This is a genomic window from Streptomyces sp. NPDC058001 (assembly GCF_042886315.1).
Classification (GTDB): domain Bacteria; phylum Actinomycetota; class Actinomycetes; order Streptomycetales; family Streptomycetaceae; genus Streptomyces.
Genome location: NZ_JBHVQT010000017.1, coordinates 170,389 through 214,907, shown reverse-complemented (window position 1 = coordinate 214,907; position 44,519 = coordinate 170,389). Strand labels below are relative to the sequence as shown.

Here is a 44,519-nt window from a genome sequence, read left to right as displayed (position 1 = left end):
AAACGCCCGGTTACATTCCGAACCCGGAAGCTAAGCCTTTCAGCGCCGATGGTACTGCAGGGGGGACCCTGTGGGAGAGTAGGACACCGCCGAACAATCTTTGAGGACCTCTGGTCCCAGCGTTCATGCTGGGGCCAGAGGTCCTTTTTTGTTTTGCCAAGGCGCGCCGGGTACCCGGCTGCGTAAGAATGACTGCGGTACCTAAGACAGGAGTCACCCATGTCCACCAACTCTCCCGACGACCGACCCGAGCGCGAGCAGCGCCGGCGGGACAGCGGTGACCGCGGGGGCTACCGAGGGGGACCGCGTCGCGACAACGACCGTGCCACGTACGGCCGTCGAGACGATCGAGGCCGCGACGACCGCGGTCGTGACGATCGTGGGCGTGACGGTGACCGGGATCGTGACCGCAGGGCTTCCGGCGACCGCCGTGACAGCGGTGACCGTGGTGGGCGCCCGCCGTTCCGCCGCGACGACCGGCCGAGCGTTCCGCGTCGGGACGACCGGCCGAGCGGTCCGCGCCGAGACGACCGACCCACTGGTCCGCGCCGCGACGATCGCCGGGACGACCGCGACCGTGGCTTCCGCCGCGACGGCGACAGGCCGACGTATCGACGTGACGACCGTCGCGATGACCGCCGTACCGATGACCGACGTGACGATCGGCGCGATAGTGGGCGTGGCGGTGACCGTCCCGGTTTCCGGCGTGAGGGTGACCGGCCCCCGTTCCGGCGTGACGACCGACGGGATGACCGTCGCAGCGATGATCGGCGTGATGGCGACCGGGGTGGGTTCCGGCGGGACAGCGATCGTCGTGATGACCGTCGTGGCGATGATCGTCGTGATGGTGATCGTGGCGGGTTCCGGCGTGACGACAGCCGTGGGGGCGGTGGGGATCGTCCGGGGTTCCGGCGTGACGGTGACCGGCCCCCGTTCCGGCGAGATGACCGACGCGATGACCGACGTACAGACGACCGACGTGACGATCGGCGCGATGGCGACCGGGGTGGATTCCGGCGGGACAATGACCGGCGTGACGACCGTCGCGATGACCGGGGTGGGTTCCGGCGGGACAGCGATCGTCGTGATGACCGTCGTGGCGATGATCGTCGTGATGGTGATCGTGGCGGGTTCCGGCGTGACGACAGCCGTGGGGGTGGCGGGGATCGTCCGGGGTTCCGGCGTGACGGTGACCGGCCCCCGTTCCGGCGAGACGATCGACGCGATGACCGACGTACAGACGACCGACGTACGGATGACCGACGTGACGGCGACCGTGGTGGGTTCCGGCGTGATGACAGCCGGGGTAGCGCCGGTGGCGGTGGCTATCGTGGGCGGGACGACCGTGGGCCGCGCCGTGACGACAGCCGTGGGCGGCCCGGTGGGTTCCGTGGCCGTGACGACCGGCACGGTGGCGACGACCGGCGTGGCGGCGGGCGGTTCCGTGATGAGCGGGAGCGTGACCGCGAGCCCATCAAGCGGCTGCCGATTCCCGAGGACGTGACGGGCGAGGAAATCGACCGTGACGTACGCCAGGAGTTGCAGAGTCTGCCCAAGACGCTTGCCGAGGATGTCGCCAAGAACCTGGTGATGGTGGCGCGGCTCATCGACGAGGACCCCGAGGGCGCGTACGGATACGCGAAGGTCGCCCTGCGCCTTGCCTCACGTGTCGCCGCCGTACGGGAAGCGACCGGCTTCGCCGCGTACGCGACGCAGAAGTACAGCGAAGCCCTCGCCGAGTTCCGTGCCGCGCGGCGCATGACCGGCAGTGTCGACCTGTGGCCTCTGATGGCGGACTGCGAGCGAGGGCTCGGGCGGCCCGAGAAGGCGCTCGACATGGCCGGCGCCCCCGAGGTGCAGAAGCTCGACAAGGCCGGACAGGTCGAGATGCGGCTCGTGACGGCCGGTGCCCGGCGCGACCTGGGCCAGGTCGACGCCGCCATCGTCACGCTCCAGAGCCCCGAGCTGGCGTCGAACTCGATCCAGCCATGGACCGCGCGCCTGCGTTACGCGTACGCCGACGCCCTGTTGGAGGCGGGCCGCGAGGACGAGGCACGTGAGTGGTTCGCCAAGGCCGTCGAGTCCGACAAGGACGGCACCACGGACGCCTCCGACCGGCTCGCCGAGCTGGACGGCGTCGAGTTCGTCGATGCCCTGGGCGACGACGAGGACGACGACGAGAACGAAGACCTCAGGGGCGAAGAGGACCACAAGAGCGACGACGACAACGACGACAAGAGTGTCGTCGATGCCGCCGAGGTCGCTCACGCCACCGACGACGAGGACCTCAGCAGCGACGGTGACAAAGGCGACGACGATGAAGACGACGACAAAGGTGATGACGACGACGGTCGGGGTCGCGGCGTCTGAGCCCTAAGTGTCGAGGCTGCGCAGGACCAGACCCGTCGCCGGCTTGGGGCCGAACGACGTGGACTTGCGCGGCATCGTCACCCCCTGACGAGCCAGGTCACGCACGACCTCCTCACGCACAGGGTGTATCAGCACGGCCGTGCCACCGTCGCGTTCCGCTTTCGCGACGGTGGCCGCCGTGTCATGGATGTAGGCGATCTGGTCGGGCGCGTCAGGGATGCGCCAGACATGGTCGAGCAGCGTGCTGTGCAGCACCGTCGCGTCCAGCGTGCGCCACGCGCGCGGACGGTCCGCCGGGACCGTCCTGGCCAGCAGATCCGGTGACGGACGGTCGACCAGATGGAACACACCGCCGCCCGTCAGAAGGAAGGCGTTCCCTTCGGCGGCTGCCTCCCCGAGCTGCTCCAACGCGCGCGTAAGAGGGCCCTCCACCGTACGCACGCGGAACAGGCCGTCCAGCGCCTTCACCGCCGCGCGGACCGGCAACCGGTGCAGCAGACGGTGGATCGCCCGGACGCGGAGCGGATAGCGGGCCGTGTCCACCAGGAGGACCAGACCGTAGTCCCACGGACTCGGCGAACGGTGTTCCGTACGCAGCCGCAGATAGGTCGCCCAGCGGTGATGACCATCCGCGATGAGCGCCTGGTGACGGGAGAGGTCCTTCCGGATCTCCGCGACCTCCGCCGGGTCCGGCACGGCCCACAGGCGGTGATGAAAGCCGTCCTCGGTGGTGGTCGCCAGCAGCGGCGCGCGCAGGACGGTGCGCTCGATGACAGCGGCGGCCGTACCCGTCGTACCGTGCGCGTCAACAGCCTCGGGACTCTCGGGCTCGCTGCGGTACGTCAGCAGCAGCGGCTCCAGATTCGCGGCCGTCGCCCGCATCAGGGCCGCACGGTCAGCGACCACGGGCGCCATGACGTCCTCATGCGGCAGAACCACCCCCTCCCCGGCCTCCGACAGACGCAGCGCACCGATGACACCGCGCTGAAGGGTGTCCCCCTGGCTCTGCTCGTACACGTACAGACCCGGCTCGGCGTCCGCCGCCAGAATCCCGTCCGACAGCCACCGGTCCAGCGTGTCCGCCGCCTGCTCGGTACGGGCGGCCGGCGACGTGGCCTGGGGAAGGATCAGCCGGACGATGTTGTACGGATCCGCCGACTCCAGATGCTGCAGCCCATCGGGCCGTACCACCACGTCGTACGGCGGTGACGTCACCGCCGAGAGACTGCCCACCCGCTCGGGGACATACCGCACCCCTCGGAACGGGGCCAGATCCAGGCCCTGGCCTGCTGGTTCCTGTGCCCGATCGTCGGCGGTACCTGGGTCATCCATTGAGGCATCGTATGTGTGTCAGTGCCGTGCGAGATGATCGGGGGAGTGACGAGGAACGCGTACGAGTACCGACCAGCGAGGAGCGCGGCGTAATGACCCAGACCGTCAGGACACGGCCCCAGGGCAGCGAGCGTGCGCTGAGCACGGCGTACGACACGGCACTGCTCGACCTGGACGGTGTGGTGTACGCGGGAGGCAACGCCATCGCACACGCCGTCGCGTCACTCGACACGGCACACACACAGGGCATGCGCCTCGCCTACGTCACCAACAACGCGTTCCGCACCCCCGACGCGGTCGCCGCGCACCTCACCGAGCTGGGCATACCGACCGGCGCCTCGGACGTCATCACATCGGCGCAGGCCGTGGCCCGGCTCATCAGCGAACAAGTGCCCGCGGGCGCGCGCGTGCTGGTCATCGGCGGGGAAGGACTGCGGGTCGCCCTGCGGGAACGCGGACTGACACCGGTCGAGTCGGCCGACGACGACCCGGCGGCGGTCGCACAGGGGTACGGAGGGCCGGAGCTGCCATGGGGCCGGTTCGCGGAGGCGAGTTACGCCATCGCGCGCGGGGTCCCCTGGTTCGCGTCCAACACCGACCTGACGATTCCCAGCGGCCGGGGCATCGCCCCCGGCAACGGCGCCGCCGTCGAGGTCGTACGGATCGCCACCGGCGCCGAGCCACAGGTCGCGGGCAAGCCGCTGCCCCCGATGCACCGCGAAACCATCCTGCGGACCGGTGCGCGGCAGCCGATCGTCGTGGGGGACCGGCTGGACACCGACATCGAGGGCGCGTTCAACGGCGACGTCGACTCGCTGCTCGTCCTGACCGGTGTCACCGACGCCCCCCAGCTCCTCGCCGCGCCCCCCGAGCACCGCCCCACCTATGTCGACGCCGATCTGCGGGGGTTGCTGACCGGGCAGCCCGACGTGGTGCCCGAGGGGGACGCGTTCCGGTGCGGGGGGTGGACGGCGACGGCCGGGGACGAGCGGCTGGAGCTGGACGGGGACGGCGAAACCCTCGACGGGCTGCGGGCGTTGTGCGGGGCGGCCTGGACGGCGGGCGGGGACGGGGGGTGCCGGTTGGACGGGGCGAAGGCGGTGGCTCGGTTGGGGTTGTAGGGGGTTGGCGGTGCGGGTGCCCGCGCGGGTGCCGGTGGCGGGGCGGGTGCGGGTGCCGGTGCGGTTGTTGTGACGGTGATTCGCGGTGCGGGTGCCTGGCGGTGCCGGCGGCACGGTGGGTGCAGGCGGTGTCGGTTTGGGTTCGGGGGGTGTTGGCGTCCTGCGGGGAGGCGGAGGCAGGGTGTTTGTCAGGCCGCACCGGCGCCGGGGGAGAGGGGGGTTCGAAATGCGTGAAGGCGCGCGGGGCACTCAGGGGGCGTGCGGGGGCGCGCGGTGGGGAGGACAGCGGTGGTCATAGGAGGGTTCTGAGGCGGAACAAGTCGCGAAGACTCGCCTCCAGCCGGACCCGGCCCGACCCCCACGCCTTCGCGAAGTTCAGCTCTCCGCCGACCAACGCGACCAGGTCGTCGCCCGTCATCGCCAATCGGATCTCCGCCTTCTCCGGCGGCGGTCCCTGCACTGTGTCGAGCACCCTGATCCGGCCATCCTTGAGACGGCCGACGAACGTCATGTCCAGGTCGGTGATACGGCAGCTCAGCGAACGGTCCAGCGCCGCCGCACTGCGTACGTCGCCTTCGGCGGTCGCCAGATTGTCCGAGAGTTTGTCGAGTGCGGCACGGCACTCCTCCAAGGTCGCCATCGCGACCGACGGTACCCCAGCGCTTCGGGGTAGCGTCGGGGCATGAGCAGCGACTCCCCGTGGGCCCCGGAACCGCGCACACCGGAGCCCAGCGGTCTGCCCGACGCGGCACGGGCCGCATCCGGCTTCGCCGAGGCCACGACGCCTTCGGCCGACGAGACACAGGGCAGGGAGGGGGCCCCTCCCCCTCCCCCCTCCCCCCACCCCGCCCCCTCCCCCCTTCAGATCGAGCGTGTCCCCACCGGTAACGCCGATGTCGACGCGCAGCTCGGTCGGCTCGGTGATGCCGACCACCTGGCGACGGACGGGCACATCGAGGTGTACGAGGATGTGCACCGGGGGCTGCGGGACACGCTCACCGCGCTCGACAGCCGTCCCGGACCTCCCGCGCCCGGTCCGCCCGCGCCCGGACCTCAGCGGGCGCCGTCACCTTCGTACGACCACAGGAGCTGAACCCACCGTGGCAGGAGTGGCACGCCGCCGCCTCGACGCCGAACTCGTCCGCAGGAAGCTCGCCCGCTCCCGTGAGCAGGCCGGTCAGCTGATCGCCGCCGGTCGGGTGACCGTCGGCGGGAGTACCGCGAGCAAGTCCGCGACCCAGGTCGAGACCAGCGCCGCCATCGTCGTCACGGCCGACGACAACGACCCCGACTACGTCTCCCGAGGCGGGCACAAACTCGCCGGTGCCCTCGCTGTCTTCGTACCGCGCGGGCTGCGGGTCGAAGGGCGGCGCGCTCTGGACGCCGGTGCTTCCACGGGTGGGTTCACCGATGTGCTGCTGCGGGCCGGCGCCAGCCAGGTCGTCGCTGTCGACGTCGGGTACGGGCAGCTCGCGTGGTCTCTCCAGAGCGATGAACGCGTCACCGTCAAGGACCGTACGAACGTACGCGAGTTGACGTTGGAGGCGATCGATGGAGTGCCGGTGGATCTGGTGGTGGGGGACCTCTCCTTCATTCCGCTGGGTCTGGTGCTGCCGGCGCTTGTCCGCTGTACGGCGCCGGACGCCGATCTGGTGGTGATGGTCAAGCCGCAGTTCGAGGTCGGTAAGGAACGTCTGGGCAGCGGCGGTGTCGTGCGCAGCCCCGAACTGCGGGCCGAAGCCGTGCGGGGTGTCGCACGGCAGGCCGCCGGTCTGGGTCTGGGAGTGGAGGGCGTCACCGCCAGTCCGCTGCCTGGACCGTCCGGGAATGTCGAGTACTTTCTGTGGCTGCGGGCCGGGGCACCGGACCTCGATCCCGCGGATGTTGACCGTGCAGTGGCGGAGGGGCCGCGTTGACACAGACCCAAGCTCGTACCGTTTTCCTTCTCGCGCACACCGGGAGGCCGGCGGCCATCCGCAGTGCCGAACTCGTCGTTCAAGGACTTCTCCGCTGTGGTCTCGGGGTACGGGTACTGGAGTCGGAGGCGACCGATCTGCCTCTGCCTCCGGCCGTCGAACTGGTGGAGGAGGCGACGCCCGAATCCCTCGACGGATGTGAACTGCTGATCGTGCTCGGCGGTGACGGGACGCTGCTGCGCGGCGCAGAGTTCGCCCGCGCCTCCGGGGTGCCGATGCTCGGTGTCAATCTCGGCCGGGTCGGCTTCCTCGCGGAGGCCGAGCGGGACGATCTCGACAAGGTCGTCGACCGGGTCGTGACCCGCTCCTACGAGGTCGAGGAGCGGATGACCGTCGATGTCGTGGTGCACAGCAACGGCGATGTCGTCCATACCGACTGGGCGCTGAACGAGGCGGCCGTGCAGAAGGTCTCACCTGAGCGGATGCTCGAAGTGGTCCTGGAGGTCGACGGCAGGCCGGTGACCGGTTTCGGTTGTGACGGCATCGTGTGTGCGACGCCGACCGGTTCGACCGCGTATGCCTTCTCGTCCGGTGGGCCCGTGGTGTGGCCGGAGGTGGAGGCGCTGCTGATGGTGCCGATCAGCGCGCACGCCTTGTTCGCCAAGCCGTTGGTGACGTCGCCGGACTCGGTGCTCGCTGTGGAGGTGCAGCCGCACACTCCGCACGGGGTGCTGTGGTGCGACGGGCGGCGGACGGTGGAACTGCCCGCCGGGGCGCGGGTGGAGGTCCGCAGGGGTGCGGTGCCGGTGCGGCTGGCGCGGCTGCACCACGCGTCGTTCACGGATCGGCTCGTCGCCAAGTTCGCCCTGCCGGTGTCCGGGTGGCGGGGGGCGCCGCAGCACTGAGGTGGACTGGGGGTGTTCGGGGTGTGTCGGGTTGGTGGTCATGGTGTCCAGGGTGAGGGGGTGGGGTGGGGTGGGGCCATGGGGTTGGCCGCAAGATCGGGTTGCGGAAAACCGCAGGTGCGTCCCGACTGGCCGAGAAGCCCAGCCCCGAGCCGGTCCCACCCCGGCGAGTGACAGTGGTCTCGGGGTGGCCGCTGTCACCTGCGTCTTCGCGGAAGAGGGGCAGGGGCCGTCGCACACCGGGTCCGTGACCTCGTAAGGTCGTGTCCGTGTTGGAGGAGATGCGGATACGGTCGCTCGGAGTCATCGACGACGCGGTCGTGGAGCTGTCGCCAGGCTTCACCGCCGTGACCGGTGAGACCGGTGCGGGTAAGACGATGGTGGTCACCAGCCTCGGCCTGCTGCTCGGCGGGCGTGCGGACCCGGCCCTGGTGCGGATCGGGGCCAGGGCGGCGGTCGTGGAGGGGCGGATCAGTGTGCCCGCGGGCGCCTCCGCGGTGGTGCGGGCGGAGGAGGCGGGGGCCGAGCTGGACGACGGTGCCCTGCTGATCAGCCGTACCGTTTCCGCGGAAGGGCGCTCCCGTGCGCACCTCGGTGGGCGTTCGGTGCCTGTCGGGCTGCTCGCCGAACTCGCCGAGGACCTGATCGCGGTGCACGGCCAGACCGATCAGCAGGGGTTGCTCAAGCTGACGCGGCAGCGCCAGGCCCTGGACCGGTACGCGGGTGACGCGGTGTCCGTGCCGCTCGCCAAGTACGCCGCCGTCTACCGCAGGCTGCGCGCGCTGTCGAACGAACTGGACGAGATCACCACGCGCGCGCGGGAACGCGCGCAGGAGGCCGATCTGCTGCGGTTCGGGCTCGATGAGATCGCCGCCGTCGAACCGCGCGCCGGTGAGGACGTGGAACTCGCCGCCGAGGCCGAGCGCCTCGGGCACGCGGAGGCCCTGGCGTCCGCCGCGACGGTCGCGCACGCGGCGCTCGCCGGGAACCCGGAGGACCCCGAGGGCATCGACGCGACGACACTCGTCGCGGGCGCGCATCGCGCGCTGGAGGCGGTCCGTGCGCACGACACGGCGCTGGCCGCGCTCGCCGAGCGGATCGGTGAGGTCGGGATCCTGCTGGGCGATGTGGCGGGCGAGCTGGCCGGTTACGCCGACGACCTGGACGCCGATCCGTTGCGGCTGGCCGCCGTGGAGGAGCGGCGCGCCGCGCTGACCCAGTTGACCCGCAAGTACGGCGGCGTGGAGCAGAACAGCGCGTCGGTGCTCGCCTGGGCCGAGCAGGGCTCCGTGCGGCTCCTCGAACTCGACGGTGACGACGAGCGCATCGGTGAACTGACCGCCGAACGTGACGTGTTGCGCGGGGAACTCTCCGGGCTCGCGCAGGCGCTCACCGATGTGCGCGTGGAGGCCGCCGCACGGTTCGCCGCCGCCGTCACCGATGAACTGGCCTCCCTCGCGATGCCTCACGCGCGCGTGACGATCGACATCCGCCAGAACGACGACCCTGACGGCGTCGGGATCGGTGAGCGGACCGTCGCGTACGGGCCGACGGGTGTCGATGAGGTCGAGTTGCTGCTCGCGCCGCATCCGGGGGCGCCGCCGCGGCCCATCGCCAAGGGCGCGTCCGGTGGTGAGCTGTCGCGGGTGATGCTCGCTGTGGAGGTCGTCTTCGCCGGCACGGACCCCGTGCCGACGTATCTCTTCGACGAGGTCGACGCGGGCGTCGGCGGCAAGGCGGCCGTCGAGATCGGCCGTCGCCTCGCCAGGCTCGCCAGGTCCGCGCAGGTCGTCGTCGTCACGCACCTTCCGCAGGTCGCCGCGTTCGCCGACCGGCAACTCCTCGTGGAGAAGACCAATGACGGTTCGGTGACCAGGTCGGGTGTGAAGGTCCTGGAGGGCGAGGACCGTATCCGTGAGCTGTCGCGGATGCTCGCGGGCCAGGAGGACTCGCAGACGGCGCGCGCGCACGCGGAGGAACTCCTCGCGACGGCACGGGCCGACCACTGAGCGACGCCCGGCCGGCTCCCCGGGAGAGGGTAGGTCGGCCGGGCCCGACGGTGCCGGGGCATGTCGTACCCCAGGCGTAGGGGCGACTGGACGCAGGGGGGATTGAGGGCGGGCTTTTCGGGGACCCGGACCGGCATGCTCTCTCACTCAAGTGGGTGATCGACACCGGCGGGTTCCCCGACCTAGCCGCGTCCCCGCCGCACGCGGTGCCGGAACACCCGTACGCAATGGCATCCTTGGCGCGTCACTTCTTCCGGTGTTCCGGTACGACTTGCTGTACCTTCTGTACCTTCCTTCGCGACCACCCCTCCGCCGAATTCAGGAGTTCCGTCCCCGTGAGCAGCCATGTGCCGCACGGCCAGACGCCGTTGCGTACCGTGCAAGTGCTCGGCGGTGGCAGCGCGGGCAGCAGCGCGCATGTGAGGTCGCTGGCCGCCGGGCTCGTCGCCCGGGGCGTGCGCGTCACCGTGTGCGCTCCCTCCGAGGTGGGGCGGGCCTACGGTTTCGGTGACGTCGGTGCCCGGCATGTGCCCGTGGCGCGGCGCAACGACCCCACCACCGTCGCGGCGCTCCGCGCGATCTGCGCCGACGCCGACCTGGTGCACGCGCACGGGCTGAACGCGGCTGTCCGCGCGGTCCTCGCGCTCAGTGGGCGCCGCGTCCCGCTGGTCGTGACGTGGCACACGTGCGCGCCGTCGGAGGGTGCCCGCGCGCGTGTGGTGCGGCTTCTCGAACGGCGTGTGGCGCGGACCGCGGCCGTGGTGCTCGGTGCCTCGTCCGATCTGGTCGACCGGGCCCGCAGCAGGGGCGCGCGTGACGCCCGGCTCGCGGCCGTCGCGCTGCCCGTGTCGCGGGTGCCCGCCGCGGTGCATGACGCCGACGGTCCGGACCGGCTGCACCAGAAGGCCCGTGCCGAACTCGGCGCTGTCGGCCGGCCCTTGGTGATGGCCGTCGGATCGCTCGACGAACACCGGGGCTACGAGATGCTCCTGGACGCCACGCGCGCGTGGCAGCGGCTCGACGTCGTGCCGCTGCTCGTGATCGCCGGAGAGGGGCCGTTACGGGGGCTGCTCCAGCGGCGTATCGAGGACGAGGAGTTGCCGGTGCGGCTCGTCGGGCGGCGGGACGACGTGTCGGAACTGCTCGCTGTCGCCGATGTCGCCGTGGTGGCGAGCCGGTGGGAGTCGCGGTCCGTGCTCGCGCAGGAGGCGCTGCGCGCGGGGGTGCCGCTGGTCGCCTGCGCGGTGGGGGGTACGCCCGAGTTGGTGGGGGACGCGGCCGAGTTGGTGCCGTACGGCGATGCGGGGGCGTTGGCGGAGGCCGTGGCGCGGGTGCTGGAGGTGCCGGGGCGGCGGGAGTGGCTTCGTGAGCGGGGCCTTGCGCAGGCGGCGTCCTGGCCGAGTGAGGACGAGACGGTGGCGCAGGTGCTCAGCGTTTATGACGAGCTGACGCAGACCTGACCTGAGTGGGACTTTCTCACGCGGCGGGGCGGCTCGGCGGTCACAGGGGAGTGTGGCGTTGGGCTCTCAGGGCCAGGCTCAGGGCCAGGACTGTTTGCGGGTCGTCCAGGTCCGTGCCCAGGAGGTCGCCGATTCTGGCGAGGCGGTTGTAGAGGGTCTGCCGGTTGAGGTGGAGTTCGCGGGCCGTTTCCGCCTTGCGGCCCGCGTGCGCGAGATACGTCCGCAGTGTCGGCAGCAGTGGTGGTTTGGAGCGTCGGTCGTGCTCCCGCAGCGGCCCGATCGCGCGGTCCACGAACGCCGCCAGGTCCGGATGGTCCCGCAGTCGCCACAGCAGCAGGTCGATGTCGAGGCGCCGCGCGTCGTACCAGGGGCGGTCCGTCAGGCCCTGTGCCGCCGTCGCCGTCTCGGCCGCGTGCCGCAGTCCGGCGGAGGCCGCTGCCCAGCCGCCGGGGACGCCGACGACGACGATCGGTGGCTGGGCGCCCGGCCGCTGCATGCCCGCGCGTTCCACGCCCGCCCGTAGCGCCGCCGCGACCCGGTCCGCGACCGCCGTGCGTTCGCTGTCCGAGCGCAGGCCGAGCAGCAGCGGTACGCGGCCCTCCACGGGCCGTACGCCCAGGAGGACCGGGACGCCCACCGAGGCGAGTTCCTCGGCGACCGCGCGGGCGAGGACGGCCCAGCCGCCGCCCGCCGACAGGCCGCTGCCCTCGGGCAGCCGCATCACGACGGGCAGCAGCGGTGTGGCGCCTGGTTTGAAGCCGAGTACGCGGGCCTGCGCGGGGGCGTCGTCGGCGGCGATCCGGCCCTCGGCGAAGTCGGTCAGGAAGTCACCGCGCCCCCGCGCCGCCAACTCCTCCTCCTGGCGGGCCTGCATCAGCACCACGGCGAGGCTGCCCGCTGCCCGTTCCGCCGCGATCCGGTGCACCGGCGCCGGCGGGCCGGTGACCGGGAGGAGCACCATACGCGCGCGTACCGACCCGGTACCGGGACCGCCGCCCGGAACGTCGACCAGGACGGTGCCGGTCGGGGGGCCCTCCTCGCGCGCGGTGCGTCCGCCGCGCAGTCCCTCCCAGATCTGCAGCGGGTCGGCGCCCTCGGTGCCCGCCCCGGCCGCGTAGAGGAGTTGGCCGTCCGGGGTCTCCAGGAACACCGGGTTGCCGCTGAACTCCGCGAGGACGGCGAGGACCTGCGGTACCCCGCCGCCGCCGAGGAGTGCCTCGGTGCAGCGCCGGTGGACCTCCTCGGCGCGCTGCAACAGCGCGTAGTGGCCGTTGACGATCTCGGTGTGGACCTCTTCGGTGACGGTGACGAACGGCACTTCGCGGTGCAGCTGCACCAGCGGCAGGCCGGCCGCCCGCGCGGTGTCGACGAGCGCGGCGGGCAGCCGGGTGAAGCGCGGTCCGAGTTCGACGACCAGGGCGGCGATCCCGCGTTCGGCGAGCTTGCGGACAAAGGCGCGCTGGTCGGCGGGGCGGGTACCGAGGCCGAGGCCCGTGGTGAGCAGCAGCTCGCCGCCCTTGAGGAGCGACGCGATGTTCGGTACCTCGCCCGCGTGCACCCAGCGCACGGTGCGCTGGAGCCGGTCGGCGCCCGCGACGACCTCCGGAAGGCCGCCGCGCAGCCCCGGCAGCTCCAGCGCCCGCTGCACGGTGATTCCGCCCTGAGTGTCCATGAGGGGGACGCTACCTTTCCGGGCACCGACCCGTGCCACCCCAGGTCACACCCACCGCGCCACCCCCAGGTCACACCCCCGTGCCACCCCCGTACGCCCCCGGGTCACCCCGTACCACTGTGCAGGTTCCGCGTCAGCGCTGCGGCGGCGGTGCGTCAGCTCTGTGCGGTGTCGTCGTCCGCCTGCCCGGCGCCCTCGGCTGCGCCTGCCTTCTCGCGCATCTTGCGCACCAGCTCCGCCTTCCGGTCGGCCGCACCCTGGCGGTCGAGGTTGCGGTGCGGACCGTGGTTCTGCCGTTCGGCGCGGGACAGCTTCTTGCGCTGGCCGCCGCCCATGCCCACGGGGTTGTTGATGTTCTTGCTCACGGTCACGGATTCTCCCGGTAATGATGTGAAGTGATCTACGGATTCATCGGTGGGGGACGGGCGGCGTCTGGAAGAACTACCCCCCGTACGCCCCCGAAGCCGTCAGTCGTAGGGCGGTGTCGATCAGGGGGACATGGCTGAACGCCTGCGGGAAGTTGCCGACCTGGCGCTTGAGCCGCGAGTCCCACTCCTCGGCGAGCAGCCCGAGGTCGTTGCGCAGGCTCAGCAGCTTCTCGAACAGTTTGCGGGCCTCGTCGACGCGGCCGATCATCGCGAGGTCGTCGGCGAGCCAGAACGAGCAGGCGAGGAACGCGCCCTCGTCGCCCTCCAGACCGTCCACGCCCGCGTGCTCGCCGGCTGTCGGATAGCGCAGGATGAAACCGTCCGACGTCGACAGCTCCCGCTGGATCGCCTCGATGGTGCCGATGACACGCTTGTCGTCGGGCGGCAGGAAACCCATCTGCGGAATCAGCAGCAGCGACGCGTCCAGCTCCTTGGAGCCGTAGGACTGCGTGAACGTGTTGCGTTCCTTGTCGTAACCCTTCTCACACACATCGCGGTGGATGTCGTCGCGCAGGTCGCGCCACTTGTCCAGCGGGCCGTCCGCGTCACCGGACTCGATGAGCTTGATGGTGCGGTCCACGGCGACCCAGGCCATCACCTTGGAGTGCACGAAGTGCCGGCGCGGGCCGCGGACCTCCCAGATGCCCTCGTCGGGCTGGTCCCAGTGGTCCTCCAGGTACTGGATCAGCCGCAACTGGAGCAGCGACGCGTAGTCGTTGCGGGCCAGGCCCGTCATGTGCGCGAGGTGCAGCGCCTCGGTGACCTCGCCGTAGACGTCGAGTTGGAGCTGGTGTGCGGCGCCGTTGCCGACGCGCACCGGCCCCGAGTTCTCGTACCCCGGCAGCCAGTCCAGCTCGCTCTCGCCGAGTTCCCGCTCGCCCGCGATGCCGTACATGATCTGGAGGTTCTCGGGGTCGCCCGCGACGGCGCGCAGCAGCCACTCGCGCCAGGCGCGGGCCTCGTCGCGGTAGCCGGTGCGCAGCAGCGACGACAGGGTGATCGCGGCGTCCCGCAGCCAGGTGAAGCGGTAGTCCCAGTTGCGGACGCCGCCGATCTCCTCCGGCAGGGACGTGGTGGGCGCCGCGACGATGCCGCCGGTCGGCGCGTACGTCAGCGCCTTCAGGGTGATCAGTGAACGCACGACGGCCTCCCGGTAGGGGCCGTGGTACGTACAGTGCTCGACCCACTCGCGCCAGAAGTCCTGCGTCGCCGCCAGGGACTGCTCCGGCTCGGGAAGCGCCGGCTGGTCCTTGTGCGAGGGCTGCCAGGACAGCGTGAACGCGATGCGGTCGCCGGGGGCCACGGTGAAGTCCGAGTACGTCGTCAGGTCCTTGCCGTAGGTGTCGACGTCGGTGTCCAGCCACACCGAGTCGGGGCCCGCGACGGCGACCGTACGGTTGTCGACCTTGTGCACCCACGGCACGATCCGCCCGTAGGAGAACCGCATCCGCAGGGCCGAGCGCATCGGCACCCGGCCGCTGACGCCCTCCACGATCCGGATCAGCTGCGGGGCCCCGTCACGCGGCGGCATGAAATCGGTCACGCGGACCGTGCCGCGGGGGGTGTCCCACTCGGATTCGAGGATCAGTGAGTCACCGCGGTAGGTGCGCCGGTTCGCCGTGGGCGGCTGTGTGCCGGAGGCGTGCGCGGGCCCGATCCGCCAGAAACCGTGTTCCTCGGTGCCGAGCAGGCCCGCGAAGATGGCGTGCGAATCGAAGCGGGGAAGGCACAGCCAGTCGACCGTTCCGTCCCGGCAGACCAGGGCAGCGGTCTGCATGTCTCCGATGAGTGCGTAGTCCTCGATGCGCCCGGCCACGAGCATCTCCAGTCGAACGGCCGCCACGTCGCCCTGGTGAGGGGGCTCCGATGTGCGGTCAGGGGATTCAAAAAACACAGCGTGCCGATGGGCTCGTGTCACCGGGCGACGGGCGGGGGTGGTGCCGTTCACCGGCCTGCCTCGGCAGCAAGTGTCCGAGCAGGATACGACGCACTCAGGTGATCCGTGCGCCCCTCCCGGCAACCTGCCCGCGCCGAACGGGTGAGCACCGGGTGAGCTGCGTGAACAGGATGTATGGGCGCCGTGTGCCTTCTGTGGCGGGCTGTCGACGGAGCGTGGCCGGAAGCGGTCTCGCTGTGGCGCTGATACCCTGGTAGCCCGTGGACCGGTGGGCACTCAGGCGTCGGAACCGACAGAGCCGAGACCCCCGAACCGCAGCGAAGGCACCTCCGGATCATCCGGGTCCGCCGCCACCTCGCACCTCAGACCGCGACCACGGGAGCCCCGTCTTGGCCATGCCGAACCGATCCGCGACATCCTCGACGACCAAGCACATCTTCGTCACCGGAGGTGTCGCCTCTTCCCTCGGCAAGGGCCTGACGGCCTCCAGCCTGGGTGCGCTTCTCAAGGCGCGGGGTCTGCGGGTCACCATGCAGAAGCTCGACCCGTATCTGAACGTCGACCCGGGCACGATGAACCCGTTCCAGCACGGTGAGGTGTTCGTCACGAACGACGGCGCCGAGACGGACCTGGACATCGGGCACTACGAGCGGTTCCTCGACGTCGACCTCGACGGCTCCGCCAACGTCACGACGGGCCAGATCTACTCGCAGGTCATCGCCAAGGAGCGGCGCGGCGAGTACCTCGGCGACACGGTCCAGGTCATCCCGCACATCACCAACGAGATCAAGCACCGTATCCGCCGCATGGCCACCGACGACGTCGACGTCGTCATCACCGAGGTCGGCGGCACCGTCGGCGACATCGAGTCGCTGCCGTTCCTGGAGACGGTCCGCCAGGTCCGTCACGAGGTCGGCCGGGACAACGTGTTTGTGGTGCACATCTCACTGCTGCCGTACATCGGCCCGTCCGGCGAGCTGAAGACCAAGCCGACCCAGCACTCCGTCGCCGCGCTGCGCAACATCGGTATCCAGCCCGACGCGATCGTGCTGCGCGCCGACCGCGAGGTGCCGATCGCGATCAAGCGGAAGATCTCGCTGATGTGCGACGTCGACGAGGCCGCCGTGGTCGCCGCGATCGACGCCAAGTCGATCTACGACATCCCGAAGGTCCTGCACACCGAGGGCCTCGACGCCTATGTCGTCCGCAAGCTGGACCTGCCGTTCCGCGATGTGGACTGGACGATCTGGGACGACCTGCTCGACCGCGTCCACAACCCGGACCACGAGGTCACCGTCGCGCTCGTCGGCAAGTACATCGACCTGCCCGACGCCTATCTGTCGGTCACCGAGGCGCTGCGTGCGGGCGGTTTCGCCAACAAGGCCCGCGTGAAGATCAAGTGGGTCACCTCCGACGACTGCAAGACCCCGGCGGGCGCCGCCCAGCAGCTCTCCGACGTGGACGCGATCTGTGTGCCCGGTGGCTTCGGCGACCGGGGCGTCAGCGGCAAGGTCGGCGCCATCCGGTACGCGCGCGAGAACCGTGTCCCGCTGCTCGGCCTCTGCCTCGGTCTGCAGTGCATCGTCATCGAGGCCGCCCGCAACCTCGCGGACATCCCCGACGCCAACTCCACCGAGTTCGACGCCGCGACCGGCCACCCCGTGATCTCCACCATGGCCGAACAGCTCGACATCGTCGCCGGCGAGGGCGACATGGGCGGCACCATGCGGCTGGGCATGTACCCGGCGAAGCTGGCCGACGGCTCGATCGTGCGCGAGGTCTACGACGGCAAGGAGTACGTCGAGGAGCGCCACCGCCACCGGTACGAGGTGAACAACGCCTACCGTGCCGAGCTGGAGAAGAAGGCCGGGCTGCAGTTCTCCGGCACCTCGCCGGACGGCAAGCTCGTCGAGTACGTCGAGTACCCGCGTGACGTCCACCCCTACCTGGTCGCGACGCAGGCGCACCCCGAGCTGCGCTCCCGGCCGACCCGTCCGCACCCGCTGTTCGCGGGCCTGGTCAAGGCCGCCGTGCTGCGCAGGACGGCCGGATGATCCGCCGGTGACCGGCAGGCGATACGGTGACCGGGGTACGTGCCCTTTGTGGGTGCGTGCCCCGGTTTCTGTTGGCGTGCGCGGGAGGAGCAGAGCGACATGACGATCAGGGACACCCCCGAGGAATGGGAGATCCGGGCGACCGCGACCCCGTTCACCGGCAACAAGACCTCCGTACGCACCGACGACGTGGTGATGCCCGACGGCTCCGTCGCCCGCCGTGACTACCAGGTCCACCCCGGCTCCGTCGCCGTCCTCGCGCTCGACGACCGGGACCGCGTGCTGGTGATCCGCCAGTACCGGCACCCCGTACGGCAGCGGCTGTGGGAGATCCCCGCCGGACTCCTCGACATCCCCGGCGAGAACCCGCTGCACGCCGCGCAGCGCGAACTCTACGAAGAGGCACACGTCAAGGCCGAGGACTGGCGGGTGCTGACCGATGTGTACACCACGCCCGGCGGCTGCGACGAAGCCGTCCGGATCTTCCTCGCCCGGGACCTGTCCGAGGCCGAGGGGGAGCGGTTCGCCGTCGAGGACGAGGAGGGCGACATGGAGATCGCCCGCGTCCCCCTCGCGGACCTGGTGCGGGGCACACTCGCCGGACGGCTGCACAACAACTGCCTCGTCGTCGGCGTGCTCGCCTTTGTCGCCGCCCGGGACGGCGACGGACTCGACGCGCTGCGCCCCGCCGAGGCGCCCTGGCCGGCCCGCCCCTTCGACCACTGACCCGCACGGCCACGCGTCCGATCGACGACACCCACAGCCCAATGGTCAGACGATCTGCTGATCCGATCGGGTGACGTGCCCGCCGCGCTCCGCCCGATTCGTCGCAGAGCGTGAACTAGGCTCGGCAACGCCCCGACCGGAGTCCCGGCGGGCGCCGGCTCGCAGTTTGACGGGAGCGTGGCCCGTGACGGATCAGGCGGTGGACACCGACGGCACACAGCTGTCCGGTGACGGACGGCCAGGCGCCGTAGGTTCCACTCCTACGGACAGTCAGTTCCTCGGCCGCACAAGAGAGTTGAAGGAACTCCGGGCGGACATCGAGCGGGCCGGACTCGACACCATCGCCGGCCGCAAGGCCCCCCGCGCGCGCGTCCTGCTCATCGCGGGCCGCCCCGGATCAGGCCGCACCGCCCTCGCCGAAGAGCTGGTACGCGGTGTCGCGCACCGTTACCCCGACGGGGTCCTGCGCACCCGCCTCACCGAACCCGACGGCACCCCCGTCCCCACCGACCGCGCCGCCCGCGAACTCCTCGGCGCCCTCGATCTGCCCGCACCCGCCGGAGCCACCGACGACGACCTCACCGCGGACCTGCGCGCCGCGCTCGCCGACCGCGGCGCCCTGCTCCTCCTCGACGGCGCCGCCGACGCCGAACAGGTCGACCTGCTGCTGCCCGAGACCCCTGACTGCCTGGTCGTCGCCGTCGCCGAAGGGCCCCTGACCGGGATCCCCGACGTCCGCCCCTGCACCCTCGGCGGCCTCGACACCAAGTCCGCCGTCGAACTCCTCGGCCGCTTCACCGGCTCCGTCCGCATCACCTGCGACCCGCACGCCGCCGAAGGACTCGTCGAGGAGTGCGCCGCGCAGCCCGCCGCGCTCGTCATCGCCGGCGGCTGGCTCGCCACCCGGCCCGAGAGGTCCGTCGCCGACCTCCGTAAACGCCTGCGCGCCCTGCCCGACGAGGGGCCCGCGCTCGCCCGTGTCTTCCAGCACACCTACGAGTCGCTGCCCTCACCCGCCGCCCGGATACTGCGACTGCTCTCCCTGGCCCCCGCCGGACTCGCCGACCCGCACACCGCGTCCGCGCTCGCCGGCTGCTCCGTCTCCGCGGCCCGCACCACCCTGGCCGACTTCGCCGCGCTCGGACTCGTGCGGACCCTGGAATCACCCCTGCCGCGCTACGAGGTGCCGGGCTGCCTCATGCCGCTGCTCCGCGGCCTCACCGAGACCCACGACCGCCCCGCCGAGGTACAGCTCGCCCAGGCCCGCATGCTGGAGCGGACCGTACGACTCCTCCAGTCCTGCCGCGCCATCACCGAGACCGACAGCTCGCCCGCCCGCCGCAAACTCGCCGGACTGCCCCGCGCGCTGCGCTTCCCCGACCCGCGTATCGCCGCCGAGTGGCTCACCGTGCAGCAGCCCGCACTGCTCGCCGCCGCCCGCGCCGCCGTCGCCGACGGCGAGCTGGACACCCTCGCCCGCCGCCTGATGGCCGCCCTGGTACGGGCCCTGGTCGCACACCGCGGCACCGAGGCCGCGGCGCCCGAGCTGTACTCGATCCACCAGCTCGTCCTCGACGTCGCCGAGCGGCGCGACCTGCCCCGCGAGAAGGCCGCCGCCCTGCTGAACCTCGCCGACCTCGACGCCAGGACCGGCCGTACCGAGGAAGCCCTCGTCCGCTACCGGGCCGCGCTGGACGCCGGACGCGCGGCGAAGGACCCGTACGCCACCGGCCGCGCGATGGAATCCGTAGGCGGCGCCCACCAGGAGCTGGGCGACTGGCAGCGGGCCGCCGACTGGTTCGGGCGGGCCCTGGCCCAGCGGCTCGCCCGCGAGGAGATCGCGGACGCCGCCCGGCTGCACGGCCGCATCGCCGGCGTCCAGACCTACGCGGGCCGCTACGGCGACGCGCTGCGCAACTGGCGCTCCGCCGTCGCCGGCCACCGCAGGACCGGCGATGTGTCCGCCGTGGCGCGGGCGTTGAGCGAGCTGGCCCGGGTCCAGGAGTACGCCGGACGGCCCGACGAATCCCTGCACACCTGCCACGAGGCCGTCGAGTGGGCCCGCCGCGCCGACGACGTACGCCTCCAGGCCGCCCTCCAGGTCCGGCTCGCGGACACCCTCGACCGGCTCGGCGACCCGGCCGCCGCCCGACTGCACCGGGCCGCCGCCGAACGCATGCTCGGCGACGAGCTGGACGGGGCCGAACCGGACCCCGAGGCTGGAAAAGACACCGGAACCCCGGCGTCCACCTACGAAATCCGCAGTGCACCGGAAGAAGATTGAAGTATTGAAAGGCTAGACAGCTAGAAGTCCTTCATTAGAATGGCTCCGCCGCGTTCTTTCGTGGTGCCTCCGATGCGCCCCCGTGCGTCCCGGGTGCGTATGTGTTACCCCGAAAAGCCCCTGAGCCAAGGACCGTGATCGACGATGAAGGTCGGCATCCCCCGCGAGGTCAAGAACAACGAGTTCCGGGTGGCCATCACCCCGGCCGGTGTGCACGAGCTGGTCCGCCAGGGCCACCAGGTCTTCATCGAGCAGAACGCCGGCGCCGGCTCCTCGATCACGGACGAGGAATATGTCTCGGCCGGTGCGCGGATCCTCGCCACCGCCGACGAGGTCTGGGCCACCACCGACCTGCTGCTCAAGGTCAAGGAGCCCATCGCCGAGGAGTACCACCGCCTCCGCAAGGACCAGACGCTCTTCACCTACCTGCACCTCGCCGCCTCCAAGGAATGCACGGACGCCCTCATCGAGTCCGGCACCACCGCCATCGCGTACGAGACCGTCGAGCTGCCCGGCCGCGCGCTGCCGCTGCTCGCCCCGATGTCCGAGGTCGCGGGCCGGCTGGCCCCGCAGGTCGGCGCCTACCACCTGATGCGCCCGGCCGGTGGCCGCGGTGTGCTGCCGGGTGGCGTCCCGGGTGTCGCCGCGGGCAAGGCCGTCGTCATCGGCGGCGGCGTCTCCGGCTGGAACGCCGCGCAGATCGCCATCGGCATGGGCTTCCACGTGACCCTGCTCGACCGCGACCTCAACAAGCTCAAGGAAGCCGACAAGATCTTCGGTACGAAGATCCAGACCGTCGTCTCCAACTCCTTCGAGCTGGAGAAGGCGTGTCTGGAGGCCGACCTCGTCATCGGCGCCGTCCTCATCCCCGGCGCCAAGGCCCCCAAGCTCGTCACCAACGAGCTGGTCTCCCGGATGAAGCCGGGAAGTGTCCTTGTCGACATCGCGATTGATCAGGGTGGCTGCTTCGAGGACTCGCGTGCCACCACGCACGCCGAGCCGACCTTCCCGATCCACCAGTCGGTCTTCTACTGCGTCGCCAACATGCCAGGCGCGGTGCCCCACACCTCCACCTACGCGCTCACCAACGCGACGCTGCCCTACATCGTCGAGCTGGCCAACCGCGGCTGGGCCGAGGCGTTGCGTCGCGACCCCGCGCTCGCCAAGGGTCTCAACACCCATGACGGCAAGGTCGTTTACCGCGAGGTCGCCGAGGCGCACGGCCTTGACCACGTGGAACTCGCCTCGCTGCTCGGCTGACCCGTCAACCCACGACGTCAACATCGCGCCTGCGGCCGGACCTTGCGGACAAGGTCCGGCCGTATCCGTACGGGTGGGGAGATGTGGATCGCGCCACTGTGCGAACCCCCTTGCGGTGTTCGCTCTCGGCTTGTTCAACTCGCCTCGAACGTAACCCTTTAACCGATTCGCACACCCGCGAAACGTGCCGAGCGACGGCCGTACGCCCTTGACAGAGGGGTGTTCCGTTGCCGACACATCGTGCCGGGTCCGGCGGATTGTGTTGCTGCGGACCGGTGACACGCCATAGAGTCGCCAATCGTCGGCATGGTGCCACGCTGACCTATCTAGAAGTTTCCTGGTCACCAAGGAGGTAAGACGACTTGTGAATGAGTCGACATTTACTCCCGGGGGTGGTCAACCAGGAACGCCTGTGCGGGGCCAGGGCCCCACGGGGCTCCAGGCTGTCGGCTCCGTCGCTGTCCGCACCTTCGCAGCCCACCAGAGTCCCGAGCGGATTCAGACAGCACACCAGAGCATGGATGGCCATCACGTGAACGCCATGGCCGGCGACCGAAGTGGGGACAAGCACAGCCACTTCGCCGACTACGACCTGCCCGAGGGGCACTTCTACGACCCCGACGCCGAGTACGAGCCCGATCCGGAGTACGCGGCCACGCTCGCGCCCGACGCGGCCCGTCAGCGCCGTGAACGCATCGGCCCGACCGGTCGCCCACTCCCGTACTTCCCGATCCCGGGCCCGCTGACCGACCACGGGCCCGCGAAGATCATCGCGATGTGCAACCAGAAGGGCGGCGTCGGCAAGACCACGTCGACCATCAACCTGGGTGCCGCGCTCGCGGAGTACGGACGCCGGGTGCTGCTCGTCGACTTCGACCCGCAGGGCGCGCTCTCGGTCGGCCTCGGCGTCAACCCGATGGAACTCGACCTCACGGTCTACAACCTGCTCATGGAGCGGGGCATGGCCGCCGACGAGGTCCTCCTGAAGACCGCCGTGCCCAACATGGACCTGCTGCCGAGCAACATCGACCTGTCGGCCGCCGAGGTGCAACTGGTCAGCGAGGTCGCGCGCGAGTCCACGCTCCAGCGCGCCCTGAAGCCGCTGATGGCCGACTACGACTACATCGTGATCGACTGCCAGCCCTCGCTCGGTCTGCTGACCGTGAACGCGCTGACCGCGGCCCACAAGGTGATCGTCCCCCTGGAGTGCGAGTTCTTCGCGCTGCGCGGTGTCGCCCTGCTCACCGAGACCATCGAGAAGGTCCAGGAACGGCTCAACCCCGAACTGGAACTCGACGGCATCCTCGCCACGATGTACGACTCGCGCACGGTGCACAGCCGCGAGGTCCTCGCGCGCGTGGTCGAGGCGTTCGACGATCACGTCTACCACACCGTGATCGGCCGGACCGTCCGCTTCCCCGAGACCACCGTCGCGGGCGAGCCCATCACCACCTACGCCTCCAACTCCGTCGGCGCCGCCGCCTATCGCCAGCTCGCCAGGGAGGTGCTCGCCCGGTGTCACGCCGAGTGAGTCTGCCGGGGGCCGACGAACTGTTCCGTACGACCGGGGGAATGGCGCTCCAGGCGTCCACCCCCAGGCGCCCGCCAGGCGGCGAGCCGCGGGTGCCCGCACCGGCCGGCGAGAGCGACGAGGCCGCCGCGGAGGACACCGCGTCGCGCACCGGGGCACAGCACGACGAGGGCACCGACGGCGCCGAACACACCGCGGCGGACGCCGAACCCGGCACCGGTGAGTCCCGTACCCACACACCGGACCGTGCCGGCGACCGGGACGACGACGCCCCCGCGCGCGCGGGACGACGGCAGCTTCAGGACGGGACCGGGGGCAGCGCCACGGTCGCCGCCGCCGGCACCCAGTCCGGGCGGCCCGCGAACGCGCCCTCGGGCCAGGCCCGGCGCCGGGGACGCGGGTCCGGACGGCGGCCCAGCGGGCGTGAGCGGCACGACGAGAAGATCACCGTGTACGTGTCCGCCGAGGAACTGATGGACCTGGAGCACGCGCGGCTCGTGCTGCGTGGGGAGCACGGACTCGCCGTGGACCGGGGGCGGATCGTACGGGAGGCCGTCGCCGTCGTCCTCGCCGATCTGGAGTCCCGGGGGGACGCGAGCATTCTGGTGCGGCGGCTTCGTGGGCGGTAGCCCTGGGCGGGGGCGACGTGTTTTGGGGCGGGGGCCGGCCCCTGCCGGGGGGTCGGCGGTTGAGGCTGAGGTCCAGGCTCAGGTTCAGGTCCAGGCTGAGGTCCAGGTCGAGGTCGAGTCTTCCGGTGCGGCCGGTGGTGGGCATGACCCGGTCGGAGCTGAACGGGCCGGAGTGGCGGTGGCGCCGGAACCCGTCGCCGACGGGGTGTTCAAAGTGCGGCTCGCCAACTTCGAAGGGCCCTTCGATCTGCTGCTTCAGTTGATCTCCAAGCACAAGATGGATGTCACCGAAGTCGCCCTGTCCAAGGTCACCGACGAGTTCATGGCGCACATCCGCGGTATGGGACCCGACTGGGACCTCGACCAGACGACCGAGTTCCTCGTCGTCGCCGCGACCCTGCTCGATCTGAAGGCCGCCCGGCTGCTGCCCACCGCCGAGGTCGAGGACGAGGCCGACCTCGCGCTCCTGGAGGCCCGGGACCTGCTCTTCGCGCGACTGCTCCAGTACCGCGCCTACAAGCAGATCGCCGACATCTTCACCGCCCGCCTCGACGCGGAGGCCCGCCGCTACCCCCGTACCGTCGGACTCGAACCGCACCACGCGGAACTGCTGCCCGAGGTCGTCATCAGCATCGGGGCCGAGGGATTCGCCAAACTCGCCGTGAAGGCGATGCAGCCCCGGCCCAAGCCCCAGGTCTACATCGACCACATCCACGCCCCGCTCGTCAGCGTCCGCGAACAGGCCGGGATAGTGGTGGCACTGCTGCGCGAACAGGGCGAGGTCAGCTTCCGGGTGCTCGTCGAGGACGCGGGGGACACCCTCACCGTCGTCGCCCGCTTCCTGGCGCTCCTGGAGCTGTACCGCGAGAAGGCCGTCGCGCTCGACCAGGAGGACGCGCTCGGCGAACTCATGGTCCGCTGGACCGGCGGGGACGGCGACGAGCAGCCGGCGGTCACCGACGAGTTCGACCGGCCCCCCGAGGACCCCGAAAAGCCCGAGAAATCCCGGAAGCCCGAGAAGACCGGGAACAGGGCCGAGGAGAGCGTGTGAGCGAGGACACGGCACTGGATGTCGCCGCGGAACCGGGGGCCGAATCGGCGTCGGGTCCCGCCGGGCTGCGTGACGTCGCCGGGCTCGACCTGAAGCCCGCCCTGGAGGCCGTCCTCATGGTCGTCGACGAACCGGCCACCGAGGAACACCTCGCGAAGATCCTCCAGCGCCCCCGCCGGCAGATCGCGGACGCCCTGCGCGCACTGGCCGACGAGTACACCGTCCAGCGCCGCGGCTTCGAACTGCGCCTGGTCGCCGGCGGCTGGCGCTACTACACCCGGCCCGAGTACGCGCCCGCCGTCGAAGGCTTCGTCCTGGACGGACAGCACGCCCGGCTCACCCAGGCGGCACTCGAAACCCTCGCCGTCGTCGCGTACCGGCAGCCCGTCAGCCGCTCCCGGGTCTCCGCGGTACGCGGCGTGAACTGCGACGGCGTCATGCGCACCCTCCTCCAGCGCGGTCTGGTCGAGGAGGCGGGCACGGAACCCGAAACAGGTGCGATCCTGTACACGACGACGAACTACTTCCTGGAGCGGATGGGCCTGCGCGGCCTGGACGAGCTGCCGGAGCTGGCGCCCTTCCTCCCGGAGGCGGAGGCGATCGAGGCCGAGACCCAGGAAGGCGTGCCGTCGTTCGATCCGGACGCACCGGATCCCGGGAGTTTCGAGCACTTCGAAAAAGCAGACGACAAGACGGAACTTTGATGCGAAGCAGTGGTAGCGGCAGGGACAGCGGGCGCGGGAACGACCGGGAAGCCGGTAACGACCGCGACGACAAGCAGAAGCGCTCGGGCCGGCCCCGTCCGGAGGAGCGCCGCTACACCGCGGGCGGTTCCGGTGGGTCGGGCGGCTCCGGCAAGCCCGGCGGCGCGGGTGGCTCGGGTGGCGCTGGTGGTAGGTCCGGTGGCGGAGGCGGCAGGTCCGGTGGCGGCTCCGGTTCCGGGGGTTCCGGTTCCGGCGGTTCCGGTGCGGGCGGCCGGTCCGGGGGGTCCGGTCGGTCCGGCGGGTCCGGGAGGTCCGGGAGGTCGGGGAGTTCCGGGAGGGCCGGGGGTTCCGGGGGTTCCGGCTCCCGATCCGGCTCCGGCTCGGGATTCGGCTCCGGTGACGGCGCGGCGCGCGGTCGGGGCGCTGCTGCGCGCGGCGGCGCCAAGGGCGGCCCCAAGCAGGCCCCCGCGCGCGGGGGACGCACCGCGCCGGCGCGCTCCCGTGAGTACGAGACGCGGACCGAGGAGCGCAACCGCGAGCGGTACGCGGACCGCAAGGAGGTCAAGGTCGCCAAGACGTTCCCCGGCGCCGAGCAGGAGGGCGAGCGGCTCCAGAAGGTGCTCGCGCGCGCGGGATACGGTTCACGGCGCTCCTGCGAGGAGCTGATCGAGCGGGCCCGCGTCGAGGTCAACGGCGAGATCGTCGTGGAGCAGGGACTGCGGGTCGACCCCGAGCACGACGAGATCAAGGTCGACGGGCTGACCGTGGCCACGCAGTCGTACCAGTTCTTCTCGCTGAACAAGCCCGCCGGCGTCGTCTCCACGATGGAGGACCCGGACGGGCGGCAGTGCCTCGGCGACTACGTGACCAACCGTGAGACCCGGCTCTTCCACGTCGGGCGTCTCGACACCGAGACCGAGGGCGTCATCCTGCTCACCAACCACGGTGAGCTGGCGCACCGCCTCACGCACCCCAAGTACGGCGTGAAGAAGACCTATCTCGCGCACATCGTGGGCCCCATCCCGCGCGACCTGGGCAAGCGCCTCAAGGACGGCATCCAGCTCGACGACGGCTACGCGCGCGCGGACCACTTCCGCGTCGTCGAACAGACCGGCAAGAACTACCTGGTCGAGGTCACCCTGCACGAGGGCCGCAAGCACATCGTGCGGCGCATGCTCGCCGAGGCCGGATTCCCCGTCGACAAGCTGGTACGGGTCTCCTTCGGGCCGATCACCCTCGGCGACCAGAAGTCCGGCTGGCTGCGCAGGCTCTCCAACACCGAGGTGGGCATGCTCATGCGCGAGGTCGAGCTGTAACCGACATCCGCCCAACCCATCGGCCGGTCCCGGGAAATCCGGGGCCGGCCGATGTGTTTTCGCCCTCCGCCCGGTCTGCACCGGTGGACGTCCGTACGGATCGGCGCCCCCCGGCCCGGGTCGGTGGGTGCCCGGCGGACACACGGCGAGCGGAGGGTACGGCGATGACACGGACCGTGGACCGGCGGGAGTACGGACCCGTCCCGCCCGACGACCTCCTGGAACGCTCGCTCGCCTACGCGCGCGGGTGCGTCGCCGCCGTCCCCGTCACCGGGGGCCCGGACCGGCTGTCGGATCCGACGCCCTGCGCGGGCTGGGACCTGGGCGCGCTGCTCGGCCACCTCAACGATTCGCTGGCCGCGCTGCGGGAGGGGATCGGCGCGGGACGGATCACGCACGGCCCACCGGACGCCGATCACGCGACGCCCGTCGACGTCGTCCCGCCCGTCCCCGTGGTCCCGCCCACCGATCCCGTCGTGGGGTTCCGTGATCGTGCGAGTGCCCTCCTGGGCGCCTGGACGGCCCTCTCCGGGCGCGCAGGGGCATCCGGGTCCCCGGGGAGCCCGCGGACCGTCCTGGTCGCGGACAGGCCGCTCGCCGCGACCCTGGTGGCCGCCGTCGGCGCCGTCGAGATCGCCGTGCACGGCTGGGACATCGGCCGGACCCTCGGACCGCGCCGGCCGATACCGCCCTCACTCGCCGCCGCGCTGCTGCCCGTGGCCCGGTGCTTCGTCGAGGACACCGACCGGGGCTCCCTGTTCGCGGCACCCGTACCCGTACCGCCCGACGCCTGCCCCGGGGACCGGCTCGTCGCCTTCCTCGGGAGGAATCCCGGGCCCGGCGATTAGTTTCCGGAGTGGGACCGGTCTGTCCTGGGTGAGGGGAGGAGCGGGCCGAACTCGCCCTCGGGGAAGGGCTCGTGAGGGGCCCGGGAGCGGCTCTGGAAGGTAGCGGGAAGGGATCGGGCAGGGTTCGGGAAAGGGCTTTCGGAAAAGTCTTGCGGAATCACACCCGGCCTCTTTATAGTCGGGGTGACTATTAAAAAACTTCACCGCCTTCGTCGCGTACGGGCCGGTGGACCTGGGGCCCACGGGGGTGGTCCGGGCTCCACCGCGGACCGCACCCGGCGAGGGCGGTGAGCACGATTCGCCCGCCCTCACGGAGACACGATGAACGCGCGCGTTGAGGACCCGGAGGCTCCCGGCGCCCGCGCGGCGTCGGCCCAGGCACCGGACGGGTACGACAAGTACGCCTTCGAGCCCTTCGCCGTCACCGTCGACCTCGCCGTCTTCACCGTCCGCGGCGGCGCCCTCCAAGTCCTCCTCGTCGAACGGGGACAGGAGCCTTACGTGGGTCACTGGGCCCTGCCCGGCGGCTTCGTGCTGCCCCGGGAGTCCGCCGAGAACGCCGCACGGCGCGAACTCGCCGAGGAGACAGGGCTGTCCGGCGACACCTGCGCCGCGCTCCACCTCGAACAGCTACGGACCTACAGCGCCCCGGACCGCGACCCGAGGATGCGGGTCGTCTCGGTCGCCTTCACCGCGCTCGTGCCCGATCTGCCCGAGCCGCGCGGCGGCGGCGACGCGGCACACGCCCAGTGGCTGCCCTGCGACGGCGTCGGACCGCTCGCCTTCGACCACGACCTGATCCTCGCCGACGCCCGCGACCGCGTCGGGGCCAAGCTCGAATACACCTGCCTCGCCACGTCGTTCTGCCCGCCCGAGTTCACCCTCGGCGAGCTGCAACAGGTCTACGAGACGGTGTGGGGCACGGCCCTGGACCGGCCCAACTTCCGGCGCAAGGTCCTCGCCACCCCCGGATTCGTCGAGCCGGTGCCCGGCGCCGCGCGCCTCACCGGAGGACGCGGCAAACCCGCCGCCCTGCACCGCGCGGGCACCGCCACCGCCCTGCACCCACCCCTCCTGCGACCGGAAGGACGGCCCGCATGACCACGGCACCGACACCCGCACCCCGGACGGCTCCCGTGAAACGCGCCGCCACCGGCTCCCTCGTCGGACTCGCCATCGGGGACGCGCTCGGGTTCCCCACCGAGTTCAACGACGTGCCGTCCATCCTCGCCAAGTGCGGGCCCTGGCGGGAGATGGCGCTGCCCCGGCCCGCGATCGTCACCGACGACACCCAGATGACCCTCGCCCTCGCGCGCGGGATGCGCACCGCGATGGACCGGGGCGTGCTGGGGCCGGACGGGATGGAGCCTCCGGTGCGCGCGGAGTTCGTCGACTGGTACCGGTCACCCGACAACAACCGGGCGCCCGGCAACACCTGCCTCACGGCCTGCGAACTGCTCATGACCGAGGACCGCCCCTGGCAGGACGCCAGCCAAATCGGCTCCAAGGGCTGCGGCGCCAATATGCGCGTCGCGCCCGTCGGTCTGGCGCCGGGGCTCAGCGACGAACAGCGGGCCGGTGCCGCGCAGCTCCAGGCCGGGCTCACCCACGGCCACCCCACCGCGCTCGCCGCGTCCGACCTCACCGCGCACGCCGTACGGCTGCTCGCGCGGGGCGCCGAACCGACGGGACTCGTCGGACAACTGCGCTCGTACGCGTACGACAACCGGGGCCGCTACCACGAGCGGTGGCTCGGTGATCTGTGGAGCCGGGCCGCCGATCCGACGCCCGAGCACTTCATCACGCGCGGGTGGGACGACTGCCTCGCCGTCCTCGACCGGGTCCAGGAGGCCCTGCGCGTGCCGTCGCCCGAGACGGACCCCTGCCTGGCCACCGGCGCGGGCTGGGTCGCCGAGGAAGCGTTCGCCACCGGGCTGCTGTGCTTCCTGCTCTTCGTCGACGAACCCGTCACCGCGCTGCGCCGCGCCGCCTGCACCTCCGGCGACTCCGACTCGATCGCCTGCCTCACCGGCGCGTTCGCGGGCGCCCACCTCGGCGCCGACGCATGGCCCGCCGAGTGGGCCGACCGCATCGAGTACCAGAGCGACCTGCTGTCGTTCGGCGCGCTCTGGGACGCGTGGGGATGATCGCCGACCTGGGTATCGACCTCACCGCCGTCGTCACGGAACAGCCCGACCCGCTCGTGTTCGCGACGGTCTCCGGCGCGCACCTGTACGGCTTCCCGTCCCGCGACTCCGACGTGGACGTCCGCGGCGCGCACCTGCTGCCCGTGGACGCCCTCGTCGGACTCCGCGAACCCGACGAGACACGGTCGCGGATGTGGGTACGGGACGGCGTCGAGATGGACCTCGTGACCCACGACCTGCGCAAGTTCGTACGGCTGCTGCTCCGGCGCAACGGCTACGTACTGGAGCAGCTCCTGTCCCCCCTCGTCGCGCACACCACGCCCGCGCACGCCGAACTCGTGGCCCTCGCCCCCGCGACCGTCACCAGCCATCACGCCCATCACTACCGCGGCTTCGCCCGCACCCAGTGGCGCCTGTTCGAGAAGACCGGCGAACTGAAGCCGCTGCTCTACACCTTCCGCGCGCTGCTCACCGGTATCCGCCTCGTGCGCGGCGGCGGCCTCAGCGCCCATCTCCCCACCCTCGCCGACGACACGGCCGCGCCGGACTACCTGCCCGACCTGATCGCCGCCAAGGCGGAACGGGAACACGCCACCGCCGACGTCCCCCACGGGCGCGTACGGGACGACATCGAGCGGCTGCACACCGCACTGGACCGGGCCCAGGACACGTCCCCGCTGCCCAGCGCCGCGACGGGGCACGACGCCCTCCACGACCTCCTGATCAGGACCCGCCTGACGTGATCAGGACCCGCCTGCCGCACTGAAGCCGCGCGCCGTTTCAGCCGCCGAGGGCCGAGCGGCGGCGGGCGGAGGTCAGGAACGCCTCCACCCGGGCGCGGTCCGGCGCCTGCGGGAGGGGGCTCGTGTGGGACGCCCTGTCCGCTTCCTCCGCCAGGCGGACCATGCGGGACTCGACCTCCGTCCAGAGGACCTCACCGCGTTTGACCGCCAGGAGGGAGTCCCGGGCGGGGCCGACGTCGAGGGTCAGTTCGCCGGTGCGCAGCAGATCGCGGCAGCTCATGAGGAGACGCAGCAGATGCATCGCGTGCTTCCAGCGCGGGGCGCCGTACCGGCGTACGTCCGCCTCCAGCTTCTTGTTCTGCCCCAACGCGTAGCGCGCGAAGGTCACATGGACCTGCCGGGACAGGAACGCGTCACGCAGGGCGAGGAGTTCACGGCCCGTGTCGTCCACGTACTCCACGAGCGGTGAGTGCAGACACTCCAGGATGTTCGGGTTGGCGCGCAGGGCCAGCGCGCAGAACCGCTCCAACTCCCAGCTGAACTGCTCGTCCGCGGGCCCCTCGACATGCGTCGGCGGCTTCTCGAAACGCCAGAACAGCGCGGTCGGCGCCTGGAACACACCACGCAGGTCCGTATCGCTGCCGTCCGTCGCCAGGCCGAACGCGCGCGAGCCCATTACACACGCGTACACCGTGTGGTCGCGGACAAGATCCTCGGGAAGCATCCCGTGAGCCTACGGGCACGACCCGGGCGGTGAGCAGGCCCGGTCCCGCGCCGTTCGCCACGTTCAGGGGCCCTCGCGTCACCGTCCGTAGCGGTCCTCACGCCAAGTGGCGGGGCCCGGTGATCCGGGCGACATTGGCAAGGTCCGAGGCCGACGCGCCCCGCAGGGGCCCGGCCCCCCACCCCGGACTCCCGGACTTCTCGAAAGGCAGCATCATGGCGGGTAACGATATCGGCAGCCTTCTCGGCAACCTCCTTCGTGGCTCAAGCCAGAGCGGTTCCTCCGGCGGGAGCAAGATGCTCGGCTCGCTGCTCCAGAACCTCACCAAGGGCGGATCGAGCGGCGCCTCCGCGGGCGCCGCCGGCGGAAGCAACCCGCTCAGCGGGCTGATGGAGATGCTCAACAAGTCCGGCCTCGGCTCGCAGGCCAAGTCGTGGGTCGGTCAGGGCGACAACCAGCCGGTCACCGGCGCCCAGGTCAAGGACGCCCTCCCGGACGAGGCCCTCCAGAAGGTCGCCGACCAGGCCGGCGTCAGCCCCGACCACGCCGCCGACCAGATCGCCCAGACCCTGCCGCACGCCGTCGACAAACTCACCCCCGAGGGCCAGGTCCCCGACGGCTCCCTGGAGGACGCCATCAAGCGGCAGCAGCAGCTCTGACGCCAGGACCACCCCCGGTGCGCGGTACCCGTCTCGGCAGCCGGGCGCCGCGCACCCCGCCGTCCCGGCCTGGCTACGATCGACACGGAGAAGGTCTTACGTGAGCGAGCGAGGAGCAGCACCGTGGCGGTACGAGCGGTCCGGGGCGCCGTCCAACTGGAACGGGACGACGCCGAACACATGGACCAGCAGGTCAGCCTCCTGCTCACGGCGGTCCTGGAGCGCAACGCCCTCACCGCCGACGACCTGATCAGTATCTGGTTCACCGCGACGCCCGATCTGCACAGCGACTTCCCGGCCGCCGCCGCCCGCAAGCTCGGCATCGTCGACGTCCCCCTGATCTGCGCCCAGGAACTCGACATCGACGGCGCCATGCCCCGCGTCGTCCGCGTCCTCGCCCATATCGAGTCCGACCTGCCCCGCTCCGGGATCTCGCACGTCTACCTCGGCGCCGCGGCGGCACTCCGCAAGGACATCGCCCAGTGAGAACCGCGCTCGTCGTCGGCACCGGCCTCATCGGCACCTCCGCCGCCCTCGCCCTCGTGGCCCGCGGTGTCACCGTGCACCTCGCCGACCACGACCCCCAGCAGTCCCGCACCGCCGCCGCGCTCGGCGCCGGAACCGACGAGGAGCCCCCCGGCCCCGTCGACCTCGCGATCGTCGCCGTACCGCCCGCCCACGTCGCCGCGACCCTCGCCGACGTGATGGGGCGCCGGGCCGCCCGCGGCTACCTCGACGTCGCCAGCGTCAAGGGCGGACCCCGTCGCGAGCTGGAGGCCCTCGGGCTCGACCTCACCGCGTACATCGGCACCCACCCCATGTCGGGCCTGGAGAAGTCCGGCCCGCTCGCCGCCACCGGTGAGCTGTTCGAGGGGCGGCCCTGGGTGCTGACGCCGACCCGGGACACCGAAACCGACGTACTCAACCTCGCCCTCGAACTCGTCGCCCTGTGCCGTGCCGTCCCCGTCGTCATGGACGCCGACGCCCACGACCGCGCCGTCGCCCTCGTCTCGCACATGCCGCACCTGATGTCCAGCATGGTCGCCGCCCGGCTGGAGCACGCCGAGGAGACCGCCGTACGGCTGTGCGGGCAGGGCATCCGCGATGTGACCCGGATCGCGGCCTCCGACCCTCGGATGTGGATCGACATCCTCTCCGCCAACCCCGGACCCGTCGCCGACCTGCTCTCCTCCGTCGCCGCCGACCTCGACGAGACGGTCCAGGCGCTGCGCGCCCTCCAGTCGTCCGACGACGCCAAGCGGCGCGAAGGTGCCTCCGGCGTCGAGGAGGTGCTGCGGCGCGGGAACGCCGGGCAGGTCCGGGTTCCCGGCAAGCACGGGGCGGCTCCCGCCGTGTACGAGAGTGTCGTCGTCCTCATCGACGACCAGCCGGGGCAGTTGGCGCGGATCTTCGCCGATGCCGGGCGGGCCGGGGTCAACATCGAGGATGTGCGGATCGAGCATGCCGCCGGCCAGCCGGCCGGGCTGGTGGAGTTGTCCGTGGTTCCTTCGGCTGCGCCGGTACTTGCCGCTGCGCTGCGTGAGCGGGGATGGGGGGTTCGGCAGTAGGGGGTGCCGGTGCCCTGCGTGCCGCTTTGGCCTCAAACGCCGGCCGGGCTGGATTGTTGCGGGCGCGGGTCGGATCCGGTGCCGTCAGCGGCTGCGCCGGCTTGGCCTCAAACGCCGGCCGGGCTGGATTGTGCCTGGCCTGGGCTGAAATGGGCCGGGCTGAGACAGTGGTCTTGTGCCGGCCGGAGGCGGTGCGTGCCTTCAGCGGCTGCGCCGGCTTGGCCTCAAACGCCGGCCGGGCTGAGAGAGTGCCTGGCGTGGGCTGAAAGGGCCGGGCTGAAACATGCGCTTGCCCTCGGCTGTCCGGGTGACCTTCCCGAGCCAGTAACCTTATTGCCGTTCCCGTTTCGTCTCAGGAAGGTGTCCTTCGCCGTGGAAACCGCCGCTCGGACCGCTCCGGCCGTGATCGTCGCCATTGACGGGCCCTCCGGCACGGGTAAGTCGAGCACGTCCAAGGCCGTCGCCGCGCAGCTCGGGCTGAGCTATCTGGACACCGGGGCGCAGTACCGGGCGATCACCTGGTGGATGGTGCACAACGGCATCGACACCGGTGACGCGTCCGCGATCGCCGCCGCTGCGGGCAAGCCCGACATCGTCTCCGGTACGGACCCGGCCGACCCGACGATCACCGTCGACGGTACGGACGTCGCGGGGCCCATCCGTACGGCCGAGGTCACCGCCAAGGTCAGTGCCGTCAGCGCGGTGCCGGAGGTGCGGGCGCGGATCACCGAGCTTCAGCGGTCGCTGGCCCGTGAGGCGGTCGGCGGGATCGTCGTCGAAGGGCGGGACATCGGTACCACCGTGCTGCCCGACGCCGACCTGAAGGTGTTCCTCACCGCGTCCCCCGAGGCCCGTGCCGCGCGCCGCAGTGGAGAGCTGAAGGGCTCCGACGTGCACGCGACGCGCGAGGCCCTGGTCAAGCGGGACGCGGCCGACGCCGGCCGTAAGACCTCGCCCCTCGCCAAGGCGGACGACGCCGTCGAGGTCGACACCACCGACCTCACGCTCCAGCAGGTCATCGAGTGCGTCGTCACCCTCGTCGGGGAGAAGCGGGCCGGACAGTGACCACACCGACCGACGTGCCCTCGGTCCGGGGCGCCGAGGTCGGCCGCCGTATCGGGGTCGGCCTCATGTACGGGCTGTGGAAGCCCCGCGTCCTGGGCGCCTGGCGGGTCCCCGCGACCGGCCCGGTGATCCTGGCCGTGAACCACTCGCACTTCATCGACGGCCCCATGCTGATGGGCACGGCGCCGCGGCCCGTGCACTTCCTGATCAAGAAGGAAGCGTTCATCGGGCCGCTCGACCCGTTCCTGCTCGGCATCGGCCAGCTCAAGGTCGACCGTGCGAGCGCCGACCGCGCCGCCATCACCCGCGCGGTCGGTGTCCTGGAGCACGGCGGCGTCCTCGGGATCTTCCCCGAGGGCACCCGGGGCGAGGGCGACTTCGCGTCGCTGCGCGCCGGGCTCGCGTACTTCGCGGTCCGCTCCGGCGCCCCGATCGTGCCGGTGGCCGTGCTGGGAAGCACCGAGCGCCGTGGGCGGTTGATACGGGGGCTGCCTCCGCTGCGCGGAGGGGTCGACGTCGTCTTCGGCGACGCCTTCCAGGCGGGCGACGGCAGTGGACGCCGCACGCGCACGGCCCTGGACCAGGCGACCGTCCGCATCCAGGAGCGCCTGACCACGCACCTGGAGAACGCCAGGCGCCTGACCGGGCGCCGGGCGACACTCAAGTAGTGGACCGACCGGCACCGGCCGGTCCACCGATCACCACGATGAACGAGGTACGGACTTCATGAACGACCAGAACCACTCCGACGGCGCCGAGCACGAGCCCGAACACGGGGCGCTCGGCGACGCCGAGTTCACGGAGTTCATGGAGTTGGCCGCCGAAGAGGGCTTCGACCTGGAGGACGTGGAGGGCGCGCTCGACGAGGCCGGACACGGCCCGCTGCCCGTCCTCGCCGTCGTCGGCCGCCCCAATGTCGGCAAGTCGACCCTGGTGAACCGGATCATCGGCCGCCGCGAGGCCGTCGTGGAGGACAAGCCGGGCGTCACCCGCGACCGTGTCACCTACGAGGCCGAGTGGGCGGGCCGCCGCTTCAAGGTGGTCGACACCGGCGGCTGGGAGCAGGACGTCCTCGGCATCGACGCGTCCGTCGCCGCGCAGGCCGAGTTCGCGATCGAGGCCGCCGACGCGGTCGTCTTCGTCGTGGACGCCACGGTCGGTCCGACCGACACCGACGAGGCCGTCGTACGGCTGCTGCGCAAGGCGGGCAAGCCGGTCGTGCTGTGCGCCAACAAGGTCGACGGCCCCAGCGGCGAGGCGGACGCGGCGATGCTGTGGTCCCTCGGCCTCGGTGAGCCGCACCCGGTGTCGGCGCTGCACGGGCGCGGTACGGGCGACATGCTCGACGCCGTCCTGGACGCGCTGCCCGAGGCGCCCGCGCAGACCTTCGGGACCGGTGTCGGCGGCCCCCGCAGGATCGCGCTCATCGGCCGCCCGAACGTCGGCAAGTCGTCCCTGCTGAACAAGGTCGCGAACGAGGAGCGGGTCGTCGTCAACGAGATCGCGGGCACCACCCGCGACCCGGTGGACGAGATCATCGAACTCGGCGGCGTCACCTGGAAGTTCGTCGACACCGCCGGTATCCGCAAGCGCGTCCATCTCCAGCAGGGCGCCGACTACTACGCCTCGCTGCGGACCGCCGCCGCCGTCGAGAAGGCCGAGGTCGCCGTCATCCTCATCGACGCGTGCGAGTCCATCAGCATCCAGGACCAGCGCATCGTGACGATGGCCGTCGAGGCGGGCCGCGCGATCGTCCTCGCGTACAACAAGTGGGACACCCTGGACGAGGAGCGCCGCTACTACCTGGAGCGGGAGATCGAGACCGAGCTGGCGCAGGTCGCGTGGGCGCCGCGGGTCAATGTGTCGGCGCGCACCGGGCGGCACATGGAGAAGCTGGTCCCCGCGATCGAGACGGCCCTGGCGGGCTGGGAGACCCGGGTCCCCACGGGCCGTCTGAACGCGTTCCTCGGTGAGCTGGTCGCCTCGCACCCGCACCCGATCCGCGGCGGCAAGCAGCCCCGCATCCTGTTCGGCACCCAGGCGGGCACCAAGCCGCCCCGGTTCGTGCTCTTCGCGTCCGGCTTCATCGAGCACGGCTACCGGCGCTATGTGGAGCGCCGGCTGCGCGAGGAGTTCGGTTTCGAGGGCACCCCGATCCACATCTCGGTACGGGTGCGGGAGAAGCGCGGCCGGAAGAAGTAACCCCTTGAAGGGGTAACGCCGTGAAGACGTGACCCCGTTCGGAGACGTCCCCGGCCGCCGGGCTTCAGGACTCGCGGCGGGGGGCGGGGGGCAGGGCCGCCGGGACCCAGGTTCCGGGGGTCGCGGCGTGCTGCCGCGCGGGCTGGCCGAGCCGGGGGTCGTGGTAGGCGATGCCGTGGTGCGTCGCGCCGTACTGGAGGGATCCGTACGACCCGGCGCCGATCGGCGGGAGGCCGTGCCGGAAGTCCTGGCGCGCGCCGTAGGGGCCCGTACTGAACGACGTGAACCCCAGATCCTCCTCGCCGGTCCGGTCGCCCGGCAGGGTCCGGAACAGCCTGCGGTACTCGGCGTACAGCGCGTCGTAGATCGGCGTGGTCCCGGAGTTGCCCGTCGGGTCCTGCGCGGGACGCATGGACGGGATGCTGCTCTGGTACGTCGGGCGGAGGATCGGCTCGTAAGTGTGCACGTATGTGCCAACGACCCGGGGGCCCGGCGGATGCGGCCACCGCGTGCGAATCAGCAGGTCGCGGTGGCCGCTGGGCCCGGGTCGAGGCTCAGGTGCCCGCGAGGGGCATCGCGCAGGCGACGAGCCGGCCGTTCGCCGCGGCCTTGTCGAGGGCGTCCCGCAACAGGTCCTCGCGGGGCTGGCGGCCGATCGAGCCGACCGGGGCCGCGAAGACCAGGACCTGCTGGAGCTTGTTCGCGGCGGCCCGCCAGCCCTCGGTGACCTGGAGCGGCTGGTGCGCCTGCCACCAGGCGACCGGCTGGCCGGTGCCGCCGGTGCCCGGCTGGAGTACGGCGTGCAGCTGGCCCATGGCGAGCAGGACCGACCAGCCGTGCAGGACCGACGGCACCCCGGTGACCCCGGGGACCGGCATGAAGCCCTGCTCGATGAGGAGGGGCAGGAACTCGTCGCCCTCGCCGTCGGTGCCGGGGCGCGCGATCGGCCCGGTGGGCTCCACGACGAGTGCGGGGTGCAGTTCGCCCTCGATGAGGATGAGACCGCTGGTGATACCGAGCACGGCCTGCTCGGGGGCGCCCGGAGCGGCGGACTGGTCGCCGCCGTCGCCGGTGATGGAGCGGACGGCTCCCTTGAGTTGCTCCTCACTGACCTGGACGACCTGCGAGGGCAGGCAGCCCGCGTGGGCGAAGGCGAGAACGGCGGTCTCTTCGCCGATGAACAGGACGGTGCTGGTGCGTTCCTGCTCCGAGTCGCCCGGGGTACGGCAGGAGGTGCAGTCGTAACTTCCCGGGGCGTTGTGTCCGGCGAGCAGCCGGTCGGCTTCTGCGTCGCCGATCTCGGCGCGGACGGCGTCGCTGACGTCGAGCATGCGCGGCACGGGTGGCTCCTCGGTCGAATTCGTGCGGCGCCGGGTGTCTCCCGGCTCGTGCCGGGCGGATCCCGGCGCTTGGGCCGGGTCTCCGGCTCATGCAGAGCACAACGGGGGATGCGCGGACGGAGTCACGCCCGGAAGCGAACGGAATCGAACCGCCCGACCCGGGGGGCGATGTGACGGGCGGTTGTGGTCACAAGGCGTCAACTGCGGTGGTGTTGGGTCGAATTCGCTCGTCCACATCGGTCCTACCTGCCCTGATGGGCAGGGTGGTGAAAGGGTTGCCTGACGCACGCTATCGATCGGGCAACCGTTGCGGCACAACATGGTGATGCCGTCCAACCGATCCGCGGGACGACTGGTCTAACCCTGTGAGGGCGGACGAGACGGACTGTTCGCACGCATCGCAGGATTACGTGGGATACGGGGACGCATGCACATCTCTTTCTTGATTCACAACGCATACGGAATCGGAGGGACCATCCGGACGACGTACAACCTGGCCGGCACACTCGCCGAGCAGCACGACGTCGAGATCGTCTCCGTGTTCCGGCATCGCGACGCCCCGGTGTTCGAACCGGCCCGCGGCGTCCGGCTGCGTCACCTGGTCGACCTGCGCCAGGACACACCGGGCTACGAGGGCGACGACCCGCGGATGCGGGCGCCGGCGACGGTCTTCCCGCGCGCGGAGGGCCGTTACGGGCAGTACAGCGCGCTGACCGACGAACGGGTCGCCGCGCATCTGGGGACCGTCGAGGCGGACGTCGTCGTCGGCACCCGGCCCGGTCTGAACGTCCAACTGGCCCGCCAGACCAGGCGAGGCCCTGTGCGCGTGGGGCAGGAACACCTCACGCTCGACAGTCACTCCGACGCCCTGCGGCGGGTGCTGCGCGGCGCCTACCCGCGCCTGGACGCCGTCACCACCACGACCGAGGCCGACGCGCACGCGTACCGCACGAAGATGCGGCTGCCGGGGGTCCGGATCGGGGGTGTGCCCAACCCGGTGCCCGCGCCCCGCGTCGAGCCCGCCGACGGCACCGGCAAGTGGGTCGTCGCGGCCGGCCGGCTCGCCCCCGTGAAGCGGTACGACCTGCTGATCAAGGCGTTCGACCAGGTCCGCGCCGAACGGCCCGACTGGCGGCTGCGGATCTACGGCAACGGCAAGCAGAAGGACAAACTGCGCGCCCTCATCGACCGGCTCGGCCTCTACAACCATGTGTTCCTGATGGGCCCGGCGCACCCCATCGAACCGGAGTGGGCCAAGGGTTCCATCGGCGCCGTGACCAGCAGCCTGGAGTCCTTCGGCATGACCATCGTCGAGGCGATGCGCTGCGGTCTGCCCGTGGTGTCCACGAACTGTCCGCACGGGCCCCGCGAGATCATCGACAACGGTGTCGACGGGCGTCTGGTCAAGGTCGGCGACGTCGACGCCATCGCCGGTGGATTACTCGAACTGATCAACGACGACGAACTGCGGCAGCGGATGGCCGCCGCCGCGCTGAAGGACTCGGAGCGCTTCGACCCCGCCCGGATCGCTGAGCGCCACGAAACGCTGTTCACCGATCTCGTCGCCCGAGGGGGCGGCAGCACCACGTTCGGGGGCCGGATGCGCGGCTCCCTGCACCGAGGCCGCGGCGCCCTGCTCGGCGGCGCCTACGCCGTCCGGGACGCCGGCCGTACCGCACTGAGGAAGGGACGCTCCGCATGACGACCCTGGTCCGCGCGGACCCGGCCGACCAGCCCGCCGAGCCCACCGGAGACGACACGGACACGACACCCCGCGCCGACTGTACGGCCGACTCCGCGGGCGGCCTGACCTTCGACGTCACCGACCACGGTGCGTCCGGCGCGGCCCATCTGGTGCTGCGCCGCAGACCCTCCGACTCCCGGTCCAGAGACAGCGGCAGCGCGGGTGAGGGTGACGGTGACGACGAGCTGCGGCTGCCGCTCAGCCCCGCCGCCGACGGCAGCCTGCGAGCCGCGCTGCCCAGCAGTGTCGAGCTGGCCGAGGGCCGCTGGGACGTGTACGCGCAACTGGCGGGCGAGAAGTCGCTGCGCCTGGCACCCGGCCTCAACGATCTGCGGTCCCTGGTCGACCGGGTGCCGAGCGGCGCCCGGGGCCATGTCGCGGTCCGCATCCCGTACGTCACCCAGCACGGCAACCTCACGGTCCGTAGCTGGTGGCGCGCGCCACACGCGGAGGCGGGAGAACTCCTCATCGACGGCACGGAGTTGACGGTGCACGGCCGGGTCTACGGCACCGGGCTCACCGACGACGCGTACGCCGAGCTGAGCGCACGGCGCGGGACGGCGCCCCCCGTGCGCGCCGCCGTGACCGCCGAGGAGACGGGGTTCACGCTCACCGTCGCGTACCCGGAGCTGGTGGAGGCGGGCGGCGGCCCCGGTGTGTGGGACCTGTGGCTGCGTCCGGCGGGCGACAGCGGTCCCCGGGTGCGGATCGCCCGCATCCTGGACGACGTGGCGGACAAGCAGCCGATCTTCACCTATCCGGTGAGCCGGATGGAGACGGAGCACGGGAAGGCCGAGGCCGGGCCGTACTACACCCTGGACAACGACCTGTCGGTACGGGTGGCCCTGCCGTCCTGAGCACGGATCGCGGACGCGGATCGCGGACCGTAACTGTCCGCGACCGCTGACAGACTCGGGTCCATGGTGGAGACATCGGCACGACTGCTGCGTCTGCTCTCGCTGTTGCAGGCGCACCGCGAATGGTCCGGCGCCGAGCTGGCCGACCGGCTCGGCGTCACGGCACGCACGGTCCGCCGCGACGTGGACCGGCTGCGCGACCTCGGCTACCCGGTCAACGCCAGCCCCGGCACCGGCGGCGGCTACCAGCTCGGCGTGGGTGCCCGGCTGCCGCCGCTGCTCCTGGACGACGACGAGGCCGTCGCCGTCGCCGTGGGGCTGCGTACGGCCGCGGGACAGGGCATCGACGGCATCGACGAGAGTTCCGTGCGCGCCCTCGCCAAGCTGGAACAGGTCCTTCCGCACCGGCTCCGGCACCGGGTCACCACCCTGACCTCGGTCACCGTGCCGATGCTGCGCGGCGCGGGCGACTCCCCGGTCGACCCCTCCGTACTCACCGAACTCGCGGGCGCCTGCCGGGACTCCGAGCGGTTGCGCTTCGCGTACCGCGACCATGAGGGCTCCTCGTCCCGGCGCGTCGTCGAACCGCACCGCCTGGTCTGCACCGAGCACCGCTGGTACCTGGTCGCCTGGGACCTGGACCGCGAGGACTGGCGCACCTTCCGCGTCGACCGCGTCACGCCCGCACCGCCGCACGGCCCCCACTTCACCCCCCGCACCCCACCCGCCGACGATCTCGCCGCCTATGTCTCCCGGGGGGTCTCCACGCGCGCGTACGCCGCCCAGGCCGTGCTGCGCCTGCTGGTGCCGTACGAGGAGGCCGCCGAGCGGGTCTCGCCCTCGGCCGGGACCCTTCAGGCCGAGGGGCCCGGGAGCTGTCTGCTGCGGACCGGGGCCGCGAGCCTCGATGTCATGGTGATCCATGTGGTGATGCTGGGTTTCGCGTTCGAGGTCCTGGAGCCGGCCGAGCTGAACGACACCGTCAGACGGACCCGGGATCTGCTGTCCCGGGCGCTGGAGCGGCACGGGGACGGGTCCGGACGGCCGTCGAGTGCTCCGGATGACGCAGGTCGAACGCGGGGGACTCCGAGCGGATCGGGGGCAGCGTGACGAAGTTGTGCCGGGGCGGCGGGCAGGCCGTCGCCCACTCCAGCGAACGCCCCCACCCCCACGGATCGTCGACCTGGACCTTCTCGCCGTAGCGCGCGGTCCGCCAGACGTTGTAGAGGAACGGCAGCGTCGACAGGCCGAGGAGGAACGCCCCGATGGTCGACACCGTGTTGAGCGCCGTGAACCCGTCGGCGGCGAGATAGTCCGCGTACCGCCGGGGCATGCCCTCCGCGCCCAGCCAGTGCTGCACCAGGAACGTGGTGTGGAAGCCGACGAAGAGCGTCCAGAAGTGGATCTTGCCGAGCCGTTCGTCGAGCATCCTGCCGGTGAACTTGGGCCACCAGAAGGAGAATCCGGCGAAGGTCGCGAAGACGACCGTGCCGAACACGACGTAGTGGAAGTGCGCCACGACGAAGTACGAGTCGGTGACGTGGAAGTCCATCGGCGGGGACGCCAGAATGACCCCGGTCAACCCGCCGAGCAGGAACGACACCAGGAAGCCCACCGCCCACAGCATCGGCGTCTCGAAGGACAGCGAGCCCTTGATCATGGTGCCGGTCCAGTTGAAGAACTTCACACCCGTGGGCACCGCGATCAGGAACGACATGAACGAGAAGAACGGCAGCAGCACCGCGCCCGTCGCGAACATGTGGTGCGCCCAGACGACGACCGACAGGCCCGTGATGGCCATGGTCGCGCCGATCAGCGTCAGATAGCCGAAGATCGGTTTCCGGCTGAACACCGGGATGACCTCCGAGACGATCCCGAAGAACGGCAGCGCGATGATGTAGACCTCGGGATGCCCGAAGAACCAGAACAGGTGCTGCCACAGCAGCGCGCCGCCGTTGGGCGCCTCGAACACCACCGAGCCGAACCGCCGGTCGGCCTCCAGGACCAGCAGCGTCGCGGCGAGCACCGGGAACGCGATCAGTACCAGGATCGAGGTGAACAGCACGTTCCAGGTGAAGATCGGCAGCCGGAACATCGTCATCCCGGGTGCGCGCATCGCGACGATCGTGGTCAGGAAGTTCACCGCGCCGAGGATCGTGCCGAACCCGGCGAGGGCGAGCCCCATGATCCACATATCGGCGCCGATGCCGGGCGAGCGCTCCGGGCTGTTCAGCGGGGCGTACGCGAACCAGCCGAAGTCGGCCGGCCCCTCGGGCACCGCCAGCGAGGACAGGACGATCAGACCGCCGAACAGGAACAGCCAGTACGCGAACATGTTCAGCCGGGGGAACGCCACATCGGGGGCGCCGATCTGGAGCGGCATGATCTCGTTGGCGAACCCGGCGAAGGTCGGCGTCGCGAAGAGCAGCAGCATGATCGTGCCGTGCAGCGTGAACGCCTGGTTGAACTGTTCGGGGCTGACCAACTGGAGTCCGGGGCGGGCGAGTTCGGCCCGCATCAGCAGAGCGAGGAGCCCGGCGATCAGGAAGAAGCAGAACGAGGTGATCAGATAGAGATGGCCGATCGTCTTGTGATCGGTCGTCGTGAGCCAGTCCACGACCAGCCGCCCGAACCGTCGCGGGCGTACCGGCTCCACCCTCGCCTCAGCCGTCTGCGTCCCCATCGCCCGCCCCTTCGCCGGTTGCGTTCCGGGCCTGTCATGAGCACCCGCCATGATGCTCGGGAGCGGAGCGGCCCGCCGGGGATGTCTTTGGGCTTCGTGTGGGGAAACCGTGAATTTCCTATGTGCCGTCAGCTTTTCGGGCGGCCCGCGAATTGTTGCCCGCCGGGCGTGTCGGCACTCTCCGGCGCCCCGTGAATTCGTCGCGCGTGTGATGTCTTCAGCGCGTGTTCCGAATTACTTGTGCAGGGTGATCGGAGAAGAACAGAAGAAGTCCGGAACCGCCCGTTCGTGTGACGGAGTTCGGCGAAAGAGCGTAGTGATCCTGTGACACAAGTGTGACCGCCGCTCTGCTTACCGGTGCCTGGTTCCGGCTTCCTTACGTCCCGCTTACGGGTTCCTCCCGCCCTTCCCGCCGGCCTTCCTTCGGGTTCCCTTCCGGCTTCCGTGGGCGGTCCCGGGCGCCTAACGTGGCGTTCATGGCACCTTTTTCCACCCCTTCCCCAGAGCCCCAGGACAACCCGGCGACCTATGTGGGCCTCAGCGCCGAGGCCGCCGAGCGGCGGGCCCGTGAGCGCGGCTGGACCACGGTCAGATCGCTGCCGCCGGGCGCGATCGTCACCATGGAGTACCGCGTGGGCCGACTGAACTTCGAGGTCGCGGACGGCACCGTACGCCGGTCCTGGAAGGGCTGAAACTCCGCGCGCGGGGCCGTGGCAGTGCGTACCGGGCGGCCCCGCCGTCGTGGTGGCCCGCCGGTCAGGGGCGGGCCGACGCCGTGCCGCGCTGGACGCGCTCCGGCTGCGGGGGCCGGCGGCTGCCGACCGGGGTGACGGGGGTCCGCTCCGTGCGCGTGGCGTGCGGTCCCGGCGCCAGAATCGAGGGATGCGCCGGTGCCCGTGCCGCGCGCACGGCGGCGGGCTCGCGTACCGGTGTCTCCGCGTCCGCCGGCTGGTCGACCGGCGCGCGCCGCGGGAACACCTCCCCGGGGACCCCGGGCACCCCGCCGAGCGACGGCGCACCCGCGCGCCGGGCACGCCAGGCGTCCCGCAGACCGAAGAGACGGTCCTCGACCTTGGCGATCAGCGGCTCGAACCAGGGCAGCGCCAGCAGGATCAGCAGGCCCGCGGCCCAGCCCAGCAGGATGTCGCTCAGCCAGTGGGTGCCGAGATAGACGGTGGTGAGGCCGACGCCGAGCGCGACCACGGCCGAGAGGGCCGACAGATAGCGGCGGGCCCGCGGGGTCGAGGCGAGATAGGCCAGAATTCCCCAGGTCA

Annotated in this window: 40 protein-coding genes, 1 rRNA gene and 1 pseudogene (1 of these 42 running past the window's edge); 32 read left to right on the top strand and 10 right to left on the bottom strand. The window is 71.4% G+C overall.

Features of this window, described 5'->3' with window-relative positions; translation table 11 throughout:
• The 3 genes from rrf to ACFVT5_RS36975 all read left to right on the top strand — a co-directional run.
• Positions 1-95 (top strand): 5S ribosomal RNA (rrf, locus tag ACFVT5_RS36985); the annotation flags it as partial.
• Positions 96-322: 227 nt separating this feature from the next.
• On the top strand, positions 323-1,504 hold the full coding sequence (locus tag ACFVT5_RS36980; protein ID WP_389897463.1) for a hypothetical protein: 1,182 nt from the start codon (positions 323-325) through the stop codon (positions 1,502-1,504).
• Complete coding sequence (locus tag ACFVT5_RS36975; protein ID WP_389897460.1) at positions 1,474-2,370, top strand: tetratricopeptide repeat protein; 897 nt, start codon at positions 1,474-1,476, stop codon at positions 2,368-2,370. The genes ACFVT5_RS36980 and ACFVT5_RS36975 overlap by 31 nt, the downstream gene beginning before the upstream one ends.
• A 3-nt stretch (positions 2,371-2,373) precedes the next feature.
• On the opposite strand, the gene ACFVT5_RS36970 is transcribed toward ACFVT5_RS36975, so the two are convergent.
• Positions 2,374-3,702: a DUF1015 family protein gene (locus ACFVT5_RS36970; protein WP_389897429.1), complete on the bottom strand. Its 1,329-nt coding sequence runs from the start codon at positions 3,700-3,702 to the stop codon at positions 2,374-2,376.
• A gap of 92 nt (positions 3,703-3,794) precedes the next feature.
• Between ACFVT5_RS36970 and ACFVT5_RS36965 the strand changes: the two genes are divergently transcribed.
• Complete coding sequence (locus ACFVT5_RS36965; RefSeq protein ID WP_389897427.1) at positions 3,795-4,823, top strand: HAD hydrolase-like protein; 1,029 nt, start codon at positions 3,795-3,797, stop codon at positions 4,821-4,823.
• A gap of 292 nt (positions 4,824-5,115) precedes the next feature.
• Here ACFVT5_RS36965 and ACFVT5_RS36960 read toward each other — a convergent pair whose 3' ends face one another.
• Entirely contained in the window at positions 5,116-5,463 is a 348-nt protein-coding gene (locus ACFVT5_RS36960) for an SCP2 sterol-binding domain-containing protein (RefSeq protein ID WP_389897424.1), read from the bottom strand.
• 42 nt (positions 5,464-5,505) lie between these two features.
• Between ACFVT5_RS36960 and ACFVT5_RS36955 the strand changes: the two genes are divergently transcribed.
• The 5 genes from ACFVT5_RS36955 (at position 5,506) to ACFVT5_RS36935 (ending at position 11,113) form a co-directional block, all read left to right on the top strand.
• Positions 5,506-5,916, top strand: coding sequence for a hypothetical protein (locus ACFVT5_RS36955; RefSeq protein ID WP_389897422.1), 411 nt, complete (start codon positions 5,506-5,508; stop codon positions 5,914-5,916).
• Between the two features lie 7 nt (positions 5,917-5,923).
• Positions 5,924-6,739: a TlyA family RNA methyltransferase gene (locus ACFVT5_RS36950; protein WP_389897419.1), complete on the top strand. Its 816-nt coding sequence runs from the start codon at positions 5,924-5,926 to the stop codon at positions 6,737-6,739.
• On the top strand, positions 6,736-7,644 hold the full coding sequence (locus ACFVT5_RS36945) for an NAD kinase (protein ID WP_389897416.1): 909 nt from the start codon (positions 6,736-6,738) through the stop codon (positions 7,642-7,644). The genes ACFVT5_RS36950 and ACFVT5_RS36945 overlap by 4 nt, the downstream gene beginning before the upstream one ends.
• Positions 7,645-7,925: 281 nt before the next feature.
• On the top strand, positions 7,926-9,653 hold the full coding sequence (gene recN / locus ACFVT5_RS36940; protein WP_389897458.1) for a DNA repair protein RecN: 1,728 nt from the start codon (positions 7,926-7,928) through the stop codon (positions 9,651-9,653).
• Between the two features lie 335 nt (positions 9,654-9,988).
• Complete coding sequence (locus tag ACFVT5_RS36935; RefSeq protein WP_389897413.1) at positions 9,989-11,113, top strand: glycosyltransferase family 4 protein; 1,125 nt, start codon at positions 9,989-9,991, stop codon at positions 11,111-11,113.
• 40 nt (positions 11,114-11,153) lie between these two features.
• On the opposite strand, the gene ACFVT5_RS36930 is transcribed toward ACFVT5_RS36935, so the two are convergent.
• The 3 genes from ACFVT5_RS36930 to ACFVT5_RS36920 all read right to left on the bottom strand — a co-directional run bounded on the left by ACFVT5_RS36930 (position 11,154) and on the right by ACFVT5_RS36920 (position 15,035).
• Positions 11,154-12,785, bottom strand: coding sequence for a PucR family transcriptional regulator (locus ACFVT5_RS36930; protein WP_389897410.1), 1,632 nt, complete (start codon positions 12,783-12,785; stop codon positions 11,154-11,156).
• A gap of 155 nt (positions 12,786-12,940) precedes the next feature.
• Positions 12,941-13,156 carry a DUF6243 family protein gene (locus ACFVT5_RS36925; RefSeq protein ID WP_326725721.1) on the bottom strand — a complete coding sequence of 72 codons (216 nt, stop codon included), beginning with the start codon at positions 13,154-13,156 and terminating at the stop codon, positions 12,941-12,943.
• A gap of 70 nt (positions 13,157-13,226) precedes the next feature.
• Positions 13,227-15,035 (bottom strand): glycoside hydrolase family 15 protein, encoded by a 1,809-nt coding sequence (locus ACFVT5_RS36920; RefSeq protein WP_389897456.1) that lies wholly within the window; start codon positions 15,033-15,035, stop codon positions 13,227-13,229.
• Positions 15,036-15,505: 470 nt separating this feature from the next.
• On the opposite strand from ACFVT5_RS36920, the gene ACFVT5_RS36915 reads away from it, so the two are divergent.
• From ACFVT5_RS36915 to ACFVT5_RS36855, 13 genes are all read left to right on the top strand, one after another.
• Positions 15,506-17,164: a CTP synthase gene (locus ACFVT5_RS36915; protein WP_389897407.1), complete on the top strand. Its 1,659-nt coding sequence runs from the start codon at positions 15,506-15,508 to the stop codon at positions 17,162-17,164.
• A gap of 99 nt (positions 17,165-17,263) precedes the next feature.
• Complete coding sequence (locus ACFVT5_RS36910) at positions 17,264-17,890, top strand: NUDIX domain-containing protein (RefSeq protein ID WP_389897404.1); 627 nt, start codon at positions 17,264-17,266, stop codon at positions 17,888-17,890.
• Between the two features lie 184 nt (positions 17,891-18,074).
• Positions 18,075-20,174, top strand: a complete 2,100-nt coding sequence (locus ACFVT5_RS36905; RefSeq protein ID WP_389897402.1) for a tetratricopeptide repeat protein — start codon at positions 18,075-18,077, stop codon at positions 20,172-20,174.
• Positions 20,175-20,318: 144 nt separating this feature from the next.
• Entirely contained in the window at positions 20,319-21,434 is a 1,116-nt protein-coding gene (ald, locus tag ACFVT5_RS36900) for an alanine dehydrogenase (RefSeq protein WP_389897400.1), read from the top strand.
• A 364-nt stretch (positions 21,435-21,798) separates the two neighbouring features.
• A complete protein-coding gene (locus ACFVT5_RS36895; RefSeq protein WP_389897398.1) occupies positions 21,799-22,965 on the top strand; it encodes a ParA family protein in 1,167 nt (388 codons plus the stop codon).
• The gene (locus ACFVT5_RS36890) at positions 22,950-23,594 is read left to right on the top strand and encodes a hypothetical protein (protein ID WP_389897396.1); all 645 of its coding nucleotides are present in this window, start codon (positions 22,950-22,952) and stop codon (positions 23,592-23,594) included. The genes ACFVT5_RS36895 and ACFVT5_RS36890 overlap by 16 nt, the downstream gene beginning before the upstream one ends.
• Positions 23,584-24,645, top strand: a complete 1,062-nt coding sequence (locus tag ACFVT5_RS36885; RefSeq protein WP_389897394.1) for a segregation and condensation protein A — start codon at positions 23,584-23,586, stop codon at positions 24,643-24,645. The genes ACFVT5_RS36890 and ACFVT5_RS36885 overlap by 11 nt, the downstream gene beginning before the upstream one ends.
• The gene (gene scpB / locus ACFVT5_RS36880; protein ID WP_389897392.1) at positions 24,642-25,349 is read left to right on the top strand and encodes an SMC-Scp complex subunit ScpB; all 708 of its coding nucleotides are present in this window, start codon (positions 24,642-24,644) and stop codon (positions 25,347-25,349) included. The genes ACFVT5_RS36885 and scpB overlap by 4 nt, the downstream gene beginning before the upstream one ends.
• Entirely contained in the window at positions 25,349-26,665 is a 1,317-nt protein-coding gene (locus tag ACFVT5_RS36875) for a pseudouridine synthase (RefSeq protein WP_389897389.1), read from the top strand. The genes scpB and ACFVT5_RS36875 overlap by 1 nt, the downstream gene beginning before the upstream one ends.
• Positions 26,666-26,829: 164 nt before the next feature.
• A complete protein-coding gene (locus ACFVT5_RS36870; RefSeq protein WP_389897386.1) occupies positions 26,830-27,513 on the top strand; it encodes a TIGR03086 family metal-binding protein in 684 nt (227 codons plus the stop codon).
• 321 nt (positions 27,514-27,834) lie between these two features.
• A complete protein-coding gene (locus tag ACFVT5_RS36865; protein WP_389897384.1) occupies positions 27,835-28,614 on the top strand; it encodes an NUDIX domain-containing protein in 780 nt (259 codons plus the stop codon).
• The gene (locus ACFVT5_RS36860) at positions 28,611-29,660 is read left to right on the top strand and encodes an ADP-ribosylglycohydrolase family protein (protein WP_389897381.1); all 1,050 of its coding nucleotides are present in this window, start codon (positions 28,611-28,613) and stop codon (positions 29,658-29,660) included. The genes ACFVT5_RS36865 and ACFVT5_RS36860 overlap by 4 nt, the downstream gene beginning before the upstream one ends.
• The gene (locus ACFVT5_RS36855; RefSeq protein ID WP_389897378.1) at positions 29,657-30,403 is read left to right on the top strand and encodes a DNA polymerase beta superfamily protein; all 747 of its coding nucleotides are present in this window, start codon (positions 29,657-29,659) and stop codon (positions 30,401-30,403) included. Before ACFVT5_RS36860 ends, ACFVT5_RS36855 begins: the two co-directional genes overlap by 4 nt.
• Before the next feature lie 37 nt (positions 30,404-30,440).
• On the opposite strand, the gene ACFVT5_RS36850 is transcribed toward ACFVT5_RS36855, so the two are convergent.
• Entirely contained in the window at positions 30,441-31,127 is a 687-nt protein-coding gene (locus ACFVT5_RS36850; protein ID WP_389897376.1) for a DNA polymerase beta superfamily protein, read from the bottom strand.
• A gap of 215 nt (positions 31,128-31,342) precedes the next feature.
• On the opposite strand from ACFVT5_RS36850, the gene ACFVT5_RS36845 reads away from it, so the two are divergent.
• The 6 genes from ACFVT5_RS36845 to der all read left to right on the top strand — a co-directional run bounded on the left by ACFVT5_RS36845 (position 31,343) and on the right by der (position 36,621).
• A complete protein-coding gene (locus ACFVT5_RS36845) occupies positions 31,343-31,786 on the top strand; it encodes a YidB family protein (protein ID WP_389897373.1) in 444 nt (147 codons plus the stop codon).
• Between the two features lie 123 nt (positions 31,787-31,909).
• Positions 31,910-32,272, top strand: a complete 363-nt coding sequence (aroH, locus tag ACFVT5_RS36840) for a chorismate mutase (protein ID WP_389897370.1) — start codon at positions 31,910-31,912, stop codon at positions 32,270-32,272.
• A complete protein-coding gene (locus ACFVT5_RS36835; RefSeq protein WP_389897368.1) occupies positions 32,269-33,354 on the top strand; it encodes a prephenate dehydrogenase in 1,086 nt (361 codons plus the stop codon). The genes aroH and ACFVT5_RS36835 overlap by 4 nt, the downstream gene beginning before the upstream one ends.
• 372 nt (positions 33,355-33,726) lie before the next feature.
• Positions 33,727-34,419: a (d)CMP kinase gene (cmk, locus tag ACFVT5_RS36830; protein WP_389897366.1), complete on the top strand. Its 693-nt coding sequence runs from the start codon at positions 33,727-33,729 to the stop codon at positions 34,417-34,419.
• Entirely contained in the window at positions 34,377-35,087 is a 711-nt protein-coding gene (locus ACFVT5_RS36825; protein ID WP_389897364.1) for a lysophospholipid acyltransferase family protein, read from the top strand. The genes cmk and ACFVT5_RS36825 overlap by 43 nt, the downstream gene beginning before the upstream one ends.
• A 58-nt stretch (positions 35,088-35,145) precedes the next feature.
• A complete protein-coding gene (der, locus tag ACFVT5_RS36820; protein WP_389897361.1) occupies positions 35,146-36,621 on the top strand; it encodes a ribosome biogenesis GTPase Der in 1,476 nt (491 codons plus the stop codon).
• A gap of 64 nt (positions 36,622-36,685) precedes the next feature.
• On the opposite strand, the gene ACFVT5_RS36815 is transcribed toward der, so the two are convergent.
• Positions 36,686-37,033 (bottom strand): hypothetical protein, encoded by a 348-nt coding sequence (locus ACFVT5_RS36815; RefSeq protein ID WP_389897359.1) that lies wholly within the window; start codon positions 37,031-37,033, stop codon positions 36,686-36,688.
• 142 nt (positions 37,034-37,175) lie between these two features.
• Positions 37,176-37,961, bottom strand: coding sequence for a hypothetical protein (locus ACFVT5_RS36810; RefSeq protein WP_389897356.1), 786 nt, complete (start codon positions 37,959-37,961; stop codon positions 37,176-37,178).
• 427 nt (positions 37,962-38,388) lie between these two features.
• On the opposite strand from ACFVT5_RS36810, the gene ACFVT5_RS36805 reads away from it, so the two are divergent.
• The 3 genes from ACFVT5_RS36805 to ACFVT5_RS36795 all read left to right on the top strand — a co-directional run bounded on the left by ACFVT5_RS36805 (position 38,389) and on the right by ACFVT5_RS36795 (position 41,672).
• Positions 38,389-39,663 carry a glycosyltransferase family 4 protein gene (locus ACFVT5_RS36805; protein WP_389897353.1) on the top strand — a complete coding sequence of 425 codons (1,275 nt, stop codon included), beginning with the start codon at positions 38,389-38,391 and terminating at the stop codon, positions 39,661-39,663.
• A complete protein-coding gene (locus ACFVT5_RS36800) occupies positions 39,660-40,562 on the top strand; it encodes a hypothetical protein (RefSeq protein ID WP_389897350.1) in 903 nt (300 codons plus the stop codon). The genes ACFVT5_RS36805 and ACFVT5_RS36800 overlap by 4 nt, the downstream gene beginning before the upstream one ends.
• Before the next feature lie 63 nt (positions 40,563-40,625).
• Positions 40,626-41,672, top strand: coding sequence for a helix-turn-helix transcriptional regulator (locus tag ACFVT5_RS36795; RefSeq protein ID WP_389897348.1), 1,047 nt, complete (start codon positions 40,626-40,628; stop codon positions 41,670-41,672).
• Here ACFVT5_RS36795 and ctaD read toward each other — a convergent pair.
• Positions 41,557-43,245, bottom strand: a pseudogene (ctaD, locus tag ACFVT5_RS36790) (cytochrome c oxidase subunit I); the annotation flags it as partial. The gene ACFVT5_RS36795 and the pseudogene ctaD sit on opposite strands and share 116 nt — an antisense overlap.
• Positions 43,246-43,721: 476 nt before the next feature.
• Between ctaD and ACFVT5_RS36785 the strand changes: the two are divergent.
• On the top strand, positions 43,722-43,937 hold the full coding sequence (locus tag ACFVT5_RS36785) for an I78 family peptidase inhibitor (RefSeq protein WP_389897345.1): 216 nt from the start codon (positions 43,722-43,724) through the stop codon (positions 43,935-43,937).
• A 64-nt stretch (positions 43,938-44,001) separates the two neighbouring features.
• Here the strand turns inward: ACFVT5_RS36785 and ACFVT5_RS36780 are convergent, their stop codons facing one another.
• Positions 44,002-44,519, bottom strand: partial view of a phosphatase PAP2 family protein gene (locus tag ACFVT5_RS36780; protein ID WP_389897343.1) — the 3' portion only. It continues 508 nt past the right edge of the window; only the last 518 of its 1,026 coding nucleotides appear in the window; its start codon lies beyond the right edge, outside the window; the stop codon is at positions 44,002-44,004.

Bases quoted from the DNA above. Each gene is read 5' to 3' on its own strand.
- ACFVT5_RS36815 (WP_389897359.1), bottom strand. From the start codon at position 37,033: ATGCGTCCCGCGCAGGACCCGACGGGCAACTCCGGGACCACGCCGATC.
- ACFVT5_RS36850 (WP_389897376.1), bottom strand. From the start codon at position 31,127: ATGCTTCCCGAGGATCTTGTCCGCGACCACACGGTGTACGCGTGTGTA.
- ACFVT5_RS36865 (WP_389897384.1), top strand. From the start codon at position 27,835: ATGAACGCGCGCGTTGAGGACCCGGAGGCTCCCGGCGCCCGCGCGGCG.
- ACFVT5_RS36860 (WP_389897381.1), top strand. From the start codon at position 28,611: ATGACCACGGCACCGACACCCGCACCCCGGACGGCTCCCGTGAAACGC.
- ald (WP_389897400.1), top strand. From the start codon at position 20,319: ATGAAGGTCGGCATCCCCCGCGAGGTCAAGAACAACGAGTTCCGGGTG.
- ACFVT5_RS36965 (WP_389897427.1), top strand. From the start codon at position 3,795: ATGACCCAGACCGTCAGGACACGGCCCCAGGGCAGCGAGCGTGCGCTG.
- ACFVT5_RS36930 (WP_389897410.1), bottom strand. From the start codon at position 12,785: ATGGACACTCAGGGCGGAATCACCGTGCAGCGGGCGCTGGAGCTGCCG.
- ACFVT5_RS36915 (WP_389897407.1), top strand. From the start codon at position 15,506: ATGCCGAACCGATCCGCGACATCCTCGACGACCAAGCACATCTTCGTC.
- ACFVT5_RS36955 (WP_389897422.1), top strand. From the start codon at position 5,506: ATGAGCAGCGACTCCCCGTGGGCCCCGGAACCGCGCACACCGGAGCCC.
- ACFVT5_RS36800 (WP_389897350.1), top strand. From the start codon at position 39,660: ATGACGACCCTGGTCCGCGCGGACCCGGCCGACCAGCCCGCCGAGCCC.
- ACFVT5_RS36875 (WP_389897389.1), top strand. From the start codon at position 25,349: ATGCGAAGCAGTGGTAGCGGCAGGGACAGCGGGCGCGGGAACGACCGG.
- ACFVT5_RS36845 (WP_389897373.1), top strand. From the start codon at position 31,343: ATGGCGGGTAACGATATCGGCAGCCTTCTCGGCAACCTCCTTCGTGGC.
- ACFVT5_RS36855 (WP_389897378.1), top strand. From the start codon at position 29,657: ATGATCGCCGACCTGGGTATCGACCTCACCGCCGTCGTCACGGAACAG.
- ACFVT5_RS36870 (WP_389897386.1), top strand. From the start codon at position 26,830: ATGACACGGACCGTGGACCGGCGGGAGTACGGACCCGTCCCGCCCGAC.
- der (WP_389897361.1), top strand. From the start codon at position 35,146: ATGAACGACCAGAACCACTCCGACGGCGCCGAGCACGAGCCCGAACAC.
- ACFVT5_RS36795 (WP_389897348.1), top strand. From the start codon at position 40,626: ATGGTGGAGACATCGGCACGACTGCTGCGTCTGCTCTCGCTGTTGCAG.
- ACFVT5_RS36805 (WP_389897353.1), top strand. From the start codon at position 38,389: ATGCACATCTCTTTCTTGATTCACAACGCATACGGAATCGGAGGGACC.
- ACFVT5_RS36960 (WP_389897424.1), bottom strand. From the start codon at position 5,463: ATGGCGACCTTGGAGGAGTGCCGTGCCGCACTCGACAAACTCTCGGAC.
- ACFVT5_RS36785 (WP_389897345.1), top strand. From the start codon at position 43,722: ATGGCACCTTTTTCCACCCCTTCCCCAGAGCCCCAGGACAACCCGGCG.
- ACFVT5_RS36910 (WP_389897404.1), top strand. From the start codon at position 17,264: ATGACGATCAGGGACACCCCCGAGGAATGGGAGATCCGGGCGACCGCG.
- recN (WP_389897458.1), top strand. From the start codon at position 7,926: ATGCGGATACGGTCGCTCGGAGTCATCGACGACGCGGTCGTGGAGCTG.
- ACFVT5_RS36970 (WP_389897429.1), bottom strand. From the start codon at position 3,702: ATGGATGACCCAGGTACCGCCGACGATCGGGCACAGGAACCAGCAGGC.
- ACFVT5_RS36920 (WP_389897456.1), bottom strand. From the start codon at position 15,035: ATGCTCGTGGCCGGGCGCATCGAGGACTACGCACTCATCGGAGACATG.